This is a genomic window from Paraburkholderia xenovorans, assembly GCF_046030735.1.
GTDB lineage: Bacteria > Pseudomonadota > Gammaproteobacteria > Burkholderiales > Burkholderiaceae > Paraburkholderia > Paraburkholderia xenovorans_A.
In genome coordinates this window covers 1-57,671 of record NZ_JAQQBV010000022.1, presented here as the reverse complement: position 1 = coordinate 57,671, position 57,671 = coordinate 1, and the positions used below count along the sequence as shown (strand labels likewise).

The window sequence follows — 57,671 nt, the reverse complement described above, 5'->3', positions numbered from 1 at the left end:
CAGCAGGAAAAAGAAGCGCACCAGCGCGTAGCCGTTATGCGCGGCGAGCGAGTCGGCGCTGCCGAAGAACTGCACGCCGTAGGCGATCGTGTAGCCGATGAAGAAGTACGCGATCGTCGACACCGAGAAGTCCACGAGGATCTTGACCAGCGCGTTGACCTGATTCTTTTTGCGGACCGTGCCGAGTTCCAGAAACGCGAATCCCGCGTGCATCGCAAGCACCATCGCGGCGCCCAGAAGAAGGAATAGGGTATCGGTGCCGGTTTTCAGACTGTCCATCGGTGTGTCCCGCTTATGCCAAAAAAGCGGGCAGTGAATGCAAGAAGTGGGCCAAAGTTGTGCCGATTGGCGTCGAACAGGTGCATATGCGCACCGGGTTGGGTGTGCAGACCCACTTCGCTGGTCGCGACAGGACAACGCTGCGCACCGGAATCAGCACGCATAAGCACAATAAAAGTGCATTCAGGATCCGCCACGGACGCAAGGCCCCAATTCAGGGCTAAATATTTGAATCAGCTTCGCATGGCCTTCGAAATGCTGACGATCTATGCGTAATCGCGGCGTCCGGGCCCTGATTCGTCGAATGGCGTGCGCCGTCTTTGTTTTATCCGACAATCGCCGACATAATGTGCCGTCCCCGCGCACCTTTCGCCGCGGCCCCCGACTTCACCGCGTACGCATGAGACTGACCACCAAAGGCCTGTTGCTGATCGCGATTCCGGCCCTCTTCGAACTGGCCTTGCTGACCGGACTGGTCAAAGCGGAGTCCGACGCGGCGCAAGCGGAACAGTGGGCGATCCACAGTGAGGACGTACTGCACCAGACCACCGCGATTATCGAGCCCGTGCTCGACGAGTCCGTGCGCCTGCGTGGCGCGGTACTGGCCGACGACAACCGCTTCGTCACGCCGGTTTCGCTGTGGATGGATGTCGACCGGCGCATCGACCGGCTGGCGGAACTCGTCGCCGACAACCCCGCGCAGGTCGAGCGCGCGGTGCAGGTGCGGCAGGCGGTGCAGGCGTACCGCCAATGGTCCGACCGCATCCAGGACATGCTGCATTCCGGGCGGCGGGCCGACGTGCTCGCGCGGTTTCGCGACATGACCGGCACGGACGTGCTCGATCGCTTCCGCCAGCAGGTGACCACATTTCAGACCGAGGAACGGCGCCTCGACACCGAGCGTACGATGGCCGCCGATCGCGCGCGCGACCGTCAGCAGATGCTCATCGTCGCGGCCGTGCTGAGCTCGCTGCTGTTTGTCGCATTAGCGGTGTGGCTGTTCACGCGCGGCGTGCGCGGCCGCCTCGCTTTACTCTCCGACAATGCCGGGCGGCTGGCCGGCAATGAGCCGCTCGCGTCGATCGGTCCCGGCCAGGACGAAATCGCGCGGCTAGATCTGACCTTGCACGAAACCAGCCGGCGCCTGATCGAAGCCGAGCGCATTCAGGCGCGCTTTCAGGCCGATCTCGCGCGCCGCGCGGGCGAACTGGCGCGCATCAACGAGACCTTGCGGCAACAGACCCAGGAAAACGAAATGTTCATCTACAGCGTGTCGCACGATCTGCGTGCGCCGCTGGTGAACCTGCAAGGCTTCTCGAAAGAGCTGATCCGCGCGTGCGACGAACTGCGCGCGGCCGTGCGGCAGTCTTCGCTGACGGTCGCCACGCGGGAGCACATCGAACGGGTGGTCGACGAAGATATCGGCGAGGCGCTGCACTATCTGCAGACGGCCGTGCTGCGCGCTTCGCACATCATCGACGCGTTGCTGCGGCTGTCGCGCATCGGCCGTGTCGAGTACCGGCAGCAGAAGGTCGAAGTCGACGAGATCGTGCCGCGCGTGGTGGACGCGATGCAGGGATCGATCCGCGCGCGTAACGCGCAGGTGATCGTCAACGCGTTGCCGGCGGTTTGGGGCGATCCGACCGCGCTCGAGCAGGTGTTCGCGAACCTGATCGGCAACGCGGTGAATTATCTGGACCCGTCGCGCGAAGGCCGGGTCGAAATCGGCACGACGCCGGCACCGCCGGGCGTGCAGTCGCTGCGTATCTTCTACGTGCGCGACAACGGGCTCGGGATTCCGGCCGTTGCGTTGCCGCGGCTTTTCAACGCGTTTCAACGTCTGCACGGCAACGTTGCAGCGGGCGAGGGGATCGGTCTCGCGCTGGTGCGGCGTGTGGTGGAGCGGCACGGCGGGCGAGTGTGGGCGGAATCGAAAGAGGGGATCGGCACGACGTTTTATCTGTCGCTGCCGGAGGCTGAGGCGCGAGCGGCGCAACTGGCCGTCGACGCGCGTGCGGCGCTCGAACCGGCCGCCGTTCAGGCGCCGCGTGACATGCACGCCGGCTTCGATGGTTTGACGGGGCGCGAGAAGCTTGGCCTCGCCAGCGGCGCGACAGCGCATGCCGGCCACGGCGCACCGCACATCAGTAGCCGGTGAAGATGCGCCGCGGTTTGAGCAGTCTGGCGCCGCGGATCGACCAGTAGCCGCCGCAGCCGAACAGAACCGCCACGATAATCAGCGCTTCGAACGGCGACGGCTGCAGGCCGGGCAGTCTGTCGAGCGTGAACAGGCAGCGCGCCAGAAGCAGCAGCGCGGCCCACAGTGAGCAGGCGGCCTGGGCCAGCATCCGCAGGCCGCCCAGACGTCGTGCGCGGTCCTCGCGCGACCAGCCGGCCGGCGTGCGCACGCAGAAGAACGCGATGACCATCAGCATGATGGCGAGCGTGACGATCCAGTCGGTCAGTTCCATCGAAGGGCTCCTAAAGTCGACCGGCGACTATAGAAAAGCCCTCAACCGCCCACTATCGGATTAGTCCCAAATGACATTGGAGAAAGGCGAGCGCAGCGCGGATGAAACCGCCGCGCTCTTAGTCCGATCGTTCGATCAGAGTTCGATGCGGGTGCCGAGCAGCACGAGGAATTGACGCAGCCATTCAGGATGAGCGGGCCAAGCAGGAGCGGTGACGAAGTTCGCGTCGGTGATCGCGGCGTCGACCGGAATGTCCGCGTAGTCGCCGCCGGCCAGTTTCACTTCGGGCGCGCAGGCCGGATAGGCGGAGATCCGTTTGCCGCGGATCACGTCGGCGGCGGCGAGCAGTTGCGCGGCGTGACAGATCGCCGCGATCGGCTTGCCCGCTTCGGCGAACTGGCGCACGAGTTCGATCACTTTCGGGTCGAGCCGCAGATACTCCGGCGCGCGGCCGCCAGCGATCGCGAGGGCGTCGTACTGGCGCGGATCGGCGTCGTCGAACGATGCGTTGAGCGCAAACAGGTGGCCCGGTTTTTCGGTGTAGGTCTGGTCGCCCTCGAAATCGTGAATCGCGGTCTTGATGCGCTCACCCGCTTTCTTGTTCGGACAGATCGCGTCCACCACGTGACCCACTGCCTGCAGTGCCTGGAACGGCACCATCGTTTCGTAATCCTCGGCGAAGTCGCCGGTCAGGAACAGAATCTTCTTTGCTGCCATCGCATGCCTCCAATTGATCAACGGAACACAACGAACGCTCGTCGAACGCTCAGGCAGTCTACCCTAATGCGTTTGACAGAACCGCGACGCAGGCTGCAAAGGAGACCGTGACACGCGAGGGCGTATCATTGGCCCGTTTTCGCACGAAGAAGCCGCTTGGCGCGGCTCACACTCAAACATGATTTCATCTATCCGTTCCCCGTTGCTGCGCCGTGCCGCGATTGTCGTGTTCGTATTCGGCGGCCTCGCGGCCTGCCAGAAAAACGATGCGTCCGCGGGACAGGTCGCCGGCAAACTCGACGACGCCGCGCAAGTTGCCGGGCAGAAGCTCGATCAGGCCGCGAGCTATGTCGGCCAGCAAGTCGATGCGACCAAAGCCGCCGCGCAGCAGAACCTCGAATCGGCCGCCTCCGCGCCGTCGATCAACATCGACCCCAGCGCGCTCGCGTCGAGCGCACAGGCCAATCTGCAGGACGCGGCCAGCGCGACGCACGCGCAGCTCGGCAAGGCGGCGTCGTTGACCGGGCAGAGCCTGGAGTCGGCGGGGCGCAAGTTGCAGGAGTGGTCGGCGCAAAGTTCGGCTTCGTCGACGAGCGCTTCGTCTTCGTCGTCATCCGGCGAATCCAGCGACGCGCAAAAGCAGATGGACAAGTGATGGGCGTAGCGGGCCATCGAGGCCGTCGACCCGTTTGACAGCAGGATTAAATGTAATTAGCATGGTTACATATTGTCGTCGCCGGGCAGGTTTGCTGTGAATACGAGTAGCCGTTTTGCGTTTGCGGTGCACGTGCTTGCGTTGCTGTCGTTGCAGGAGGGCGTGCCGCTTTCGTCGGACATGATTGCGGGCAGCGTGAATACGAATCCCGCGCTGATCCGTCGTTTGTTGACCATGCTGGCCGAGGCGGGGCTCACCACGTCGCAACTCGGCGCGGGCGGCGGCGCGCTGCTGGCTCGCGCGCCGGACGATATTTCGTTGCTCGAGGTGTATCACGCAGTGGATGACGCGCAGTTGTTCGCGCTGCATCGCGAGGAGCCGAATCCGGACTGCATGGTCGGACGCAATATTCAAAGCGTGCTGCGCGGTATCGTCGACGAAGCGCAGCAGGCGATGGAAGCATCGCTCGGCGCACGCACGCTGGCGGACGCCACCGCGGATGTGGTGCGCGCGGAGCGGGTGCGGGAACGTGAACGCAAGCGGCGCCTGGCTGGGTGATGCGGGATGCTTCCCGCAGCAGATTGCACCAGATCGCTGCAAGGTAGTGAATAAGCTGTGGCGGTAGAGAAGGGCGCATGTCAGGTTATCCTGGGCGTGCTCACCTGAGAGTGAACGGGGGCTGAAGCCCCTCTTTTTTCCCCGTAATATGTAATCAACGTAGTTACAGATAAGCTAACCACAGGAGCAGTAAAAATGAGCAAGTCACTGAAAATCGCATTGTTCGGCGCTACTGGCACGATCGGTTCGCGGATCGCCGCGGAAGCCGCACGTCGTGGGCACCAGGTCACGGCGCTCGTGCGCGATCCGGCGCGCGTGCCGACGGACATCGCCAATGTGAAAGCCGTGCAAGCCGATCTGCTTGACGCGGCGAGCGTCGGCGCCGCGCTGCGCGGTCATGACGTGGTGGCGAGCGCCTACTCGCCGCCGCATACCGACACGGCCGCCGTGCTGGCCTCGGCCACCCGGTCGCTGCTCGACGGCGTGCGCGCGGCGGGCCTGAAGCGCGTTGTCGTGGTGGGCGGCGCGGGCTCGCTCGAAGTGGCGCCGGGCAAGCAACTGGTCGATTCGGAAGGCTTTCCGGACGCGTACAAGAAGGTCGCGCTCGCGCATCGCGATACGTTGGACAAGTTCTATCGCGAAGTCACCGACCTCGCCTGGACGTTCTTCTCACCGGCTGCGGTGATCGCGCCGGGCGAGCGCACGGGCAAGTTCCGCACCGGCGCGAAAACGCTGATCGTCGACGCCGAGGGCAATAGCCGTATCTCCGCCGAAGACTACGCGATCGCTTTCGTCGACGAACTGGAGCAAGGCCGGTTCGTCCATCAGGTTGCGACTGTCGCTTACTGAACGAGCTGGACGAACTGGACGAGCAGCGTGCGCTTCAGGCACCAGACACGTCACGCTCGCTCGAAGCACGACAGGCTCGCGCGCAAGCTTCCTAACATTCGGTTACGCATGTTCGGTTGCTCGCGCGGCAAGTGCGGCTACACTGGCGTCTCCCGTTCGCTTACGGATCGCCATGCAGTCATGCCCGTTGCGGCGTGGGTCCACAGCCGCGCCGTCCAACGGCGGCCGGCCGGCGACTCGCGCTGTTTTTCCTCCTTGTTCCGATTATCACGGGCCTGACGTCCGTCAAGTCCGTCCTGGCGCTCGCTCCGGGGTTGCGGCCGGCTTTGGCGCGTGGGCCTTCGCCATAGCGCTCGCGCTGGTCTTGTGCATCGGCTGGCTGCCCGTGAACGCGCTGGCCGCTGGCACCGCCACGCCGGTGATCCCGGCGTTGCAGAGCCTGATCAACAGCGCGACGGTGACACCCGCTGCACCCGCTTCCGGCGCGTCGGCGGCGGATGCCGCGTCGGCGCCGTCGCCGGCCAGTCAGGCGGAACTGCAGCGCTCGCTCGACAGCGTGATCGCCACGCTCGACAACGATCGCCAGCGCACCGCACTGGTCGCGCAGCTCAAGAAGCTGCGCGACGTCTCGCAGAACGTCGCGCCGCCCGCGCCGGTGCAGCCGAGTCCCGGCTTGCTGGGTGCGATCGCGTCCGGCATCGCGTCATTCGAAACCGACGTGCATCAAGGCCGTACGCCCGTGCGCTATTGGGGCGGACGCTTCAATGCGGCCGGCAACGAGCTCTACACGATCATCACCAGCCAGGGGCACGAGAGCTTCGGCCGCATTCTGTTTTCGATGCTGGCGATGCTCGTCGGCTGGGGCGCGTGCGCCGGCGCACTGATCTACCTGCAACATCGGCTGTACCGGCGGTTCGGCATCGTGATCGGACTCAATCCGAATCCCACCACGCGCGAACTGTTGATCTTCGCGCTGCGCCGCGTGGGTCCATGGATCGTCGCGTTTCTCGCGGCGCTGCTGTTCGTGCGCGCGATGCCCGATGCGCTCGGCCGCACGCTCGGGATGGTGGTCGCCTATGCGATCGTCGCGGGCGCGGTGTTTTCGGCGATCTGTCTGATCATGTTTTCGCTGTTCGGCTCCGGGCACCGGCGGATCGCGGTGCGCCTGCTGATCGATCACGCACGGCGTGTGCTGTTCGTGATCGGCGTGTGCGGCGCGCTCGGCGACGCGGCCGTCAATTACGACGTCGCGCATCAGCTCGGCTCGAATCTCGCCGCGCTGATTTCGACGGCCGCCAACATGACCGCCGCGGTGCTCACCGGCTATTTCGCGCTGGCGTTCCGCCGCCCCGTCGCGCATCTGATCCGCAACCGGCCGTACGAGCAACGCACCAACCACAAAGCCGCCACCGACGCGTTCGACGTGCTCGCCGCGCTCTGGCACGTGCCGGTGCTGGTGCTCGCGACCGCGTCGGTGGTCGCGACGTTGGGCGGCTCGGGCACCAACGAGAACGTGCTGCAGATTTCGGTGGTGACCGCGCTGCTGCTGGTGCTCGCGTTTTTCCTGTCGGCGATCGTGTTGCGCGTCACACGGCCGCGCAGCACGCGCGCGCGGCGCCGCTCGCCGTATCTGACGCGCCTGCTGCGTTTCTGCGGCACGCTGGTCACGCTGTTCATCTGGCTGTTCTTCTTCGAACTGGCCGCGCGTTTGTGGGGCTTGTCGCTGGCGGCGGTGGTCGAAGAAAACGTTGCGGCGCGCGGTATCGCGCATGCGGTGACGGCGATCGTCGCGACGGTGTTCATCGCGTGGCTGCTGTGGATTCTGGTGGATACCGCGATCACGGAAGCGCTCAGTCCCGGCGGTCCGCTCAACAAGTCGCGCAGTCCGAGCATGCGCGCGCGCACGATGCTGCCGCTGGTGCGCAACGTGTTGCTCGTCACGATCATGACGATCGCCGGCATCGTCACCGCGGCGAATCTCGGCATCAACGTGACGCCGCTGCTTGCCGGTGCCGGCGTGATCGGTCTCGCGATCGGGTTCGGCGCGCAGTCGCTCGTGACCGACCTGATCACGGGGCTCTTCATCATCATCGAAGACACGATCTCGGTCGGCGACTGGATCGACGTGGACGGCGGCCATGCGGGCACCGTCGAGCATCTGTCGATTCGCACGGTGCGGCTGCGCGACGGGCAGGGCGCGATCCACGCGATTCCGTTCTCGCAGATCAAGATCGTCAAGAACCTGTCGCGCGATTTCGCGTACGCGGTGTTCGAAGTGCGCATGTCGTTCTCGACCGACGTCGACCAGATCACGCAACTGATCCGCGAAGTGGGCGCGGATCTGATGGCCGATTTCCGTTACCGTCGCGAAATGCTCGGACCGATCGAGGTGTGGGGGCTCGACCGTTTCGATCCGAACTGGATGGTCGTGAAAGGGCAGATCAAGACGCGGCCGCTGCAGCAATGGAGCGTGGCGCGCGCGTTCAATCTGCGACTCAAGCGCAAGATGGACGAAGCCGGGATCGAGATTCCGGTGCCGCAGATGCGGATTTATACGTCGTCGAAGGACAGCGAGGGAGAGCCTTTGCACGACGATGGCTTGCTCGATCCCGGCGCGCATGCGCATGACGAACATGGGCATGGGCAGGGCGCCGGCCGCGCGTCGCCGTTGCGGACCACTCACGCCGGCGTGGTGATTGCGCGCGACGTGTCGCATGAACCGCGTCCGGCGCCGCCGCCGACCGGACAGACCGCGCCGATTCCACCGCAGATTCCGACCGCGGGCGAGGCCGGCGGCAAGAGTTGAATTTTACGTTGCGGTGACGTGGACGGCTGGGGGCTCGCGGCGCTTATGCCGATGGCTGAGCCAGCACGGGTGAATCCGCCGTCCGCACGATATCGTTCACATGCGTGGCGATCCGCGCGCCCGCCACGCCGTAAATGTGCAACGAGACCGCGGGTTGCTCGCTGCGATTGCCGAGTTGATGAATGCCGCCGCGGCCGCGGCGCACATATGAAACCGCGCCGCGCTTGCGCGCCTGAGTACGCGTTGCGCAGGCGCAATGCTGCTCGCCGTTCCATTCGAAGATCGTTTCGCTCAACGTGCCTTGCACGACCGCGTAACCGCACCACGTGTGATGCGCATGCACAGGGCTCGCCTGTTGCGGCAGCCACACCAGCGCGGCGATCGCATAGCGGTCGTGCGGATCGGCTGCCAGCAGATGACGCCGGTAATTTTCCGTCGAACCTTCGCGTTGCGCGTCGCTGAGCAGCGCCGGGTGCGCCGCGGCCTGGGCGAGTGCGATCCGCATGTTGCGGGCAAAAAAGCTCGAGTCCGACGGCTCCGGAAATGTCGAACAGGCGTCGAACATGGCGTCGAGCGTGTCGCACAGTTGCGCGACGGGCGCGGTGCGGGTTGGGACGGCGGTGAGGCGTTCGGGGGATGCCCGGTCGAGATTTTGAGTCATGATGGCGGCGCAGCGCGGCTGCTTGTCGGCTGTTTTTGATAGCCACATTTATACCGGTTTGCCTGGAGAAAGAGTTTCCATATAATTCCCCTCGGAGCCTTAAAAGTAGAATAATTTCCTATAGGGGTGAACTAATGGGAATGGATATCATCGACCGGAAGCTGCTGGAACTGCTGCAAGTCGACGCGACCATGCCGATCGCCGAACTCGCGCAGCGTGTGAATCTGTCGCAGACGCCTTGCTGGAAGCGGCTGCAACGGCTGAAGGAAACCGGCGTGATCCGCTCGCAGGTGGCGCTGTGCGATGCGCGCAAACTCGGCGTCGGCACGACCGTGTTCGTCGCGGTACGCACCAATCAGCATACCGAGGCATGGGCACAAACCTTTACGCGCGCGGTGCAGGAGATTCCGGAAGTGGTCGAGGTGTACCGGATGAGCGGCGAGACCGATTACCTGCTGCGCGTGGTGGTGTCCGATATCGACGACTACGACCGCGTGTACAAACTGCTGATCGCCGCCGTGCCGCTGTACGACGTGAGTTCGAGTTTTGCGATGGAGCAGATCAAGTATTCGACGGCGTTGCCGGTGCGGCCTTCCGCGGTGACCTGATCGCAAGCCGTATGCAAGCGCCGTGGGCGTAGAATGCGGCCTTCCGCCTCCCCTGATACCAACCGCGATTGCTTCGCGAACGAGTCCGTCTCATGAACAAACCGCCGCGCAAGAAGAACCCGACCTTCGGCATCGCCGTTTTCATCGTGGTTGCGGTCCTGCTGGTGATCGCCACGCTGTTCTACAACGCGATCAAGGAAAAGCGCGACTTCGACAACCAGAACACGCCGGCACCGTCGATTTCATCCGATGCGGCGGCTGCCGCTACAGTAGCTAAGCCTGCCAGCGGCACGGCGCAATAAGAAGATCCAACGCCGCGCCGGCGCCGGTGCAGGGCGCAGGCGCGCGCATCGTCATTCATCGGGCAAACGGATCATGCTCGCGTCCTTGCGAATCAGCGATGACGCCGTCAGCATCTGCTTGCATTGATGCGCGAGCAACTTCATGTCGTTCACGGCGTCCGTCGCATAGTCGGGCGATTTCTCCGTCTCGACCACCATCGCATCCAGTTCGCGGTTCAACAGTTTGGCCTGCTCGGCTTGATCGGCGGCCGGCGGATTGCCGGCTTCGGCTTGCGTCAGATTGTCGCGAATCGTGCTCAGCGCGCGTTGCAGCGGCTGTAGCGACACCGTCTCGCCCGGTTGTTGCGCGGAGGTGCGCAGCAGCGGCGCGGCCATCGTGATCTGCGAAGCAAGCACGTGGCTGCGCACCAGCAGCCCGTTCAGTTCGGGCACGAACTTCTGCGCCGACTTCGGTTCGAGCATCATCCGCTGGAAGGCCTGGCCGAGATTGGCAAACGCCACGTGCACGTTCTTGCGCGCAAGCCGGTAGCGGTAGTCGCGATCGAGTGCGGTGGTCGCGGCTGCGGCGGCCTGGGAGACGCCTGCGCCAACCACTGGGGAGACGCCCGCGGCAACCGCCGGCTTGCCGACCTCGATCGCCGGATCCGCCATCGCCGCGGCGGGTGCGAACGCGCCGGCTTCGGTCACGGTGGCCGCCGCTGCCGCCGCCGGTTTGCCGCTCCACCACCAGCTCGCTTCCAGATACTGCCGCGTCGCGCCGATCATGTTGTTGACGAGCTTGCCCATCAACCGGTATTCCCAATACGGGAACAGGTGGCTTGCCGCGATCGCGATCGCGCAGCCCACCACGGTGTCGATCGCGCGTTCGCCGATGATGCGCATGCTGCCCGGCGCGAGCAGATGGAACATCAGCAGCACGTAAGAGGACGTGAACACCACGCTCGCCGTGTAATTGAACAGCAGCAGGCTGTAGCTCATCACCATCGACGCGAACATCACCACCAGCAGAATGTGCGGTTCCTTCACGAAAATCATCAACGCGATGCTGGCCGCGCAGCCGATCAGTGTGCCGACGATCCGCTGCCCGTTGCGCTGTTTGGTCAGCGAGTAGCCGGGCTTCAGAATGATGACGGTGGTCATCACGATCCAGTACGCGTTGGTGAGCGGCAGCAGCCGGCCGAGCCAGAAGCCGACCGCGACGGCAATCGTCACGCGCAATGCGTGACGGAAGCTCGGCGACGCCATCGTCAGGTTCGAGAAAATCTGGCCGAACGGTACGCGCCGGCTCGACACGAAGCGGCTCAGCGCCTGATCCAGACGCAACTCGGTTTCGGTGATGCGCGCGTCGCTGGAGAGGCTCTTCCTCATCTTGTCGATCAGCCGCGTAGCACTCCAGATCCGGCGAAACGTCGACGACACCGCCGAATAAGCCTCGGGGTCCTTGCGCGGCAGATCGCGCTTGCGCATCACATCGATCTCGAATTCGATTGCACGCAATTCGGCCTTCACGTTCACGCGCACACGCGGCGCCTGATTCTGCAATACGGCGAGACCGATTTCCTCGAGATCGGCCGCGGATTTGCGAATCAGATCGCGATAGAACACCAGCAGATCGGAACCGCCGAACGTGTTGCGCACCATCGGGTAATCGGTATGCGCGCCGACGAAAAGCTCGTGCAGGTCGACCGTGTTGATGAACAGATTGAACAGCATCGCGCGGCGCGGTTCCAGGCGGCCGCTTTTCAGTTTGGGCAGGTTGCGCAGCACGATGTCGCGCGCGGCGTCCTGGCGTTCGACCGCGGCAATCTGCTTGTTGACCAGATTGCGGTAGCACTCGTCGAGATCGTTGTCGAGATCGTAGAAGGCGGCGCGCGCGAGCAGATAGTCCGCGCACGCGAACACGCTCTCGGCGAGCGCCTGCTGTTCGATCCGGTGCATTATCCAGCGGCTCACGAAGGTGGACCAGTACGTGTACCAGAGGCCGCCCAGCAGAATCCACGATGCGTTCACGAGCGCCTGCATCGGCGTGAAACTCTCCTCCAGTGTCACGATCATCATGAACAGCGTGGCGAAGCTGATCTGCGGCCACCGGTTGCCGTACACCACAATCAGGGATAACACGAAGGTGAGCGGCACGACCGTACACCACAGCGCCACCGCGTTGACGGTGGCGAGCCCGGTGGCGAGCGCGGACAGGAAGCCGATCACCGTGCACGCGAGCATTTCGTTGTGCTTGTACTTCAGCGGCCCAGGCATATCGACCACGCACGCGCCGAGCGCGCCGGTCGCAATAGTGAAGCCAAGGTCGCGATCGTGAAACACGATCAGGCACAACACCGCCGGCAACGACACGCCCACTGCGATGCGCAGGCCGCCATAAAAGTACTGGCTATAGAGGAATTTTTTTATTTCAACCGAATAGCGCATCGACTGCCTGGAGTTCATTCGCTGATAAAAACCGCGGTTGATGGGACAGACAGGGACAGACCCAAACTGCCGTCGAGTCTAACTGATTTTGTGTGCGATCTGACCTCGGCCATTCGGCCAGGTTCTGCGGCGAGAGCGTGTTTGTTATGCTGTCGCCTCCATGTCCGCCACGGTTCGAGTGTCCCGCTCGCGCCGCCCGCTCGCTCCAGGATCCATGCTCCAGCTCTTCTACTCGAACCGCTACGAAACGCTTGTCGGCGCGCTGCTCGACGACCTCGCGCAAGCACCGCCCGACCCGTGGACCGCGCTGCCGGTGATCGTTCCGAGCGCGGCAGTCAGGCGCCGGCTCGAGCTCGATATCGCCGCGCGCCAGGGTATCTGCGCGAACGTCGACTTCGGTTATCTCGCGCAATGGTTGTGGGCGCAGATCGGCGGGGTGATCGAGGTGCCGAAGCATTCGCCGTTCGCGCCGGACCGGCTCGTGTGGCGGTGCTACCGGCTTCTCGGCGACGCCGACGAAGCACTGCCGTGGAACGCGTCGCCGCGTTTGCGCACGTATCTCGACGCGGCGGATGCGTCGATGCGCTACGAACTCGCGCGCCGCGTGGCTACCGTGCTCGATCACTATCTGACCTATCGTCCTGAGTGGTTGTTGCAATGGCAGAAGGGTGGTTCGATCTTCGCGAGCGGCGCGCTGGAGGACGACGGTCCGCGTCTCGTCGGCGCGAGCGAAGCGGCGCGTGAAGACGAGCGCTGGCAGGCCGCGCTGTGGCGCGCGGTGCTGACCGAACTGGCCGGATCGACCGGCAGCGCGCAAACGCCCGCGGCCGCGTTGCCGCCCGCCTATCGTTTCCTCGACGAAATTCGCCTGCTCGATCTCGACGCGATTGCCAAAGCCGATTGGCCCGCATCGGTCAGCGTATTTGCGTTGCCGACCATGCCGCCGTTGCATGTGGCGTTGCTGCGTGAACTGTCGCGCTGGGTCGACGTGCGTCTTTACGTGATGAACCCGTGCCGCGAGTTCTGGTTCGACGTGGTGAGCGCAGGGCGCGTCGAAGCGCTCGATGCCGCCGGTCAGCTCGACTATCAGGAAGTCGGCCATCCGTTGCTCGCCGAGTGGGGGCGTCAGACCCAGGCGCAGTTGCACATGCTGCACGAGTTGACGGAGAGCGCGGCTTCCGGCGAGACCGGCGACTTCAGCGAGAATCCTGCGCCGAGCTGGCTCGCCGCGGTGCAGAACGGCATTCTCGATCTGCGTCTGGAAACCGAGGCCGACGAACCGCCGATCGAGCGCGGTATCGAAGTTCACGTGTGTCACAGCCTGTCGCGGCAACTGGAAGTGCTGCACGATCGCCTGCTCGGCTGGTTCGACGAGTTCGACGATTTGCAACCGTCCGACGTGCTGGTCGCGGTGTCCGATCTCGCCGCGGCCGGTCCGTTGATCGACGCGGTGTTCGGCACGGCGCCGCTCGGCGACACGCGCCGCATTCCGTATCGGATCACCGGCTTGCCGCCGTCGCAGGCCAATCCGGTCGCGCGTCTGCTGCTCGACTGGCTCGCGTTGCCGGAGCGTAGTGTGGGCGCGCCGGACCTGATCGAATGGCTGCGCGTGGACGCGATCGCCGCGCGTTATGGGATCGACGCGAGCGCGCTCGAAGCCGCGCAGGAATGGCTCGCGGCAGCCGGCGCGCGCCGCGGTCTCGCGCCGGTCGAACCGCTCGGCGAGCACGTGCCGGTTGCGCGCCACACGTTTGCCGATGCGTTGACGCGTCTCTACCTCGGCTATGCGATGCCGGACGGCGGCGAACCGGTCGGCGAGTGGCTGCCGGTCGAAGGCGCGGATGGCTCCGACGCGGAATTGCTCGGCCGCCTCGGGCGTTTCGTCGACGACATCGACACGTTCGCGCAACGCTGTGCGAGCGAACGTACGCCTGTCGAATGGACACAACTGCTGCTCGAAACGCTCGCGCAGTGCTTCGACGGCGGCGTGGAGTTCGCCGATTCGCTCGCGGCCGTGCGCGACGCGATCGACAAGATGGGCGACGCGATGCGCGCCGGCGCGGAAGATGTCGCATTGCCCGCCGCCGTGGTGCGCGGCGCGCTTACCGAAGCGCTCGACGACCCCGCGCGCGGCGGCGTGCCGTGGGGCAGCGTGACGTTTTCGTCGCTGACCAGCTTGCGTGGCTTGCCGTATCGGATCGTCTGCCTGCTCGGCATGGACGACGGCGTGCTGCCGAGTCTCGCGCGCGCCGACGAATTCGATCTGATGGCCGCGTTCGGCAAAGCCGGCGACCGGCAGCGCCGCGACGACGAGCGCAACCTGTTCCTCGACCTGCTGCTGGCCGCGAGAGATCGTCTGTTCATCGCGTATACGGGGCGCAGCATTCGCGATAACGCGCCGTTGCCGCCCGCCGCGCTGGTCGACGAATTGCTCGACTATCTCGCGCAGGTGTCGGCGCCAGAGGGCGCGAGTCCCAAGGAGATCGACGAAGCGCGGCGCGCGTTCATCGTCGACCATCCGTTGCAGGCGTTCGCGTCGGACTATTTCTCGTCGCAGCGCGGGCTCTTCACGTACGACATGGATCGCGCGGAACTGGCCAGTCTGTTGGCCGCGCCGCAGCATCCGCCGGCCGCGCCGTTCTTCGATCGCCCGTTGCCGGCCGAAGAGCCGGCGCCCGTCGCGTTCGACGAATTCGTGCGCTTCTGGCGTCACCCGGCGCGCGCGCTGTTGCGCGACCGGCTGGGTATCGTGCTGTCCGACGCGCAAGGCGAATTGCTCGACACCGAACCGTTCGATCTCGACTACGCGGGGCGTGATGCATTGGCGGACCGGTTGTTGCCGGTGCTGCTCGACAGCGAGTCCGAAGACGAGGACGTGATGTTCGAACGCGTACGCCGCGTCGCCGCGGCGAGCCCTGAGTTGCCGGGCGGCGCGACCGGCGCCGTGTGGCGTTCGCGCGAACTGGGCGCATTGCGACAGCTTGCCGACAGCGTGCGCCGCGAGGTGGCCTCGGGTGTCGAGCGTCTGCCGTTCGTGCTCGATATCGCGCCGCGCTGGCCCGAGGGCGCCGACCTTGCCGGCGCGCTTTTCGGCCCTCACGACGCCGCGTTGCGCGAGGCCGCCGAACACCCGCTGCAATTGCACGGCACCTTGAATCTGCTGACCGGAACGGGACAAGTGATTTTCCGCTACGCCAAACCCACCGCGCGCGACTATCTGTCCGCCTGGCTCGCGCATCTGGTCTACTGCGCGGCATTGCCCGACGGCCCACGCCGCACCGTCTGGCACGGCAGCGGCGAGAGCTTCGAACTGACGCCGGTCGCCGCGCCGCTCGCCGAACTCGCACCGCTGGCCGCGTTGTTCCGCGCGGGCCGCCGGTTGCCGCTGCGCTTTTTCCCGAAGAGCGCGTGGGTCAAGGTGAGCGAAAGCGATTCGGCCGCACAAGGCGTATGGATCAACGACCGCGTGCGCGGCGAATCCGACGACGCCGCGTTGCGCATCGCACTGCGCGGCACGCCGCTTACGCTCGACGAACCGTTCGGCAGCCTCGCGGCGGTCGTCTTCAAACCGCTGGTCCAGCATCTGCGGAGTGCATCATGAGCGGCGCCGTGCTAAATCATGCGCTGGTCGCCGAGGAGCTCGACGTGTTCGCGTGTTCGCTTGACGGCGTGAACCAGATCGAGGCGTCGGCGGGCACCGGCAAGACGTGGAACATTTGCGCGCTGTACGTGCGCCTGTTGCTCGAAAAAAACCTGAACGCCGATCAGATTCTCGTCGTCACTTTCACGAAGGCGGCGACCGCGGAATTGCATGAACGGATTCGCGGACGTCTCGCGGAACTGCATCGCGCAATCGAAACGGACGACGACGGCGGTGATCCGTTCATCCAGCGTCTGTTCGAAACGACGCTCGCGCCGGAGCGGGGTATCGAGCGTGAAGATGCGTTGAAGGTCGTGCGGCGCGCGCTGCGCACGTTCGATCAGGCCGCGATCCATACCATTCACGCGTTCTGCCAGCGCGCGTTGCAGGAAGCGCCGTTCGCCGCGGCCATGCCGTTCGCGTTCGAAATGGAAGCCGACGACGCGGCATTGCGTTTCGAAATGGCCGCCGATTTCTGGCGTGAGCAGGTGGAACCGGTCGCCCACGCGCATCCCGCGTTTGCCGCGTGGCTGGTGGCCAAACGCGCGGGGCCGGCGTCGTTCGACGAACAACTGGCGCGGCGTCTGAAAAAGCCGCTGGCGCTGTTGCGCTGGGGCAATGTCGACGCAAGCGGCGGCGCGGCCGATCCGCAAGCCGGCTTCGACACCGCCTGCGAACTCTGGCAAGCGGAGCGCGACGCGATCGTCGCGCTGCTCGGCGAAGCGCAAGACCGTTTGAGCAAGACCTCGCACAAGCCGGAACTCGTGAGCGCCGCGATTGCCGCGTGGAGCGACTACTTCGCGCAAGGCGACTGCCATGCGCCGCCGCCGCGCGCCGCGTTGAAGTTGACGGCGTCGGCACTGAAGAAGGCCACCAAGGTCAAGTTCGAACCGCCCGAGCATCCGTTCTTCGCGCATGCCGAGGAACTGGCGGCGGCGGTGGTCGCGGCGGAAGCCGCGCAGCGCGCGCGCTGGCTCACGCTCGTCGAGACGTGGCTCGATTACGCGCCGGCCGAACTGGTGGCGCGCAAGCGCACCCGGCGCGTGGTGTCGTTCGACGACCTGCTGTCCAATCTGTATCGTGCGCTCGAGGCGCACCCCTGGCTCGCCGATGCGTTGCGCACGCGTTATCCCGCCGCCTTGATCGACGAGTTTCAGGACACCGACCCGCTGCAGTTCGCGATCTTCAGCCGGATCTTTGCGCCGGCCGGACCGCTGTTTCTGGTGGGCGATCCGAAGCAGGCGATCTACAGCTTCCGCGCCGCGGATCTGCATACCTATCTGGCGGCGCGCGCGGCCGCTTCGGCGTGCTATACGCTGGCGGTCAATCAACGCTCGACTGCGCCGATCGTCGAAGCCTGCAACCGGCTGTTCGAAGCGAACCCCAACGCTTTCGTGCTCGATGGCCTCGACTATCAGCCGGTGCGCGCGGGCGAGCGGCGCCGGCCGCCGCTCGGCGATCCCGCGGCGGACGCAGCCGACTTCCGCATCTGGACCTTGCCGCAAGGCGACGCCGCATTGACCAAGCGCGACGCGCAGCGCGCGGCGAGCGAAGCGTGTGCCGCGGAAATCGTGCGGCTGCTGCGCGGCGCGCGCGAAGGCTCGGTGACGATCGGCGACGCGCCGCTCGCGCCGGGCAATATTGCGGTACTGGTGCAAACCCATAAGCAGGGCAGTCTGATCAAACGGGTGCTGGCGGCATGGGGTGTCGGCAGTGTCGAACTCGCGCAGGCTTCGGTGTTCGCCACGCTCGACGCCGAGCAGATCGAGCGCGTGCTCGCCGCTGTCGATACGCCCGGCGATTTGCGGCGCCTGCGCGCCGCGCTGGCCACCGACTGGCTCGGCATGGACGCGGCCGCGCTCTGGCGTCTCGAGCAGGTCGCCGACGCGCCCGCACCCGCCGACGACCCCGCGCATGCGGCGGACGCAATGGGCTGGGTCGAGCGATTTTCACGCTATCGCACGCTGTGGCACGAACGCGGCTTTGCGGTGATGTGGCGCACGCTGATGCGCGAGCTGCGCGTCGCGCAACGGCTGGTCGCGGGTCCGGACGGCGAGCGGCGTCTCACCAACGTGAACCATCTGGCCGAGCTCGTGCAGGCGCGCGCCGCCACGCAGCCGGGCATTGCGCCGACTTTGCGCTGGCTCGCCGCACAACGCGCGCAAGGCGGTGGCGAAGATGCGCAATTGCGGCTCGAATCAGACCGCAATCTCGTGCAGATCGTGACCGTCCATAAATCGAAGGGTCTCGAATACGCGGTGGTGTTCTGTCCGTTCCTGAACGACGGCGCCTTGCGCGAGCCGCCGTCCTCGGGTTTGCCGGACGCTCGCGAGTATCACGACGAAAGCGGCGACGCGGTGCTGCACTACGGTTGCAATGACGACGAAGCCGAGCGCGCGTCGCGTTATGCGGCGCGCGAACAGGCAGCGGAACGGGCGCGGCTCGTCTATGTGGCGCTCACGCGGGCGGTGTACCGCTGCTACCTGGTGGCCGGCACGTATCTGTCGTCGCGCTCCACCAAGGAGTCGCGGCGCAGCGTGCTGAACTGGCTCGTCGGCGGCGCCGGTCACAGTTTCGACGACTGGCTGAACGATCCTCCCGACGAGGCGGCATTGGCGGCCCGCTGGCAGGCGCTGGCGGGCGGCCCGATCGCGTTGCAACCTTTGCCGCGAGTCGAGCGCCGCGTGCCGCTGGAGAGCCTGCAGGACAGCGCCGCGCGGATGAAGGCGCGCGTGGGTCGCCGGTCGTTGCGCGATCAGTGGCGCATGGCAAGTTTCAGCGGGCTGATTGCTGCCGGCGGGAAAGCCGACGAGGCACATGCGCTGCTCGAAGAGGTGCGCCCCGACCACGATGAGATCGCCGATGCGATCGCTGCGACGCCGTTGCCCGCACCTCAAGCCCCGACCTATCCGGCAGACGACATCCTCGGCTTTCCGCGCGGCGCGGCGGCGGGCGATTGTCTGCACCGCATGTTCGAACTCGCAAATTTCACGCAGCCCGAGAGCTGGCCCGACGCGATCAAAGGCGCATTGCGCGAGCGTCCCGCGCCGGCCGCGCCCGAACTCGCGGCGCGTCTGCCCGCGATGATGCACAACCTGATCGCGGACGTCGTGACCACTGAGCTGCTGCCCGGCATGGCGCTCGCGAAGCTGGATCCGCAGCGGCGTCTGAACGAACTCGAATTTCTGTTTGCGGCGCCGTCGCTCGATTTCCCCGCTTTGCGCGAGTTGTTGATCGAGCATGGTTACCCCGACGTCGCGCTGGAGCCGGGCGTGTTGCGCGGCTTTGTCAAAGGATTTATCGACATGATCGTCGAACACGACGGCCGTTTCTGGATCGTCGACTGGAAGTCGAACCACCTGGGCGACAGCGCGGCGGATTACGCCGCCGCGCCGCTCGAAGCGGCGATGGCGAGCCACGCGTATCACTTGCAGGCGCTGCTTTACACGGTTGCGTTGCATCGCTATCTGAAAACGCGCGTGCGCGATTACCAGTACGACACGCATATCGGCGGCTACCTGTATCTGTTCGTGCGTGGCGTGCGTCCGCCATGGCGCGACGCGGAAGGTCCGGCCGGCGTGCATAGACGGCGGCCCGCGTTCGAACTGGTGGCGCTGCTCGACGCGGCGATGATCGGAGGCGCCGCATGAGCACGTTCGATCACCTTTCAACCGTGCCGCCCGAACTCGAGAATTTTGAGGTGAATGCGCCCGCGCCGGCCGATTTCAGCACGGCGCTGGCCGAGGGCTTCGCGCGTCGCATCGGTGTCCTGGCGCGGCGCGGCGGAGCTTCGTCCGAAGCGGTGAAATGGGCTTCGCGTGCCGCATTCGCCGTGAGCCGCGCGACCGCGGAAGGGCACGTGTGCATACCGCTTCACCTGCTCGCGCGACGCTTCGAAACATCGAGCGGCGAGGTGCGCGCCGCGTTGTTCGCAAGCGGCATGGCGAGCGACGGTTCGCAAAGTGCGGCGGCGCTGCGGCCGCTCGTCGTCGACGGGCAGGGCAGGCTCTATCTCGCGCGTTACTACGATTACGAACGGCGCCTCGCGCGCTCGCTGGTCGCGCATGCGGGCAGGGCGGCGAACGGGGGGCAGACGCGCGAGCGCGCGAGCGGTTCGGTGGTCGTCACGCCTGCGACGCTCCAAACGGACACGGCACCGCAGACGCTCCACGAACGCCTGCTGCGCTACTTCGGCCCACCCCGTGACGACGAGATCGACTGGCAACGCGTCGCGGCGGTGATGGCTTTGTCGGGTCGGCTCACCATCGTCAGCGGTGGACCGGGCACCGGCAAAACCACGACCGTGGTCGGCGTGCTCGCGTGTCTGCTGGATGCGCGCGCCGATCTGCGCATCGCGCTCGCGGCGCCTACCGGCAAGGCGGCGCAACGGATGCAGGAGGCGTTGCTCGCGCGCGCCGGCGATTTGCCCCCGGAACTCGCGGCGCGGCTGCCGCAAACGTCGTACACGTTGCACCGGCTGCTCGGCTCCGGGCCGGGCGGGCGCTTCCGGCATCATCGCGACAATCCGCTGCCGTACGACGTGGTCGTGATCGACGAGGCGTCGATGATCGACGTCGCGATGGCCGCGCATCTGCTCGACGCGGTCTCGCCGCAGACGCGTCTCGTGATGCTGGGCGACAAGGATCAACTCGCTGCGGTCGAAGCCGGCGCGGTGTTCGCCGAACTCAGCGCGCAGCCGGCTTTTACGCAGGACGGATTGCAGCGGATCGCAGAAGCGCTTCGCATCGACGCGACGCGGCTCGCGGCGGCACTCCCCACGCCGCGGGCGAGCGCGGACGAGCCGCCCGAAGCTTTCTTCCGTGACGCGGATGGCTCGAACGCTTTCGAGCCGCCGTCCGACGATCTGTTCGCCAGCACGCCCGAGCCCGCGTGGACCTCGCCATCGCCATCCCAATCGCCGAAGCCCGCTCAAACGCCGCTCGCCGATTGCGTGGTCTGGCTCGAGCGTAACTATCGATTCGGCCTCGACTCGCCGATCGGGCGACTGTCGCTGGCGATACGCAACGGTTCGACCGAGTCGGCGCTCGCAGTACTGCAAATCGACCCCGCCGAGCGCTGCGCAGCGGCCTTGCACGAGGACACCCACGCCACGCTCGCAGAGCGCACCGTCACGCGTCTCGCGGCAGGCTTCGCGCCGTACGCGGACGCGCTCGCCGAGGTACTCGCGGCCGAAACGCCGGACCCGTTGCGTCTCTTCGATGCATTGAACCGTTTCCGCATCCTGTGCGCGACGCGCTCGGGTCCGCGCGGTGTCGATCAGGTCAATGCGGCGATGGCGGCGCAGGTGCGTCGCGCGGCGGGCGTGACGCTCGCCGTCGGCGCACAGTGGTTTGCCGGCCGGCCCGTGATGGTCACGCGCAACGACTACGCGCTCGGCCTGTTCAACGGCGATATCGGCATTGCGCTGCCGGGCGCGGGCGGCGCGCTGCGCGTCTATTTCCGGACCGGCGACGGCGGTCTGCGGGCGGTGTCGCCCGCCGCACTGCCGCCGCACGACACGGCGTTCGCGCTGACGGTCCACAAGTCGCAAGGCTCGGAGTTCGAACATGCGGTGCTGATGTTGCCGTCGGCGTTTAGCCGGGTGTTGTCGCGTGAGCTCGTGTACACCGCGATTACGCGCGCTCGCGAACGGGTCGAAGTGATCGGCGCGCGCTCGGTGTTGGCGCAGGCAATCGCGACCCCTACCCAGCGCGATTCAGGGCTGGCTGCGCGAATCGTGGAGGCGTGGCGACGAAACTGATAACGCCGAGATTCAGCTCACCGCGCCATCCACATGCGCAGGCGCTTCGGCCCGGCCGCGCATGGTCTTGCGATACCACAGCGTCCATAGCGTCAACGCGCCGTAGATGCCGTAGCCGATGAACGGCGAAACCACGAGAAAGCGCTCGATCGGCCACGTGAGCGCCATCCATGCGCGCAACACGGTTTCGCCGGTCAGGCCGACGCCCCACACGAGCGTCATCAGCCGCATCGAGCTGACGAGCGCCGGCCGTTCCTGCCACAGCTTTTCGAAGCGTGCGCCGCCGCCTTCCATTTCGCGGGCGACGGTGGCGCGCGCCAGATAGAAAATCAGCGGACGGCGCATCGGCAGCGACAGCAGAAACACCACGCCGACCGCGCCGGACACCAGCGACTCGCGCAGCAACAGCATGCGCGGGCTGCCGCCCAGCGCCATCGCCGCGACCGACAGCACGATGCCGGCGAGCACCATCATGCTGAGCGCGTCGACGCGGCGAAAGCGCGCCAGTTCGATCAGGCTCCAGACAATCGGCGGCACCGCGGAGGCAATCAGCGCGCCCGTCTCGCCCAGATGAGGCAGCGTGAACCGGTACGCGAGCCAGGGCAGCAGGAAGTTGACGGCCAGTTCCAGCACAAAACCCGGACGCAGTTTCATATGAATTTACGCTGTAAGCGGAAAATCGAAGTATCGATGAACTGCGCGCAGGCTGGCAAATAGTTTTTCGCATCGGCAGGCGCGGTCGATAGCCGATCGTCGATAATCGGCCGTGTCCCCAATACACTTGTGTTTTCGAGTTCAATCCCGCTGTCATGACATCCCGTTATCCGATCCCGCCGAACGAAATCGAATTGACCGCAGTCCGCGCGCAGGGGGCGGGCGGTCAGAACGTCAACAAGGTGTCGAGCGCGATTCATTTGCGCTTCGACGTGCAGGCGTCGTCGCTGCCCGAGGTGCTGAAGATGCGCCTGCTCGCGCTGTCCGATCATCGGCTCACACGCGACGGCGTGGTCATCATCAAGGCGCAGGAACATCGCACGCAGGAGATGAACCGCGCGGCTGCGTTGGCGCGGCTCGACGAAATGATCGAGAGCGTCAGCGTGACGCGCAAGCCGCGCGTCGCGACCCGGCCGACGCGCGCGTCCAATCGTCGTCGGCTCGACGGCAAGGCGAAACGCGCCGAGATCAAATCCGGGCGTGGACGAGTGGAAGATTGACAGGCAAGGCTCGAAGCGCGATTCAAATGAGCGCCGGCCGCGCACAGCAACGCAACCAGCGCCGGCCGCCACCGCTACCGTCTCTCAACTCCGCTTTCCGCCACGGGCCGCCGGCCGCTTGTCCGACGGCGGCGAATTCGCCGGGATGAAGTCGACGCACAGCACATGCGTGCCGTTGTGTTCGAATGCGATGGCCGCGGTGTAGCAATCCTGGCCGTCCGCGAGCGAGTAGTGCGGCCCCATCATCGCGACCCGTCCCGGCGCGGCGAGCGCGTGCTTGAAATAGGCGCGCCGCGACCAGTTGCTGTTCGAATTCATGTAGAGCGGCGCGAGCCGCAACGGCGGCGGCGGCACCGAAGCGGCGGTGATCGACGGCTGCGTCTGTTCGCCCTGGCCGTCGGTGATGAACACCCGGCGCGCTTCACGCAGATGCCAGACTTGCTGCGCGGCCTGGCGCAGATCGCCGCCGGCCTTGAACGCGTCGACGGCGGCCAGCACGGCTTCGGCGAAACCTTCGAAACCGAGCCGCTGGTGGCGAGCGTGCGCGCGTTCGTAGTCCGCGAACTTGCTCCACATCGATTCGATCATCGCGGGCACCTTCGCGCACGCTTCCTTCACCGAGCCCTTCGGCTGGCCGAGCCAGAAGCCTTGCACGAAGTCGACGTCGGCCTGCATCAGGATCATTAACTCTTCATCCGTTTCGACGCCCTCGGCCAGTACCAGCGTGCCGGATTGATGCAGCATCGCGATCAGGTGGCTGATCATCGAATCGTCGCCTTCGCGCTTGCCGGCGCGCGCCACCAGCGAACGGTCGAGCTTGACGATGTCCGGGCGAAAGCGCCACACGCGATCGAAGTTGGAAAAGCCGGTGCCGAAATCGTCGATTGCGATCAGGAAGTCGCGCGGTTGCGAGGCCGCGAGCATGCTGGCGACCGCGGATTCGTCGTCGGCGGGCTGCTCGAGCACTTCGATCACGATGCGCTCCTGCGGCAAGCCGAAATGAGCGGACAGTTCGTCGATGAACGTGCGTTGCGGCCAGCCGGTTTCGAACACCTGCGGACGCGTATTCAGAAACAGCCAGCCGGTGCTGATGCGTTGCTCCATGAAATTCGCCACGTGCAGGCAACGCGCGATGCGGTCGAGTTCGCGCGCGTCGGCGGCCGAACGGGTGCCCGAAAACAGCACCTCGGGCGACACCGGCAGACCGACCGGATCGAACGCGCGCAGCAGTCCCTCATAGCCGACCACACTCTGATGCGTGACCGACAGCACCGGCTGGAACACGCTGTGCAAAGTCAGCGCGCGCCACGTCGCGGTCCAGCCGGTTTCGTCCCGAACCAGATGCGGGAGCAGGCCGCTCAGAGTCAATTCGCTGACGGTTGGCATATAGACGGGCATGAGGGCGGACATAAGGGCGTCACTGCAAGCGGGGGATAGGGCGCGCGGACAGTTTTGGCGCGCAATGGATGCCTGGCCCAGGCGTTGTTGGCGTCTATGGCGTCAATTGGATCAGGCGGCGGTCCGTGCCCGGAAACGCGGAGAGCGATGTCAGCCATGCTGAACTCCGGCGGAGTAGTCAAACCCAGTCTAGCAGTTCGCGCTACGCATGAATGTGCGGGTTATCACAGACGCGGGCGGTGTCGGAATGCACGGGCGGATGGGCGCGAAGCGCCCGTCACGCAAGGCGTCGCGGACGTGTCGCGGCGGTTGCGCGCAGCGCTGCGCTGTGCGCGGCGTCGCTTTCGAGCGGAGCCGACCGAGGCACCCACGCGAGTGCAAGCGAGCGTATGAAGCCGAGGGTAGCAGTCCCGTAAGCGGTTACCCGCCAAACTCCAGGCATGCTCGGTACGCAGACGTTTCGCGTGTCCGGCAGCGCTTTGGGTCAACCGGCGACGTTCGCCGCCAAGCGCGCCAGAGCGGAACGCGGCGTCGTCTGCACGTTTGACGGCCGGCGGGTATGCTGCTGCTTTTCGTGAAACGGAGGTCGGGTATGGCGGAAGTCGCGGTAGTCGCAATCTCGGTGGCAAAGCCGGGCTTTGAAGAACAGTTGCGCGGGGCGCTCGAAGGCATCGTCGGGCCGACGCGCAAAGAGCAGGGCGCGCTTCAATACGATCTGCATCGTGACGTGCAGGAGCCGCGCCGGTTCGTGTTCGTCGAGCGGTGGGAGAGTCAGGAGGCGCTGGCCGCGCATGCGAAGTCGGCGCACATTCAGGCCTACAGGCAGGCAGTGGCCGACTGGGTCGAGCACTCGGAAATTCGCGTCGTGTCGAAGATTGTCTGAACGCCTGGCATCAGGCTGTTCGGGTGTTTGCAGTAACACGCGCCGCCCGCCGGTTCCGGCCAGGCGGCGCGTGCGCGAATCAATGGGTGGCTTGCGGGACGTCGAGAATCAGGATGATGGTCCAGTCGGCATCGCCGTCATGGTGATACTGGCGCTCGGCAACGATGAACGGTTGCTGCTTGCCGTCCGGGCCGAGAAACAGCACGTCGCCTTCCATCGGCAGGCATTCGACCGGCGGCAGCGCGAGAAACGCTTCCTGGCCGCCGCGCGGCATCAGTTTTTCGATTTTGCGGGATGCTGCTTCGGTCCATTCGATATCTAGCTGGATGTTGCTCATGCTGTCCTCCGCACCAAGGTGCGCACGGTTTAGGGGATTCCGGTAGGGCTCCGGTCGGTGCGCGACTTTAGCATACCGCCCGGCGCGTGCAGCGCCCTTCGCCAGCCCACCAGAGGACAACAAAAAAGCCGGAACCGGCATGGCCGGTTTCGGCTTTTCGCCTTCACGGCGAGGCCGCAGGCGAGTGGGTCGCGACTGCTGGTCGACTACGCGATTCAGGAGCCTGCGTCAGCCTTGGGCGCCTTCTTGTGATGCGCAGGCCCTTTGTGATGTTTCATCGGTGCGGCCGGCGCGCTTTCCATCGCTTGTTGCCGATTTTGCAAATCTTGCGCGCGCTGTTCGACGTCGGCGGCCTTGGCCGGATCGGTGCTCATCATCACGCCGTTGTCCTGCGCATAAGCCGCGCCCGTTACGGCACTGAGGGAAACCAGGATCGCCAGGGACACTTTCTTCATCTTTACCTCCGCAGAGTGGTTATGGACCCGAAGATTTGCCTGTCCATTCGGAAAGACAATGCATTCTAGTCAGCAATATCCGCTCCAGCGGACGTTCTGTAACAGCGGTGACAATTCGTTACATCTGGTTACGTCTCGTCGGCACACGCACCTGACGCATTGGATAACGGAAGCAAACCTGTTCGCATTTCTAAACAACTTGCTTTCGCTATGCGTTGAGGATCAAAACCAGCCGATCGCACGGTAGACATGAAACTGTGCGATGCCGATCAGTTCATGCAACGCGATCTCAGCGCTCACCAGATTTTTATACCTGGGCAGCAACCCGAGATCGGCGTGACGCGTATTCGCTACCAGCGGTTGTGGCGCAAGGCCGAAGCGCTTGAAGTCGAGCAACGCGCGCGGCATCTGATAGGCGGACGTGACGAGAATCAACGCGTCGTAATTCGATTTTTCGACGATCGCCGTGACGTTGCGCGCATTCTCGTAAGTCGTGCGGCTACGGTTTTCCAGCACGATGTCCGCACGCGGCACCTGTCTGCGAAGCAGGTACGGGAGATAGGTGTCGGCTTCGGTTGCGCGATGCTTTTGCGGATTGCCGCCGCTCACGATCACCTCGCAGGTTGCCGCGGCGCGTTTGCATTCGGCATAGCTGTCGGCGCTTGCCGCGATGCGCGCGAGCATGTCGACGGGCGGCACGAGTTCGTCGTCGTCGTTATAGATCGTGCCCGCGCCCAGCACGATGATCGCGGTGCGCGGCGCGAAGCTGGCGGGGGCGTCGCCCGGCCGCGGAGGTTGAGCGAGTTTCAGCAATGGTGCGGTGAGCCAGCCGGCCGCAAGCAGCCAGAACGCGGTCAGCACAAAGATCGTCAACAGTGGGCGGGCGCGTTTCCATAGCACGATTACTGCAAAAAAAAGCGCTAATAAAGTGAATAGAATCAATTTAAATGGGGTAACGTATGTCTTTCGGGACAAATCCATGGGCTTGCTATCGCGCCGCAGCGGTTGCATCGTCGGCTCGTGGACAGAACGCTAACATGCCGTTCAGACGGGGGTCCTGAAAACGAGACCAGGCAGCACCGGGCTCGAACTTACCGCATGAAACACGGTGGGTTTCCAGCCACGGGCGGGTGCCATGCGCGTCACTGGTGGCGCGGTGACGTGTTGGGCATAGATGTGTCATAGCTGCACTTTAAGAAAGAAGTGAGATGACCACGTATTCCAACGAAGCGGTACTTGAAGCGCTGCGGCGGGCGCAATATCGCCAGGTTCCATGGGCAAGACGACCGGGCGTATTTCAGTATCTTCGCTCGCTCGGCCTGATGGACACAGTTCGGCAGCGCACTGTCGCGCCGGCTCCGGGTTTTCACGCTCCTGTCGATATCGCCGTGCTCACCGAGCGCGGCCGGGCCGAGTTCGAACGGCTCGCGCACGACGAACGCCTGCTCAGCTGGACTGCTCAGCGCATGAACGACTATGTCGTCGGGTCGGCCGAAATACGGTCCACCGCCGCGCTCGAAGCACGGCCGTAGCGCTCGTCGCGGGCCACGCCGACGCAACAGTCTTCCAGCCGCTTCGGGCGGCGGGAAGCGAACTCTTTGGTTGTGCTGACCGGCCTTCGCTGCAGGCCTGTGCGCAATGCGCTGGCGCCGACCTTCCTGACATCCCGGCGAAAAAAAAGCCCGTATCGTGAAGATACGGGCGTACCGGAATTACTACTGCCACGCTGTGCTAATGGCGTTAAATCAGACTGATGCGGTGCGGGGTGGTTCCCCACTTTTGTGACCGTAATCCGCGGGCGGGCTCGCGCTGGGATGAAACGCAGTCATGCCGGCATTCTGCGACGCCGCTATCCCGGCATTCTCTCCATACCTCCCGCCAGTCACGACCGCTTATCGACGCCGCCCCGGATCTTCCCGCTGCGGCTCCGGCCGAGCGTGAACATTACTCGCGATGTCGCCGCGCAGATCGCCTCTAGGCGTAGGCGGCGTGAAATCGCGCCCGCGTGTTTCGCTTTGCTGCCAGGCCTGCACGCTGGCGGTTCGATCTGGTCGCCAGTTCCAGGCCTGTTGGCGCTCCTGAGCGAGCGACGGTGCGGTCATCGATGAAACGACAATGCCGCACAGAAGCAGTGACATTGGTTTCATGCTGAGCTCCCGTCAAGCCCATCGGTTCAGGGCCTGTTTGCATGACCATAAGGTATGCCGAGTAGCGAAAGCACGCTGTAAGTAATAGTAAATGGATGTTTCATGCGTCACCGGTACGCTGCACTGGTTGTCCGATACGGCATGAGGTGAAGGGCAAAAGCCGGGCAGGTGGCGAAAACGGAACGGGACGCCGGTGGTGGGCGCGCCGGGAGCGGTGCCCATGATGGGTTCGGCGAGCGTCTGACGACGGCGCGCGAAAGTCCTGATAAACGCCGGGCGCCTGGGAGGCGCCCGGAGGCAAAATAATCCGCGTCAGGCCATCTTGACCGGCGCGCGCCACGATTCCGGATTGGTCCAGAATGCGCCGCGCAGACGATCGCGGCTCGGCGGTGCCGGCGGTTTCGCGGCGGTCGCGCCAATGCGGCCGCGCAGCGAGATTTCACGGCCGCTCGTGCCGAGTCGCTTAACTATTTCGGCGAGCGTACCATCGGCTTGCCACTCGTCGAAACGGCGGCGGCAAGTCGGCGGCGACGGATAGCGGCCCGGCAGCTTGGACCAGCCTTCACCCGTCGACAGTACCCAAAGCACGGCGTTGACGACCGCGCGCGCTTCCACACGTGGTCGACCACGACGTTCGCTCCGTGCTGGCTCCGCACAGAACAACGCCTCGACCAGCGCCCACTCGTTGTCTCTCAAATCGTCGAACAGCATCATGTTTCACCTCAGCGAAGCTAACTCCGGTGCGCTGCCCCGCGCCGCGCACTCTCCATGCACTCGATAGGCGAGTGCCAAGGTGGGTCGGGCTTGTCACGGTCCTGTATGCAGTCAGAAATCATGGCGCCGACCCTGCGTGCTTCTTAATGCAGGATGTATGCCAGGTTGAGTCCAACAGCCTGAAAGCCCTGTGACAGCGGGCCAGCGCGGGCGCTAGCTAGGGGCGTATGAGAATCCAAAAAACCCATCTCGCAAATCGGGACAATCACCAATCTTGTGCAATCAGGCCCGGCCAGCGTGCGTTTGCGCCTTCTCGCTGCATCGCGGCGAGGGGAACGCAAACCCACCGGATGCGCTGTTTGGACCTACAATGCGCATCAAACAATGCCATTAATGAGGTTGGTAAATGAATGTGACGCTGCGTCAGCTAAGGGTTTTCATCGAGGTGGCCCGGCTTCAGAGCTTTAGTCGCGCCGGCGATGAAATCGGCCTCACGCAGTCGGCGGTGAGCCGTTGCGTGCGGGAGCTGGAGGGTGAGATCGGTCTCAAGCTGATCGACCGGACGACGCGCGACGTGCAGCTCACCGACGTCGGCGGCAACCTGGTCTCGAGCGTGTCGCGTCTCCTGAGCGATCTCGACGACGCGCTGCGCGAAATCCGCGAAATCGGCGAGCAGCGCCGTGGACGGGTGGTGGTGGCGGCGAGCCCGACCGTCGCCTGCCGGCTGATGCCGGGCGTGGTGTCGGCCTGTGGGCGTCAGTTTCCGTACATCACGCTCGGTTTGCGCGACGACGTGCAAAGCGATGTGGTGCGCAAGGTCAAGTCGGGCGAGGTGGACTTCGGGGTGATCATCGGCCCGTTTTCCGCCGACGATCTGGTGAGCGAGTCGCTGATGACAGATTCTTTCTGCGTCGTGTCGCGCGACGACCACCCGCTCGCGTTACAACGACAGGTCGCCTGGACCGACCTCGAAGGCCAGCAGCTCGTGATGCTCGACTACGCGTCCGGCAGCCGGCCGATCATCGATTCCGTGATGCAAGAATATGGCGTAAGCGCCACGGTAGTGCAGGAGTTGGGGCATTCCGCGACCGTTTTTGGGTTGGTCAAGGCGGGCGTCGGCGTGAGCGTGCTGCCGTGGCTCGCGCTGCCGTTGCCGGCCGGCGCTTCGCTGGTCGCGCGCCCGCTGGTGCCGCGCGCCGAGCGCACGGTCGAACTGGTGCGGCGGCGCGACCGTTCGCTGTCGCCGGCCGCGGAAGCGGTATGGGGCCTGATTCGTCAGTTGCCGGCCCGGGCGGAGGATCTGGGCTAAGCCGGGTCAAAACCGCGGGCGCCCCAGTTCGAGCCGTCGCCGCGCCGCACTGCCGCCCTGGAAGCTCCGAAATCAGCCGCCGCGCTAAACTGTCGCCGTTTCTGAACGTCAACCCCCGACCTGTTTCTGAGTGGAAGCCTCGATGAGCGAACCGGATCTGCCTGTACCCTCCGTACCCAATGCGCGAGATGCCGTCCGCGCACTGCGTCCCTCGCAGATCCGTGAAGTCGCCAACGCCGGATTCGGCGTCGAAAACGTGCTGCCGTTCTGGTTCGGCGAGTCCGACCGCGTCACGCCGGCTTTCATTCGCGACGCCGCCAGCGCCGCACTCACGGCCGGCGCCACCTTCTACACGCACAACCTCGGCATCGCGCCGTTGCGCGCGGCGCTCGCCGGTTATGTCAGCGAGCTGCACGGGCCGACCTCGCCGGATCACGTCGCGGTGACGAGCGCCGGCGTCAACGCGCTGATGCTGGCCGCGCAGCTGGTGGTGGGCGCGGGCGACCGCGTCGTCGCGGTGACGCCTTTATGGCCGAATCTGGTTGAGATTCCAAAGATTCTCGGCGCGCATGTCGAGACCGTTGCGCTCGGCTATGGCGAGCGCGGCTGGCAACTCGATCTCGAGCAACTGCTGGCGGCGCTGACGCCGGACACGAAGATGCTGCTGATCAACTCGCCGAACAATCCCACCGGCTGGGTGATGAGCCGCGACCAGCAGCGCGCCGTGCTCGCGCATTGCCGCCGTTACGGCATCTGGATCGTCGCGGACGAAGTCTACGAACGGCTCTATTACGATTACGAAGAGTACGAAGCCCAACCCACGGCCGGCGCCACCCCTTCGCGCACCGCGCCGTCGTTTCTCGATCTGGCCGCGCGCGACGAACGCGTGATCTGCGTGAATTCGTTCTCGAAGGCCTGGCTGATGACCGGCTGGCGGCTCGGCTGGATTGTCGCGCCGGCCTCGCTGATGGACGACCTCGGCAAACTGGTCGAGTACAACACGTCGTGCGCGCCGGCTTTCGTGCAACAGGCGGGTATCGTGGCCGTCGAGCAGGGCGAGCGCTTCACGCAGCAACTGGTGCGCGATCTGAAGACATCGCGCGATCATCTGGTCGACGCGTTATCCGCGTTGCCAGGCATCGACGTAAAAGCGCCGCCCGGCGCGATGTACCTGTTTTTCTCGATGCCGGGCGCATCGCGCAGCCTCGAACTCTGCAAGGCGATGGTGCGGGAAGTCGGTTTGGGTGTTGCGCCGGGCAGCGCGTTCGGTCCGCAGGGCGAGGGCTTCGTGCGCTGGTGTTATGCGTGCGACACGGCGCGGCTGGACGCCGGTGTGGAGCGCCTGAAACGCTTTCTGATACGGCACGACTCGTCATTGCGAGCATGGACGGCGAAGCAGACTCATTTAACGCCTGAATAAGCGTGGATTTTCGCCAAACCCGGCGCGTGAAGGCAAAGCGCGAAAAATGCGCGGGGGATTTCGCCTTTACGCACCGATTGTTTTTGCGTAATATGGCGCTCAGTCACGCGGTTCCTTTCAGGAATATCGCTGCTCCGTCCGGCTGGGTTTGGCTCGATTGCCTGTTTCGCCTCCCCCCGGTGCGTGCTCCCATCAATATGACCGATCAGAATCGGGCGAGCGCGTCTTCAGTTCCACATCGTCTGTTGATCCGGTTCTTTGACCCTAACTCATAAGGTCGACCTGGCTGCATGAATACCCAAGAGGCGAAGATCGTCCTCGAGACTGCCTTGATCTGTGCGCAGGAGCCGTTAAAGCTCGGCGAGTTGCGCAAGCTCTTTGCCGACGGCGTGTCGGCAGACACTGTTCGGACTTTGCTCGAAGACCTCAAGCAGGATTGGTCGGGGCGCGGTGTGGAGTTGGTCGGGCTGGCATCGGGCTGGCGATTTCAAAGCAAGCCCGCGATGCGATCGTATCTGGATCGTTTGCATCCCGAGAAACCGCCGAAATATTCGCGCGCGGTACTCGAGACGCTCGCGATCATTGCGTACCGGCAGCCGGTCACGCGCGGCGATATCGAAGAGATTCGCGGCGTCACCGTGAATACGCAGGTTGTCAAGCAGCTGGAAGATCGTGGCTGGATCGAAGTGATCGGTCATCGCGACGTGCCGGGGCGCCCGGCGCTGTATGCGACCACCCGGCAGTTTCTCGACGACCTAGGTCTGACAGCGCTCGACGAATTGCCGCCGCTTTCGGATCCGTCGGCGCAGTTGAATGCGGATCTGCTCGGTCAACACGCTATCGAGTTCGCGGACATCGAGACCGCGGCGGCGCCGGCTGAAGGCGGCGCGGCGACGTTCGAGGCAGAGGTGTCGCAAGCATCCGGCGAGACCGCCGAGGTCGAAGCTGAAACCGAGGCTGAGGTCGCGGAACCGGCGAATTACACTGAACACAACCGCGTCGAAAACGATGCGGCAGCAGGAACGGAAATAGCTGAAGAACACGAAGCTTCGGCAGATCCCGTTCAGCAAGAGGGCGCGGCTGAACCGGCCGGGGACGTTGCGGATACCACGCCTGTCGCCGGGCCGGCCGCACATGAATCGGTTGAAGAGAGTGAAGAACCGGCGCACGTCGAATCGCACTCGGGTGCCGTCGAGCCCGCACCGAATCACGATCTGTTGAATGACGATCCGGTCTCCCAGGCCGATCCGGCAATACCCGCGCACGACTCGGGCGTACTCCGCGATACGGAGCACGCCGCTGAGCCGAACCCGACCACGGCGGCGCACGGCGATCATGAAGATCGCCGCGATGCCGCACAGGACGCAGGCATTCTGACCGACGACGAACCCGAGTCGCGCAGCGCCTGACGTAACCGAACATTTTTTGCCGCGCCCGCAATGGGCGCGCGCGACCTGACATTTTGAGGTTGTTTTGACACATACCCACGACACCGATTCGTCCGAATCCGAGCGCGCCGTGCCGTCGGCGCGCGCTGACGAAGCGCGCACCACGCAAGCGTCGGCAGGCGACAGCGAGCGCCCGGCGCAGACCACGGATGCAGACGGCGAAGACCGTCCGCGTCGCGGCCTGCGTCGTGGGCCACGCAGCCTGATCGCGCGGCGCCGCGCCGGAGCGAAGACGAAGGGCGCCGAAGGCGCACCCGCGCAAGGCGCGCCGGTGGTTACCGAGGCGCCGCCGGATGGCGAAGTGGTCGCGCAGGTTCGCATGCCGCGCAAGGATGCCGGCGCCAAGGGCCAGGGCCCGCGTCGCAATGCGAGCGGGGCGAAGCGCGAAGGCGGTCAGCGTGACGGCGCGCCGCGCGAAGGCGGCCGCGGTGAACGTCAGCCGCGCGAGGGCGCGCAGCGCCAGAATCGCCGTGGTGCCGGCAGTGAAGCACCGGTGGCAGTCGCAACCGAGGCAAGCCCTGACGATCTGTTCTCCTACGTCACATCACCCGCGTTCGACGCGGACAACAGCGCGAGCGGCGGCGTGCGCGCCCCGATGCTGCGCCGTGGCAAGCCGGTCGCGCCCAAGCGCGTGCTGGCCGCGGACGACGACGCGCCGAAGCTCCACAAAGTGCTGGCCGAAGCTGGCATGGGTTCGCGCCGCGACATGGAAGAGCTGATCGTCGCCGGCCGTGTGTCGGTGAACGGCGAGCCGGCTCACATCGGCCAGCGCATCATGCCGACCGACCAGGTTCGCATCAACGGCAAGCCGGTCAAGCGCAAGCTCGCCAACAAGCCGCCGCGCGTGCTGCTGTATCACAAACCGACCGGCGAAATCGTCAGCCACGCGGATCCGGAAGGCCGCCCGTCGGTGTTCGACAAACTGCCGCCGATGAAAACGGCCAAATGGCTCGCAGTCGGCCGTCTCGATTTCAATACCGAAGGTTTGCTGATGCTGACCACGTCGGGCGATCTGGCGAACCGTTTCATGCATCCGCGTTATAGCGTCGAGCGTGAGTACGCGGTGCGCGTGGTCGGCGAGCTGGGCGAAGGCATGCGTCAGAAGCTGTTGCACGGCGTCGAGCTTGAAGACGGCCCAGCCAACTTCCTGCGTATCCGCGACGGCGGCGGCGAAGGCACGAATCACTGGTATCACGTCGCGCTGGCTGAAGGGCGTAATCGCGAAGTGCGGCGCATGTTCGAGGCGGCCGGTCTGATGGTCAGCCGCCTGATCCGTACGCGTCACGGCCCGATCTCGCTGCCGAAAGGCCTGAAGCGCGGCCGCTGGGAAGAACTCGAGGACAACCAGGTGCGTTCGCTGATGGCATCGGTCGGCCTGAAAGCGCCGTCGGAAGAAAAGGGTGGCCGCAGTGCGGCGCCTGAGCGTCGTCAACCGGATCCGATGCAAACGTCGATGGGCTTCATCAACCGCGAACCGGTGCTGATGTCGCATGGCCGTTTCGACCAGCAGACGCCGCGTGGCCAGGGGCAGGGTCGGCGCGGTCCGGCGGGCGGCGGCTTCGGCGGCGGTGCGGGCGGTGCAGGCGGCTCCGGTTTCGGTGGCGGCTATGGCAATCGCGGTGCCGGCCGCAGTGCAGCCGGCGGCTTCAGCGGCCCGATGGGCGGCGGTACGGGCGGCCCGCGCGGCGGCCGTGACGTCGACGGCAATCGCGCGCCTTCGGGCAACGGCAATCGTGCGGCTGGCGGCGGCAAGCGTGCCGGCGCGCCCGGCGGTAACCCGGGTAACGGCGGCGGTCGCGGGCCGGGCGGCGGCAATCGCGGCGGTAACGCGAACCGCGCCGGTGGCAGCAACCCCAACGCGGGCGGCGCCAATCGTGGCGGCGGTGCGCCGCGCGGCCGTTCGCGCGGCCGTTAATCGGTTTCAACGCAGGTCTGCATGACGGTTCGCGCGCTGATCATCGTCTGATAATCAAGCCGCGCCGTCGTCTGAATCGATCGACGAATGCCGCGCGTTTAATCCAACGCATAAAAGCGCGGTATGGGCGGAAAAGAGGGCGGGGTTGTCATACTCCACGTGTCCCGCACAGCTTCGGCATTGCGCGAGCCCCGTCGTAAAAGGCGTAGCGCATCGCCATATCGTTGAAAGATTCCCATTAAATCAAGCGGAAATGCGCTTCGCACGGGGTTCAGCGGTTTGCGTTTGTCCTGAAAAATGGCTACAATCGCGGAGTCGCTGGGCGTGCGGCTTTTTATGTGCGGCTCAGGTGCGACCACCGGCAATAAGATGATGGGCGTTTAGCCCATTTTTTTTTGCCGCTCAGTTTAAGTGGTTCGGCATCTCGGGTAGCACGAACGTGCGCCGGCCAGGCGCGCGGCCCGCATTGGTTGTTTGCAAAACAAGCGGCAGGCTCGCTGCGCGAACATCTAAGAGGGCAAAGTGCAACTGACGGAACTGATTGAAACCACGGTCGTGGGACTCGGCTACGAGCTCGTCGATCTCGAGCGCACCGGGCGCGGCATGTTGTGTATCTATATCGACCAGCCTGCCGGCATTGCGATCGAAGATTGCGAGAAAGTCACGCGTCAGCTCCAGCACGTTCTAACGGTCGAAAATATCGATTACGAGCGGCTTGAAGTATCGTCGCCGGGGCTCGACCGCCCGCTGAAGAAACTGGCGGATTTTGAACGCTTCGCAGGCAGCGAAGTGGTAATCACATTGAAAAAGCCATTGGACGGACGGAAATCGTACCGGGGCATTCTGCATGCTCCGCAAGGCGAAACGATCGGTCTGGAATTTGAAGGGAAGGAAGGCGCCGCGATGCTCGATTTCACGCTCGCGGACATGGACAAAGCACGCCTCGTTCCGAAAGTTGACTTTAGGAGCCGCAAACAATGAGTCGCGAAGTGTTGATGCTGGTGGATGCGCTGGCACGCGAGAAGAATGTCGACAAAGACGTGGTATTTGCCGCGCTCGAAGCGGCTCTCGCTTCGGCCTCCAAGAAACTCTTCGAAGAAGATGCGGACATCCGCGTTCATATCGACCGTGAAAGCGGCGAGCACGAAACGTTTCGCCGCTGGAAAGTCGTGCCGGACGAAGCCGGCCTGCAGGAACCCGATCAGGAAATCCTGCTGTTCGAAGCACGCGAACAGCAACCGGAAATCCAGCTCGACGAATTCATCGAAGAACCGGTGCCGTCGATCGAATTCGGCCGTATCGGCGCACAAGCCGCCAAGCAGGTCATTCTGCAAAAGGTGCGTGACGCTGAGCGCGAACAGATCCTGAACGACTTCCTCGAGCGTGGCGAGCACATCATGACCGGCTCGGTGAAGCGCCTGGATAAGGGCAACTTCATCGTCGAAACCGGCCGTGTCGAAGCACTGCTGCGCCGCGACCAGCTGATTCCGAAGGAAAACCTGCGCGTGGGCGACCGCGTGCGCGCCTATATCGCGAAGGTCGATCGCACCGCTCGCGGTCCGCAGATCGAACTGTCGCGTACGGCGCCCGAATTCCTGATGAAGCTGTTCGAAATGGAAGTGCCGGAAATCGAGCAGGGCCTGCTCGAAATCAAGGCGGCGGCTCGCGATCCGGGCGTGCGCGCGAAGATCGGCGTGGTCGCTTACGACAAGCGCATCGACCCGATCGGCACCTGCGTCGGCATTCGCGGCTCGCGCGTGCAGGCCGTGCGTAACGAGCTCGGTGGCGAAAACGTCGACATCGTGCTATGGTCGGAAGATCCCGCCCAGTTCGTGATCGGCGCGCTCGCGCCGGCAGCCGTCCAGTCGATCGTCGTCGATGAAGAAAAGCATTCGATGGACGTCGTCGTAGACGAGAACGAGCTGGCGGTCGCGATCGGCCGCAGCGGCCAGAACGTGCGTCTTGCCAGCGAACTCACCGGCTGGCAGATCAACATCATGACGCCGGACGAATCTGCGCAGAAGCAGAATCAGGAGCGCGGCGTACTGCGTGACCTGTTCATGGCGCGTCTCGATGTCGACGAAGAAGTGGCCGACATCCTGATCGACGAAGGCTTCACGAGCCTCGAAGAGATCGCTTATGTGCCGCTCAACGAAATGCTCGAAATCGAAGCTTTCGACGAAGACACCGTTCACGAACTGCGTAATCGCTCGCGCGACGCTTTGCTGACGCAGGCGATCGCGAATGAAGAAAAGGTTGAAAATGTAGCGCTCGACCTGAAGAGCCTGGACGGCATGGACGCCGACCTGCTCGCGAAGCTGGCCGAACATCAGATCCAGACGCGCGACGAACTCGCCGAACTGGCTGTGGATGAACTGGTCGAGATGACCGGAATGGAAGAGGATGCCGCTAAGGCGTTGATCATGAAAGCACGTGAACACTGGTTCCAGTGAGAAATGACCATGGCGCACTAAATTGAACGCGGCCGTCAGGCCGCATGACCCGATGCTAACCGCAAGGAATCGGTCCTTGCATTAAGAGGAATGAATGGCGAGTAACAACGTAGCCCAATTTGCCGCGGAACTGAAAATGCCTGCAGGCGTGCTGCTTGAGCAGCTGCAGGCGGCAGGCGTCACCAAAGCGAGCGAAGACGATACCCTGTCCGAAACGGACAAGGCGCGTCTGCTCGACCACTTGCGCAAGTCTCACGGCTCGACTGATGCGGACAAGCGCAAGATCACGCTGACGAAACGGCATACGTCGGAAATCAAGCAATCCGACGCGACGGGCAAAGCTCGCACCATTCAGGTCGAGGTGCGTAAGAAGCGCACTTTCGTCCGCCGCGACGAAACCGTCGGTGAAGGCGCGGAAGCATCGAATCATGTGGCCGAGGCGGACGTCGACGATCTCGAACTTCAACGTCGTGAAGAGGAAGCTCGTCACGAAGCCGAACTGCTCGAAAAGCAGGCGGCCGAACTGAAGGCGCGTCAGGAACAACTCGAACGCGAAGAAGCGGAGCGTCAGGCGCGTGAGCAGGCTGCCGAAGCCGAGCGTCGTCGCGCTGAAGAGGAAGCGGCGAAGAAGCGTGCGGCGGCTGCAGCCGAAGCGGCGGCTCGCGAGCAGGCTCAAGCCGCGAAGCCGGCGCAGGCCGCGCAACCCGCTGCTGCGAAGGCAGAGCCGGCAGCGCCCGCCAAGGCCGCTGAACCGGCAGCCGAGCAGGACGACGATCGCGCAGCGGCAGAACGCGCGGCGCAACGTGAAGCGGCGAAGAAAGCGGAAGACGCAGCGCGTCAGGCCGCCGAGAAAACGCGCGCCGAGCAGGAAGAAGTTTCGAAGCGCCGTGCGGCGGCGGAAGCCGAAGCCCGCGCGATTCGCGAAATGATGAACACGCCGCGCAAGGCGCAGGTCAAGGCGCCGGAACCGGCACCGAAGCCCGCCGAACCGGCGAAGGCCGCGGAAGCCAAGGGCACGCTGCACAAACCGGCACGTCCGGAAGGCGCAGCACCGGCCCGTCCGGCCGCGAAGAAGCCGGCCGCCGCAGCGCCGGCTGCTACTCCCGCACCGTCGGCTGGCGACAAGAAGAAGCCGGGCGCAGGCAAGGGCGGCTGGCAGGACGACGCAGCGAAGCGCCGCGGCATCAAGACGCGTGGCGACACGAGCGGCGGCGTGGATCGCGGCTGGCGCGGCGGCCCGAAGGGTCGCGGCAAGCATCAGGAACAGACCACGTTCCAGGCGCCGACCGAACCGATCGTGCGTGAAGTGCACGTGCCGGAAACCATCACCGTGGCCGATCTGGCGCACAAGATGGCCGTGAAGGCGTCGGAAGTCATCAAGTCGATGATGAAGCTCGGCCAGATGGTCACGATCAACCAGATGCTGGACCAGGAAACGGCGATGATCATCGTCGAGGAACTGGGTCACCATGCGGTGGCGGCCAAGCTGGACGATCCGGAAGCGATGCTGGTCGAAGGCGAAATTTCCGATGCGGAAGCACTGCCGCGTCCGCCGGTCGTCACGGTCATGGGTCACGTCGACCACGGCAAGACGTCGCTGCTCGACTACATCCGCCGCGCGAAGGTCGCAGCGGGCGAAGCGGGCGGGATCACGCAGCACATCGGCGCGTATCACGTCGAAACGCCGCGCGGTGTCATCACGTTCCTCGATACGCCGGGCCACGAAGCCTTTACGGCCATGCGTGCTCGCGGTGCGAAGGCAACCGACATCGTGATTCTGGTGGTCGCAGCCGACGACGGCGTGATGCCGCAAACGAAGGAAGCGATTGCTCACGCGAAGGCAGGCGGCGTGCCGCTCGTCGTCGCGATCAACAAGATCGACAAGCCGGATGCGAATCCGGACCGCGTGAAGCAGGAACTCGTCGCGGAAGGCGTCGTGCCGGAAGAATACGGTGGCGATTCGCCGTTCGTGTCGGTGTCGGCGAAAACCGGCGCGGGCATCGACGAACTGCTGGAAAACGTGTTGCTGCAAGCCGAAGTGCTCGAACTGAAGGCACCGGTCGAAGCGCCGGCCAAGGGTCTGGTCATTGAAGCGAAGCTCGATAAGGGTAAGGGTCCGGTTGCAACGATCCTGGTCCAGTCGGGTACGCTGAACCGCGGTGACGTGGTGCTGGCAGGTAGCGCTTATGGCCGTGTGCGAGCGATGCTCGACGAAACCGGCAAGCCGACCAAGTCGGCAGGTCCGTCGATCCCGGTCGAGATTCAAGGTCTGTCGGAAGTGCCGCAAGCAGGCGAAGAAGTCATCGTCATGCCGGACGACCGCAAGGCGCGTGAAGTCGCGCTGTTCCGTCAAGGCAAGTTCCGCGACGTCAAGCTGGCCAAGCAACAGGCCGCGAAGCTCGAGAACATGCTGGAACAGATGGGCGAAGGCGAAGTGGCGTACATGCCGCTGATCGTCAAGGCCGACGTGCAGGGTTCGCAGGAAGCGCTGGTGCAGTCGCTGCTCAAGCTCTCTACCGACGAAGTGCGCGTGCAGATCGTGCACGGTGCAGTGGGCGGCATCAGCGAATCCGACGTCAACCTGGCTACGGCTTCGAAGGCGGTCATTATCGGCTTCAACACCCGTGCGGATGCGCAGGCTCGCAAGCTGGCGGAAAGCAATGGCGTCGATATTCGCTACTACAACATCATCTATGACGCAGTGGATGAAGTGAAAGCCGCGATGTCGGGCATGCTGGCTCCGGAAAAGCGCGAAGTCGTCACGGGTACCGTCGAAGTGCGTCAGGTCTTCAAGGTACCGAAGATCGGCGCGGTGGCCGGCTGTATGGTCACGGACGGTTTCGTCAAGCGCTCGTCGTCGGTGCGCGTGCTGCGCAACAACGTCGTCATCTTCACGGGCGAGCTCGATTCGCTCAAGCGCTTTAAGGACGACGTGAAGGAAGTCCGTCAAGGCTTCGAGTGCGGTATGTCGATCAAGAACTTCAACGATATCGTCGAAGGCGATCAGTTCGAAGTCTTCGAGGTCACCGAAGTCGCGCGTACGCTGTAATCACGCGGCACGGCTAAAACGGGCGGAGCGGGCTTTAACGCCCGCTCCGCCCGTTGTTTTTGGGGCCTCCGCAAGATCCGCGCTTAACTCGCGGTCAAATCTTTTGCCATCCGTCCAAACGGATCAGAATTCACCATGCCTAAAAAACGTACTTCTCCCAATCGCAACGTGCAGATCGCCGATCAGATCCAGCGCGATCTGTCCGAACTGCTGCGCGAGGTCAAGGATCCGCGCATCGGCATCGTCACGATTCAGAGCGTCGAGCTGACGCCCGACTACGCGCACGCGAAGGTCTACTTCACGACGCTGACGGGCGATCCGCAGCAAACGCTCGAAGCGCTGCAGCACGCAGCCGGCCATCTGCACAACCAGTTGTTCAAGCGCCTGCACATCCACACCGTGCCGACGCTGCATTTCCACTACGACCAGACGATCGAGCGGGCTGTCGAAATGTCGCGTCTGATCGACGAGGCGAATGCCAATCGCGCGAAAGAAGACTGAGCGGCGTTGTTCGCTCGCGTCCGCCTCCTTATCCGCTTTGTTTCTGCATCCATCGAAGACTCCGTCTTTCTGACATGACCGCACCTCAACGCCCCCGCGTGCCGCGTCGCGCGCTCGACGGCGTACTGCTGCTCGACAAGCCGCTCGGCCTGTCGAGCAACGACGCGCTGATTCGCGCGAAGCGTCTCTATCTGGCGAAGAAAGCGGGCCACACCGGCACGCTCGATCCTTTGGCCACCGGGCTGCTGCCGCTGTGTTTCGGCGAAGCCACCAAGTTTTCGCAAGATTTGCTCGAAGCCGACAAGACCTACGAGGCCACCATGCGCCTCGGGATTCGCACGACCACCGGCGACGCCGAAGGCGAAGCAATCGACACGCGCGACGTGACATGCGACGAGGCGGCGGTTCTGGCGGTTCTGCCGACGTTTCTCGGCGACATCGTTCAGGTCCCGCCGATGTACTCGGCGCTCAAGCGCGACGGCAAGCCGTTGTACGAATACGCGCGGGCCGGTCAGACGGTCGAGCGGGAAGGGCGTCAGGTGACGATTCACGCGCTCGAGCTGCTGGGCTGCGCGCTGCCGGACGTGTCGTTTCGCGTGACCTGCAGCAAGGGCACCTATGTGCGCACGCTCGCCGAGGATATCGGCGAGGCGCTCGGTTGCGGCGCGCATCTGGTGGCGTTGCGGCGCACCGGTGTGGGCGCGTTGACGCTGGACAATTCGGTGACGCTCGACGCGCTCTCCGATGCGACCGAAAGCGAGCGCGACACGTGGTTGCAGCCGGTCGACGCGTTGCTGTCCACGTTTCCGTCGGTTCATCTGGACGAAGACGCGAGCCGCCGTTTCCTGCACGGTCAGCGGCTGAAGCTTGCTGAATTGACGATTCCGTCCGATGCGCTGAACGCGCCGCGCGTGCGGGTGTATGCGGCAGAAGGGCGGTTGCTCGGCGTTGCGAAGCAAGGCGAGGGCGTGCTGGCGCCGGAGCGGTTGGTGGTCACTGCCACAACCACAAGCTAGATCGCTACGCGACGCTACGCACAGGTAGCTTCAACGAAAAAAAGCGGGACCGCTCGATAGCGGTCCCGCCTTTTTTTCAACTGAGGCCGAAAACTCAGTGCGCTGCTGCGGCCGCCGCGCCTGCATCGCCGCCTGCACGCTCGGGTTTGGTGATCCAGATCAGCGCGATCAGCGCGATAAAGATTCCCGCGGAAACGAAGAACAGATCGTTCACGCCCAACTGCGCGGCCTGCTGGGTGGCCATCGTGTTGAACAGTCCGTACGCCTGTTGCTGGGTAAGACCCGCGGCACCCATCTGTTGGATCGACTGATCGAAAACCGGGTTGTACACATTCGCCTGCGCGGCCAGTCGCGCGTGATGGACGATCGAACGATGGTCCCACGCGGTCTGGAAGATCGACGTGCCGATGCCGCCGCACATGATTCGCACGAAGTTCGACAGACCCGACGCGGCCGGAATCCGGTTACCCGGCAAGCCCGACAGCGTGATCGACACCAGCGGAATGAAGAACCCCGCCATGCCGATGCCCTGAATCAGCGTGGGCAACAACAGCGAATACGTATCGACGCCCGTCGTATAGCGCGAGCGCATCCAGAAGCACAACGCGAACACGAGGAACGACAGCGTCGCGATATAGCGCGGATCGGTGCGCGGCAGTATCTTGCCGGTGATCGGCGAGAGCAGCACGGCGAACAACCCCACCGGCGCCATCACGAGTCCGGCTTCGGTCGCGGTGTAGCCGATGTCGGTTTGCAGCCAGAGCGGCAGCAGCACGAGATTGCCGAAGTACAACCCATAGCCGATCGACAGCGCGATCGTGCCGCCGGAGAAATTGCGCCGGCTGAACAGCGACAGATCCACCACCGGATGCTCGGCCGTCAATTCCCACACGATAAAGAACGCAAGCGCGATCACCGCGACCAGCGTCAGCACGATGATGGTCGTCGACGAAAACCAGTCGAGGTCTTTGCCCTTGTCGAGCATGACCTGCAGCGAACCCACCCAGAGAATCAGCAGACCGAGGCCGACACCGTCGATCGGCGCCTTTTTGACGACCGAGTCGCGGTTGCGGAAGATCGCCCACGTGGCCGCGGCGGCGATTGCGCCGACCGGAATGTTGACGTAGAAAATCCACGGCCACGAGATATTGTCCGAGATCCAGCCGCCGAGAATCGGGCCCGCCACCGGTGCGATCAGGGTGGTCATCGCCCACATTGATAACGCCATCGGCGCTTTCGCGCGCGGATAGCTTGCGAGCAGCAGCGTTTGCGACAACGGAATCATCGGGCCGGCCACCGCGCCTTGCAGCACGCGCGATGCGAGCAGGAAGGGCAGCGTGGGTGCGAGGCCGCACAGCCACGACGAGATCACGAACAGCACGATCGACGCCATGAAAAGCCGCACCTGGCCGATACGGTCGGTGAGCCAGCCGGTGAGCGGCACGGAGATCGCGTTGGCGACCGCGAACGACGTGATCACCCACGTGCCCTGGTCGGATGACACGCCGAGGTCGCCCGAAATCGACGGGATCGACACGTTCGCAATCGACGTGTCGAGCACGTTCATGAAAACGGCGAGCGACACCGCGATGGTGCCGATCACCAGTTGCGCGCCCTCGAGCGGCGGGTGAGGGACTTGCGCCTGAGCCTGAGCCTGAGCCATCAAAGAAGCCTTGTTTGAATCGTCATGCCGCGTCCATCACTTCGCGGCGGTCTTCGTGGCGCCAGCTTGAGCCGACTTCTGCGAGCCGCCGTTCGGACCCGCGTTTTCGGAGATGATGCGTGCGATTTCGGCGTCGGCTTCGTCGCCGTACTTTGCGAACACGTTGGTCTGGTAGATGGTGTTCGGCGCTTCGCCGAGCTGGCCGCCGTTGTCGTCCTTGATGCTCACGTCCGCCTGCATCGACAGGCCGATGCGCAGCGGATGCTTTTCAAGTTCCTGCGGGTCGAGCGCGATCCGCACCGGCAGACGCTGCACCACCTTGATCCAGTTGCCGGTCGCGTTCTGCGCGGGCAGCAGCGAGAACGCTGAACCCGTGCCCGCCGAGAAGCCGACCACCTTGCCGTGGAACACCACCGACGAGCCGTACACGTCGGCCGTCAGTTCGACCGGCTGGCCGATACGCATATGCTTCAGTTGCACTTCCTTGAAGTTCGCGTCGACCCACACGCCGCCGAGCGGCACGATCGCCATCAGCGGCGTGCCCGGCGACACGCGCTGGCCGACCTGCACCGAGCGCTTTGCGACGTAGCCGGTGACCGGCGCCGGCAGGTTGTTGCGCGCATTGTTCAGGTACGCGTCGCGGACCTTCGCGGCGGCGGCCTGCACGTTCGGGTGATTCGCGATCGTGGTGTTGGCGGTCAGCGCGCGGTTCGACGCCAGTTGTTGCTGCGCGGCGTCGACGGAGGCTTGCGCGCTCTTCACGGCGTCGCGTGCGTGCGAGATTTCTTCCGCCGACACCGCACCGGTTTGCGCGACCGTCAGACGGCGCTTCAGATCGTCCTGAGCGCGCGACAGATCCGACTGACGCTGCGCGACTTGCGCCTGGTATTGGTTGTCGTCGGCGAACAGGCCGCGCACCTGGCGCACCGTCTGCGCGAGATTCGCTTCGGCCTGTTCCAGTGCGACGCGCGCGTCGGCCGGATCGAGCACGACGAGCGGATCGCCGGCCTTGACCGTTTGCGTGTCGTCCGCGTTCACGGCGACCACCGTGCCGGTGACTTGCGGCGTGATCTGCACGACGTTGCCGTTCACGTACGCGTCGTCGGTATCTTCATGGAAGCGCGCGACCAGGAAGTAATACAGGCCATAGGCAATCGCGGCGATGAGGATCACGATGACGAGCAGCGCCATCAAGCGCGTGCGTTTGCTGTTGTTCGCCGGTGGCTGGGCCGGCGGTGTGTTGGCGGCGGGCTGCTGGGGGGTGCTCATTGATGTGCTCCGTATCTCTCAAGCGTCGTTATTCGAGTATCAGCGAGTGTTCGCGACTATTCGCGACTATTCGCGAGTGTTCGTGCGCGGTTCGGTGGGCGGTGCGTTCGCCTTCACCCACTCAATTTGCGGCGGCGGTCGCGGCGGTGGCCGATGCGGGGGCATCGGTCGGCACCACGAGGCCGGTTTGCGTTGCGTCGAAACCGCCGCCGAGCGCCTTGATGAGGCCGATCTGCATATCGCGGCGGCGCATCTTCAGGCTCGTCACCGTCTGTTCGGCGGAGAGGCGGTTCTGGTCGGCGGTCAGCACCTGCAGTTGCGGCGACAAACCGGCCTTGTAGCGGATCACCGCCAGCTGATAGGCCTTCGTCGACGCGTCCAACGCGCGTTGAGCGTCGCCTTGCTGCTGGTCGATCGAGCGGATCGACGACACTTGCGTCGCGACGTCCGACAGCGCGTTGATCAGCGTCTGGTTGTAGTTCGCCACATCGAGGTCGAAATCCGCGTAACGGCCCTTCAATTGCGAGCGCAGCGCGCCGGCGTCGAAGATCGGCAGGTGGATCGCCGGTCCGAACTGGATCTGACGGCTCGCCGAGGTCAGGAAGCGGCCCCAGCCGAACGCGTCGAAACCGAAGCCGGCGGCGAGATTGATATCAGGGAAGAACTCGGCCTTCGCTTCTTTCACGTCGTGCATCGCGGCTTCGACTTGCCAGCGCGCGGCGACGATGTCTGCGCGGCGCGCGACCAGATCGGCCGGCAGGTTGTCCGGCAACGCGACGGCGCTGCCGCCGGTCAGCGTCGGCTGCGCGATCTGCAGGCCGCGATCCGGACCCTTGCCGAGCAGCGCGCCCAACTGGTAGCGCACCACGGTGATCTGACCGTCGAGGTCGGTCAGATTCGACTGGCTGGTCGCGATGTTGCCGTTCGCGGTTTGCCGCTCGACGTTCGTGTCGAGACCGGCCGTGACACGGCCGTTGGTGATCCGGCCGATATCCTGGCGGTTGGCGATTTCACGCGCGGCGATATCGCGGAATGCGTACAACTGCGCGAGCTGGTTGTACGTGCTCGCCACCGACGCCGCCAGCGTGATGCGCGCCTGCTGCATATCGGCCTCGGCGGCCTTTTCCTGCGACACGGCCTGACCCAGGCGCTGGCGATTCTTGCCCCACAGGTCGAGGTCCCACGACGCGCTCGCGAGCACGTTGTTTTCGCTATACCAGGTGCCGCCGTACGGAGGCGGGTAGAGCGCGTTGCCCGAGAACAGCTCGCGATTCCACGAATAGCTGCCGTTGACCTTCGGATACAGCGCCGAGCGCGAGCTTTCGATATACGACGAAGCCTTGGCGACGCGCGCTTGCGCCTGCGCGATCGACGGGCTGCCTTCCAGCGCTTCCGCGATCAGTTTGGACAGTTGCGGGTCGCCGAACTGGTTGGCCCAGTCGAGCGACGGCCATTGGCCGCCCTGGCCCGACAGGCTCTGCGACGACTCGTACTGAGCCGGCGACGAGATCTGCTTGTCGCTCTTCATACCGAAGTAGTTCGCGCACCCCGTGAGGGCCAGCGCCGTCACCGCGGCGGCGACGGCGGCCCGGCTTGGCAGCGCGGGCGCGGACAGGGAAAGAGATTTCATCACTCAGGCTCTCTATTGAATTTTAATGATGGACACTGCAAGCAATTTCTTATGGCTTGCTATCGGAATTACTTGCTGCGTCACGAATGAGTGCCGTGTGCTCGCCGGAATTGATCAGCACCCGGCGCAGCATGCTTTTCAGAAAGCCCACTTCTTCGGGCGTGAAACCGCCGAGCAGGTTGTCCAGTACGCCATTGAAAAGGGCGGGCATCCGGCAGGCGATCGAGTGGCCTTCCGGCGTCACCGCGAGGCGCACGACCCGCCGGTCTTCGCTGCTGCGTATGCGTGTGAGCAGCCCGCGCTTTTCCAGTCGGTCGACCAGACGCGTGACCGCGCTTGCGTCAATCCCGTATTCACGGGCCAGTTCGGCCGCCAGCAGGCACTTGCCGCTCGCCACCATGAACAGGATGCTGCCCTGCTGGCTCGTAATGCCCAGTTCGGTCATGCTGCGCTGGGTGATCAGGTTCGACATGGTCGACTTCACGCGGGACAGCAGGTATCCGACGCTTTCCCCTAGTTGATACTCACTGAGGTCTGGCTCGGGTGTTGAGGACGGCTCCGTCATGATTCTCGTGCGAAAGCAATGGTTGACTAGGCAGGATTATAGCGATCGGTTTATTGACACGGCAAGCGTTATTACAGCTTAGGCAAGGAACTATTCGCGCTCAAGCCGCAATCGACGCGGTTTTGCGTAGGGTTTGCCGCACAAGCGGTTGCGCCTTGTCTGGTGGGCTGCTGCGGCGAACACTGTCGGTCTATCAGGGAATACCAGAAAGCTTCATTCCCCCGTGCTATAATGTTGGGTTCCCAAAAGTGCGCTTTGGGCTTTGTTGGCTTCGTACACAAATGCTGCTGCTGGCGCACTCAACTGTCTCCAGGTTCCTATGACTCGCGCCCTACGCAATATCGCCATCATTGCCCACGTCGACCACGGCAAGACCACGCTCGTCGACCAGCTCCTCCGCCAGACCGCCACCTTCCGCGACAACCAGGCGGTTGTCGAGCGCGTGATGGACTCGAACGACATCGAAAAGGAACGCGGCATCACGATCCTGTCGAAGAACTGCGCGGTCGAGTACGAAGGCACGCACATCAACATCGTCGACACGCCGGGCCACGCCGACTTCGGCGGCGAAGTGGAGCGCGTGCTGTCGATGGTCGACTCGGTTCTGCTGCTTGTGGACGCGGTCGAAGGCCCGATGCCGCAAACGCGTTTCGTGACCAAGAAGGCGCTGGCGCTCGGCCTGAAGCCGATCGTCGTGATCAACAAGGTGGACCGTCCGGGCGCGCGTATCGACTGGGTGATCAACCAGACGTTCGACCTGTTCGACAAGCTGGGCGCAACCGACGAACAACTCGACTTCCCGATCGTCTACGCGTCGGGCCTGAACGGCTACGCCGGCCTCGCGCCGGACGTGCGCGAAGGCGACATGCGCCCGCTGTTCGAAGCCGTGCTGGAACACGTGCCGGTCCGCCCGGCCGATCCGGCCGCGCCGCTGCAATTGCAGATCACGTCGCTGGACTATTCGTCGTATGTCGGCCGTATCGGCGTCGGCCGTATCACGCGCGGCACGATCAAGCCGGGTATGTCGGTTGCCGTGCGTTCGGGCCCTGACGGCGCGATCCTCAACCGCAAGATCAACCAGGTGCTGTCGTTCAAGGGTCTGGAGCGCGTGCAGGTCGACTCGGCTGAAGCCGGCGACATCGTGCTGATCAACGGCATCGAAGAAATTGGCATTGGCGTGACCATCTGCGCGCCGGAACAGCCGGAAGCGCTGCCGATGATCACGGTGGACGAGCCCACGCTGACCATGAACTTCCTCGTCAACTCGTCGCCGCTGGCCGGCCGCGAAGGCAAGTTCGTCACGAGCCGTCAGATTCGTGATCGTCTGATGAAGGAACTGAACCACAACGTCGCGTTGCGCGTGAAAGAAACCGGCGACGAAACCACGTTCGAAGTGGCAGGCCGCGGCGAATTGCACCTGACCATTCTGGTCGAAAACATGCGTCGTGAAGGCTACGAGCTGGCCGTGTCGCGTCCGCGCGTGGTGATGACGGAAGTCGACGGCGTGAAGCACGAGCCGTACGAAAACCTGACGGTCGACATGGAAGACGGCCACCAGGGCGGCGTGATGGAAGAGCTGGGCCGCCGTAAGGGCGAAATGCTCGACATGGCGTCGGACGGCCGTGGCCGTACGCGTCTCGAGTACCGTATTTCGGCGCGTGGCCTGATCGGCTTCCAGTCGGAATTCCTGACGCTCACGCGCGGCACGGGCCTGATGAGCCACACGTTCGATTCGTACCAGCCGGTCAAGGAAGGCGCGGTGGGCGAGCGTCGCAACGGCGTGCTGATTTCGCAGGACGACGGCGCGGCAGTCGCGTATGCACTGTGGAAGCTGCAGGATCGCGGCCGTATGTTCGTGTCGCCGGGCGAGCCGCTGTACGAAGGCATGATCATCGGCATTCACAGCCGTGACAACGACCTGGTCGTGAACCCGATCAAGGGTAAGCAACTGACCAACGTGCGTTCGTCGGGCACCGACGAAGCAGTGCGCCTCGTGCCGCCGATCCAGATGTCGCTCGAATACGCGGTCGAATTCATCGACGACGACGAACTCGTCGAAGTCACGCCGCAATCGATCCGTCTGCGCAAGCGTTACCTGAAGGAACACGAGCGCCGTAGCGCAAGCCGTAAAGGCGCAGTGGACTAAATCGGCGTTCGCCTTCGCCGGCACGCTGTGATGCAAAAGCCGCCTCCGGGCGGCTTTTGCCGTTTCTGGCTTACAGTGCCGGCTTGCTCCGATAGAGCTGTCGACGCGGGTTGCGAGCAATTGCCAGCGGTTGACGCTTCGTTTGTCCCCGTTTTCCGCAGAAGACTGTTGCGCATCCCGCAAACGGGCTGAAAGCCAGGCGTGGCGGGCTTGTGCGGCTGTTCGTCTGCTATCTGCACTATCCGTTCTGTGATATGCTCCCCGGGTGCAAAGTTTAGGTCCTTCCAAGCAAGACTTGATTCGCGCAATCCGCTAAACGGTCAGGCCGTGTCGCGGAAGGTTCTGTAACCCGCTATTTCTCGAGAAACTCGAAGAAAGGTGAGCGTAAAAATGATGAAGCAATTCCAGTCGAACTCTTATCTGTTCGGCGGCAATGCTCCGTACGTAGAAGAAATGTACGAAGCGTATCTCGATAATCCGGCGTCAGTGCCCGAGAACTGGCGCAGCTATTTCGACGCGTTGCAGAACGTTCCTGCATCGGATGGCAGCAATGCCAACGACGTGGCCCATGGCCCGATCGTCGAATCGTTTGCTCAACGGGCCAAGGCCAACGCCTTCATCCCGCGCACGGCAGCAGGCGGCGAAGATCTCGCTACCTCGCGCAAGCAGGTTTTTGTACAGTCCCTCATCGGCGCATATCGTTTCCTCGGCTCGCAATGGGCCAATCTCGATCCCCTGAAGCGCCGCGAACGTCCCGCTATTCCCGAACTCGAACCCGCGTTCTACGACTTCACCGAAGCCGACATGGACCAGGAGTTCAGCGCCACGAATCTGTATTTCGGATTCGAGCGCGCGTCGCTGCGCGAGATCGTCAAGGCGCTGCGTGACACGTACTGCGGCACGATCGGCGCCGAGTACATGTACATCAGCGATCCGGAACAGAAGCGCTGGTGGAAAGAAAAGCTCGAGTCGATCCGTTCGACGCCGAACTTCTCGAACGAAAAGAAAAAGCACATCCTGAATCGCCTGACGGCCGCTGAAGGCCTCGAGCGCTTCCTGCACACCAAGTACGTCGGCCAGAAACGCTTCTCGCTCGAAGGCGGCGAAAGCTTCATCGCGTCGATGGACGAAGTCGTGCGTCATGGCGGCGCGAACGGCGTCCAGGAAATCGTCATCGGCATGGCCCACCGCGGCCGTCTGAACGTGCTGGTCAATACGCTCGGCAAGATGCCGGCCGACCTGTTCGCCGAATTCGAAGGCAAGCACCACGACGACCTGCCGGCCGGCGACGTGAAGTACCACAAGGGTTTCTCGTCGGACGTGTCGACTGAAGGCGGCCCGGTTCACCTGTCGCTCGCGTTCAACCCGTCGCACCTCGAAATCGTCAATCCGGTGGTCGAAGGGTCGGCGAAGGCCCGTATGGATCGCCGCGGCGACGACAGCGGGCTGCAAGTGCTGCCGGTGCAGATCCACGGCGACGCGGCCTTCGCGGGCCAGGGCGTCGTGATGGAAACGCTGAACCTCGCGCAAACGCGCGGTTACGGCACGCACGGCACGCTGCACATCGTCATCAACAACCAGATCGGTTTCACGACGTCGGACCCGCGCGACTCGCGCTCCACGTTGTACTGCTCGGACGTCGTCAAGATGATCGAAGCGCCGGTGCTGCACGTGAACGGCGACGATCCCGAAGCGGTCGTGCTGGCTACGCAACTGGCTATCGACTTCCGGATGCAGTTCCACAAGGACGTCGTCGTCGACATCGTCTGCTTCCGCAAGCTGGGTCACAACGAGCAGGACACGCCGGCGGTCACGCAACCGCTGATGTACAAGACGATCGCCAAGCACCCGGGCACGCGCGCGCTGTACGCTGAAAAGCTGGTGCAGCAAGGCGTGATTACGGCTGAAGAGGGCGACGAATTCGTCAAGGCGTACCGTAAGGCGATGGACGAAGGTCACCACACGGTCGACCCGGTTCTGTCGAACTACAAGAGCAAGTACGCGGTGGACTGGGTTCCGTTCCTGAACCGCAAGTGGACCGACGCAGCCGATACGGCTGTGCCGCTGGCTGAGTTGAAGCGTCTCGCCGAGCGCGTCACCACGATCCCGGAAAACTTCAAGGTTCACCCGCTGGTCGAGCGCGTCATCAACGACCGTCGCGCGATGGGTCGCGGTGAAGCGAAGCTCGACTGGGGCATGGGCGAACACCTCGCATTCGCGTCGCTGGTCGCATCGGGCTATGCAGTGCGCCTGACCGGCCAGGACTCGGGCCGCGGCACGTTCACGCACCGTCACGCAGTGCTGCACGATCAGAACCGCGAACGCTGGAACGACGGCACGTATGTGCCGCTGCAGAACATCGCCGAAGGTCAGGCGAAGTTCACGGTGATCGACTCGGTGCTGTCGGAAGAAGCGGTGCTCGGCTTCGAATACGGCTACTCGACCGCTGAACCGAACACGTTCGTCGCGTGGGAAGCGCAGTTCGGCGACTTCGTGAACGGCGCGCAAGTCGTGATCGACCAGTTCATCTCGTCGGGCGAAGTGAAGTGGGGCCGTGTGTCGGGTCTCACGATGCTGCTGCCGCACGGCTATGAAGGCCAGGGTCCGGAGCACTCGTCGGCGCGTATCGAACGTTTCCTGCAACTGTGCGCAGACCACAACATGCAGGTCGTTCAACCCACTACACCGGCGCAGATTTTCCACCTGTTGCGTCGCCAGATGATCCGCCTGTTCAGGAAGCCGCTGATCGTCGCTACGCCGAAGTCGCTGCTGCGCCACAAGGAAGCCGTGTCGGATCTGTCGGAACTCGCGAAGGGTGCGTTCCAACCGATCATCGGCGAAGTGGACGAAGCGATCGAAGCGAAGAAGGTCAAGCGCGTGGTGGCCTGCTCGGGCCGCGTGTACTACGACCTCGTCGCGCATCGCCGCGAATCGAAGTCGAACGACGTCGCGATCATCCGTATCGAACAGCTCTATCCGTTCGCGCACAAGCAGTTCGAAGCCGAAATCAAGAAGTACGACAACGCGACCGAAGTGGTGTGGGTGCAGGACGAGCCTCAGAATCAGGGCCCGTGGTTCTACATCGAGCACCACCTGAAGGAAGGCATGAAGGAAGGACAGAAGCTGGCATACAGCGGCCGTCCGGCTTCGGCCTCGCCGGCAGTCGGCTACTACGCGAAGCACTACGAGCAGCAGAAGGCGCTGGTCGAAGGCGCTTTCGGCCGCCTCAAGAGCGCGTCGATCGCTAAATAACTAGAACCGAACCGGGAAAGCGCAATGCGCTTTCCCGTGCCGCATCGAGTGGTCCGTAATACGGCTCATTCGCGGCACGCCAGGTTCGCAGGCGTCGTCGAGTAGCTAGATCGCGCCGTCACCCGATACGTATTCAGGATATTCATAATGTCTATTGTTGAAGTCAAGGTTCCCCAGCTCTCCGAGTCGGTTTCGGAAGCCACGATGCTGCAGTGGAAGAAGAAGCCCGGCGAGGCTGTTGCGATCGACGAAATTCTCATCGAAATCGAGACCGACAAGGTCGTGCTCGAAGTGCCGGCACCGGCCGCGGGCGTGCTCGCCCAAGTCATCGCAAACGACGGCGATACCGTCACCGCCGATCAGGTGATCGCGAAGATCGACACCGAAGGCAAGGCAGGCGCTGCTGCTGTCGAAGCCGAAGTCAAGCCGGCACCGGTTGCCGCACCGGCCGCTGCACCGGCTCCGGCTGCTCAAGCCGCATCCGCAACGGGTGCGAACACCGCAGCTTCGCCGGCTGCCGGCAAGCTGATGGCCGAGAAGGGTCTGGGCGCCGGCGACGTGTCGGGCACGGGCCGCGACGGTCGCATCACCAAGGGCGACGTGCTGACCGCAGGCGCGCCTGCTGCCAAGGCTGCACCGGCACCGGCCGCTGCACCGAAGGCTGCGAAGCCGTCGCTGCCGGACGTCAAGGCGCCGGCTTCGGCCGACCAGTGGCTGAAGGACCGCCCGGAACAACGCGTGCCGATGTCGCGTCTGCGTGCGCGAATCGCCGAGCGTCTGCTCGAGTCGCAGCAAACCAACGCCATCCTCACGACGTTCAACGAAGTGAACATGGCGCCGGTGATGGATCTGCGCAACAAGTACAAAGACAAGTTCGAAAAGGAACATGGCGTGAAGCTCGGCTTCATGTCGTTCTTCGTGAAGGCGGCCGTTCACGCGCTGAAGAAGTTCCCGCTGGTGAACGCGTCGATCGACGGTAACGACATCGTCTATCACGGCTACTTCGACATCGGTATCGCTGTCGGTTCGCCGCGTGGTCTGGTGGTGCCGATCCTGCGCAATGCGGATCAACTGAGCCTCGCCGAAATCGAAAAGAAGATTGCCGAATTCGGCCAGAAGGCCAAGGACGGCAAGCTGTCGATCGAAGAAATGACCGGCGGTACGTTCTCGATCTCGAACGGTGGTGTGTTCGGTTCGATGCTGTCCACGCCGATCATCAACCCGCCGCAATCCGCGATTCTGGGCGTGCACGCCACCAAGGAACGCGCTGTGGTCGAGAACGGCCAGATCGTGATCCGCCCGATGAACTATCTGGCGCTGTCGTACGACCACCGGATCATCGACGGCCGCGAAGCGGTGCTGTCGCTGGTCGCGATGAAGGATGCGCTGGAAGATCCGGCGCGCCTGCTGCTCGACCTGTAATCGTCGCTTCGGCGTGGCGACGGCTTGCCCTGGCGCGAGCCGTCGCCATATAAGCAGAGCGAGCAAACATCAGGTAAGCAGTACGCCTCCAGCATTCCGCAGTACAGGAACGACACGCGCCGCGAAGCGTGGCCGCGCGCCGTTCCGCCATCCAAAGGATTGTCATGTCCAAAGAATTTGACGTCGTCGTGATCGGCGCAGGCCCCGGCGGCTACATTGCTGCAATCCGCGCCGCACAGCTCGGCAAGACGGTTGCATGTATCGAAAAATGGAAGAACCCGGCCGGCGCGCTGAAGCTCGGCGGCACGTGCCTGAACGTGGGTTGCATTCCGTCGAAGGCGCTGCTCGCGTCGTCGGAAGAGTTTGAAAACGCGTCGCATCACCTCGCCGACCACGGCATTTCCGTGGAAAACGTGCAGGTCGATATCGCGAAGATGCTGGCCCGCAAGGAAGGCATCGTCGAGAAAATGACGAAGGGTATCGAGTTCCTGTTCCGCAAGAACAAGATCACGTGGCTCAAGGGTCATGGCAAGTTCACCGGCAAGACCGACGCCGGCGTGCAGATCGAAGTGAGCGGCGAAGGCGAAACTGAAACGGTCACCGCGAAGAACGTGATCATCGCGACGGGTTCGAAGGCGCGCCATCTGCCGAACATTCCGGTCGACAACAAGATCGTCGCCGACAACGAAGGCGCACTGAGCTTCGACTCCGTGCCGAAGAAGCTGGCCGTGATCGGCGCCGGCGTGATCGGTCTGGAGCTGGGTTCGGTGTGGCGCCGTCTGGGCGCTGACGTCACGGTGCTCGAAGCGCTGCCGGAATTCCTCGGCGCGGCTGACCAGGCACTCGCGAAGGAAGCGGCCAAGCAGTTCAAGAAGCAGGGTCTGGATATTCACGTGGGCGTGAAGGTCGGCGAAGTCACCACGACCGACAACAGCGTCACGCTGAACTACACGGACAAGGACGGCAACGCGCAGAAGCTCGAAGCGGACCGCCTGATCGTGTCGATCGGCCGCGTGCCGAACACGGACAACCTGGGCCTCGAAGCGATCGGCCTGAAGGCCAACGAGCGTGGCTTCATCGACGTCGACGACCACTGCGCGACCGCCGTGCCGAACGTGTACGCGATCGGCGACGTGGTGCGTGGCCCGATGCTCGCGCACAAGGCTGAAGACGAAGGCGTGCTGGTCGCCGAAATCATCGACGGTCAGAAGCCGCATATCGACTACAACTGCATTCCGTGGGTGATCTACACCGAACCGGAAATCGCGTGGGTCGGCAAGACGGAACAGGCGCTGAAGGCGGAAGGTCGCGAGATCAAGACGGGCCAGTTCCCGTTCATGGCGAACGGCCGCGCGCTGGGCATCAACAAGGCGGATGGTTTCGTCAAGATGATCGCCGACGCGAAGACCGACGAACTGCTGGGCGTGCACATCATCTCGGCAAACGCATCGGACCTGATCGCGGAAGCCGTGGTGGCGATGGAATTCAAGGCGGCGTCGGAAGACATCGGCCGGATTTGCCATCCGCACCCGTCGCTGTCGGAAGTCATGCGCGAAGCGGCGCTGGCCGTCGACAAGCGCGCGCTGAACATGTAATCACGCGCACGCCTGACTGACAGACAGTTCTCTGGCATCACCACGAAGGCGGGCGGGTTCACTCCCTCCCGCCTTTCTTTTTGCAGCAACACAATGAACGTCACCGAATACTACGAAAAAGAACTGCAGACGCGGGGCTACCAGTCAGACCCGGCGCAACGCGCGGCGGTCGACCGTCTGCAGCGGTGCTATGAAGAGTGGGTCGAGTACAAGGCGCGCCGCTCGAATGCGTTCAAGAAACTGATCAACCGCCCCGATCCGCCGCGCGGCGTGTACATGTGGGGCGGCGTAGGACGCGGCAAGAGCTTCCTGATGGACAGCTTCTACATGATCGTGCCGGTGCAGCGCAAAACGCGCCTGCATTTCCACGAGTTCATGCGCGAAGTGCACCGCGAACTGGAAGAGCTGAAGGGCACCGCCGACCCGCTCGACGAACTCGCGCGGCGCATCGCCAAACGTTACCGGCTGATCTGCTTCGACGAATTCCACGTATCGGATATCGCCGACGCGATGATCCTTTACCGTCTGCTCGACAAGCTGTTCGAGAACGGCGTGCAGTTCGTGATGACGTCCAACTACGATCCCGACACGTTGTATCCGGACGGTCTGCATCGCGATCGCATGCTGCCGGCCATCGAGCTGATCAAGAACAAGCTCGACGTGATCAACGTCGACGCGGGCGTCGACTACCGGCAGCGCACGCTCGCGCAGGTCGAGGTGTATCACTCGCCGTTGGGCGCCGCCGCCGACAAGGCGCTGCGCGACGCGTTCTCGCGGCTCGCCGCGGTGCCGGACGAGAGTCCGATCCTGCATATCGAGAAGCGTGAGTTGAAGGCGTTGCGCAAGGCCGACGGCGTAGTGTGGTTCGACTTCGCGACGCTGTGCGGCGGCCCGCGCTCGCAGAACGACTATCTGGAACTGGCGAGCCGTTTTCATGCGGTGATTCTGTCCGCGGTGCCGCAGATGTCGGCGCGGATGGCTTCGGAAGCGCGCCGTTTCACGTGGCTGATCGACGTGTTCTACGACCACAAGGTCAAGCTGCTGATGTCCGCGGCGGTGCCGCCCGAGCAGCTCTATGTCGACGGTCCGATGGCCAACGAATTCACGCGCACGGTCTCGCGTATCGTCGAGATGCAATCGAAAGAGTATCTCGACGCGCCGCGCCGGATCGTCGATACCTCGCTGACCTGAGCGTCTACCCGAGACGGGCCGTGACAGTTTTGCGATAGATCACGGCCCGCTCAGCGGACACGCAGTGTCGGGCGTCGTATTTTCAAGATTCGGACTGGTCTTATTTTCGGTCTGCGAACGACTGGCTATCTTCTTCGTCACGGTTTTGACAAAGGAGAAGCCATGAACCCGTACCGCGATATCAATGACGAAGAATGGCAACGCATCGCGCCCCTGCTTCCGGAACTGCGTCCGCGCTCCGAACTGCGCGGCCGGCCGCTTGCCAACACACGTTCGGTGCTCAACGGCGTGCTCTGGGTGATGTATAGCGGCGCCACCTGGTCGGCCATGCCGCGCAAATATCCGTCGTATCAGACTTGTCATCGTCGTTTCAAGGCGTGGTACGGATCCGGTGTACTCAAACGCGTGATGGATCAGTTGTTCGGCGCGGCTAGTGAAGACCTGTGTGAACTGATGGAAGCGCGCATGCGTACGCACGTGAGCGCCGAGTTGAAGCGGTCGAAGGTAGACAAAGCAGGGAAGGCACAGAAGGTGGAAAAAGTCTTGCCTGCTGTCTATCAGCCGGCAGCGCCGAACCTGCTGCCGTCGTCGCCATTCGCATTCGCGTCGTCGCCGTTCACGCACGCTAGATGACGTACCTGCAAGCCCACATCATGCAAAAAGCGGCCGGACGATCCCCATCGTCCGGCCGCTTTTTTCTTGCAGGCCGTTACTGCTGACGCACCCAGGTCTGCGAGCGGCCCAGCAGCGATACGCCGATATAGCCGCGCACCACCAGTTTGTTGCCGCCGTCTTCCAGACGCATCTTGCACTTGTACAGCTTGCCGTTTTCCGGGTCGAGAATCTGCCCGTGATCCCAGCCGTCACCGTCCTTTTTCATGTCCGTGATGATCGTCATGCCGAGAATCGGCTGATCCTTGCGTGCGTCGGTACACGCGGTGCAGC

At 64.0% G+C, this 57,671-nt stretch carries 44 protein-coding genes and 1 pseudogene (1 of these 45 running past the window's edge); 28 read left to right on the top strand and 17 right to left on the bottom strand.

Annotation, left to right across the window (positions count from 1 at the left end; all coding sequences use genetic code 11):
- A protein-coding gene (locus PQQ51_RS21600) for an ammonium transporter (protein WP_408498850.1) crosses the window boundary here: on the bottom strand, positions 1 to 279 show its 5' end (the start). The gene continues 924 nt to the left of window position 1, outside the view; the window shows 279 of its 1,203 coding nt (coding positions 1–279); its start codon is at positions 277 to 279; its stop codon lies beyond the left edge, outside the window.
- A gap of 400 nt (positions 280 to 679) precedes the next feature.
- Here PQQ51_RS21600 and PQQ51_RS21595 point away from each other — a divergent pair, with 400 nt between their 5' ends.
- Entirely contained in the window at positions 680 to 2,437 is a 1,758-nt protein-coding gene (locus tag PQQ51_RS21595; protein WP_408498849.1) for a sensor histidine kinase, read from the top strand.
- Here PQQ51_RS21595 and PQQ51_RS21590 read toward each other — a convergent pair.
- Together PQQ51_RS21590 and PQQ51_RS21585 are read right to left on the bottom strand one after the other, a co-directional pair.
- The gene (locus PQQ51_RS21590) at positions 2,424 to 2,750 is read right to left on the bottom strand and encodes a hypothetical protein (protein WP_408498848.1); all 327 of its coding nucleotides are present in this window, start codon (positions 2,748 to 2,750) and stop codon (positions 2,424 to 2,426) included. The genes PQQ51_RS21595 and PQQ51_RS21590 overlap by 14 nt on opposite strands.
- A 135-nt stretch (positions 2,751 to 2,885) precedes the next feature.
- On the bottom strand, positions 2,886 to 3,467 hold the full coding sequence (locus tag PQQ51_RS21585; RefSeq protein ID WP_408498847.1) for a DJ-1/PfpI family protein: 582 nt from the start codon (positions 3,465 to 3,467) through the stop codon (positions 2,886 to 2,888).
- A 178-nt stretch (positions 3,468 to 3,645) separates the two neighbouring features.
- Here PQQ51_RS21585 and PQQ51_RS21580 point away from each other — a divergent pair, with 178 nt between their 5' ends.
- The 4 genes from PQQ51_RS21580 (at position 3,646) to PQQ51_RS21565 (ending at position 8,335) form a co-directional block, all read left to right on the top strand.
- On the top strand, positions 3,646 to 4,122 hold the full coding sequence (locus PQQ51_RS21580) for a BCAL1086 family glycoprotein (protein ID WP_408498846.1): 477 nt from the start codon (positions 3,646 to 3,648) through the stop codon (positions 4,120 to 4,122).
- Positions 4,123 to 4,218: 96 nt separating this feature from the next.
- Positions 4,219 to 4,680: an Rrf2 family transcriptional regulator gene (locus PQQ51_RS21575; protein ID WP_408498845.1), complete on the top strand. Its 462-nt coding sequence runs from the start codon at positions 4,219 to 4,221 to the stop codon at positions 4,678 to 4,680.
- A 195-nt stretch (positions 4,681 to 4,875) separates the two neighbouring features.
- Entirely contained in the window at positions 4,876 to 5,529 is a 654-nt protein-coding gene (locus tag PQQ51_RS21570) for an NAD(P)-dependent oxidoreductase (protein ID WP_408498844.1), read from the top strand.
- Between the two features lie 172 nt (positions 5,530 to 5,701).
- Positions 5,702 to 8,335 carry a mechanosensitive ion channel family protein gene (locus tag PQQ51_RS21565; protein WP_408498843.1) on the top strand — a complete coding sequence of 878 codons (2,634 nt, stop codon included), beginning with the start codon at positions 5,702 to 5,704 and terminating at the stop codon, positions 8,333 to 8,335.
- A 43-nt stretch (positions 8,336 to 8,378) separates the two neighbouring features.
- Here the strand turns inward: PQQ51_RS21565 and PQQ51_RS21560 are convergent, their stop codons facing one another.
- Positions 8,379 to 8,996 (bottom strand): cysteine dioxygenase family protein, encoded by a 618-nt coding sequence (locus PQQ51_RS21560; RefSeq protein WP_408498842.1) that lies wholly within the window; start codon positions 8,994 to 8,996, stop codon positions 8,379 to 8,381.
- Between the two features lie 134 nt (positions 8,997 to 9,130).
- Between PQQ51_RS21560 and PQQ51_RS21555 the strand changes: the two genes are divergently transcribed.
- Together PQQ51_RS21555 and PQQ51_RS21550 are read left to right on the top strand one after the other, a co-directional pair.
- Entirely contained in the window at positions 9,131 to 9,604 is a 474-nt protein-coding gene (locus PQQ51_RS21555) for an Lrp/AsnC family transcriptional regulator (protein WP_408498841.1), read from the top strand.
- A 92-nt stretch (positions 9,605 to 9,696) separates the two neighbouring features.
- Positions 9,697 to 9,906, top strand: a complete 210-nt coding sequence (locus PQQ51_RS21550; protein WP_408498840.1) for a hypothetical protein — start codon at positions 9,697 to 9,699, stop codon at positions 9,904 to 9,906.
- A 51-nt stretch (positions 9,907 to 9,957) separates the two neighbouring features.
- Here the strand turns inward: PQQ51_RS21550 and PQQ51_RS21545 are convergent, their stop codons facing one another.
- Positions 9,958 to 12,333 (bottom strand): FUSC family protein, encoded by a 2,376-nt coding sequence (locus PQQ51_RS21545; RefSeq protein WP_408498914.1) that lies wholly within the window; start codon positions 12,331 to 12,333, stop codon positions 9,958 to 9,960.
- A gap of 214 nt (positions 12,334 to 12,547) precedes the next feature.
- Between PQQ51_RS21545 and recC the strand changes: the two genes are divergently transcribed.
- The 3 genes from recC to PQQ51_RS21530 are packed head-to-tail and all read left to right on the top strand — an operon-like array spanning position 12,548 to position 21,734.
- Positions 12,548 to 15,934, top strand: coding sequence for an exodeoxyribonuclease V subunit gamma (gene recC / locus PQQ51_RS21540; RefSeq protein WP_408498839.1), 3,387 nt, complete (start codon positions 12,548 to 12,550; stop codon positions 15,932 to 15,934).
- Positions 15,931 to 19,623: an exodeoxyribonuclease V subunit beta gene (gene recB / locus PQQ51_RS21535; RefSeq protein ID WP_408498838.1), complete on the top strand. Its 3,693-nt coding sequence runs from the start codon at positions 15,931 to 15,933 to the stop codon at positions 19,621 to 19,623. The genes recC and recB overlap by 4 nt, the downstream gene beginning before the upstream one ends.
- On the top strand, positions 19,620 to 21,734 hold the full coding sequence (locus tag PQQ51_RS21530; RefSeq protein ID WP_408498837.1) for an AAA family ATPase: 2,115 nt from the start codon (positions 19,620 to 19,622) through the stop codon (positions 21,732 to 21,734). Before recB ends, PQQ51_RS21530 begins: the two co-directional genes overlap by 4 nt.
- Before the next feature lie 12 nt (positions 21,735 to 21,746).
- Here the strand turns inward: PQQ51_RS21530 and PQQ51_RS21525 are convergent, their stop codons facing one another.
- Positions 21,747 to 22,388: a VC0807 family protein gene (locus tag PQQ51_RS21525; protein WP_408498836.1), complete on the bottom strand. Its 642-nt coding sequence runs from the start codon at positions 22,386 to 22,388 to the stop codon at positions 21,747 to 21,749.
- Positions 22,389 to 22,543: 155 nt separating this feature from the next.
- Between PQQ51_RS21525 and arfB the strand changes: the two genes are divergently transcribed.
- Positions 22,544 to 22,948: an alternative ribosome rescue aminoacyl-tRNA hydrolase ArfB gene (gene arfB, locus PQQ51_RS21520; protein WP_408498835.1), complete on the top strand. Its 405-nt coding sequence runs from the start codon at positions 22,544 to 22,546 to the stop codon at positions 22,946 to 22,948.
- An 84-nt stretch (positions 22,949 to 23,032) separates the two neighbouring features.
- On the opposite strand, the gene PQQ51_RS21515 is transcribed toward arfB, so the two are convergent.
- Positions 23,033 to 24,334 (bottom strand): EAL domain-containing protein, encoded by a 1,302-nt coding sequence (locus PQQ51_RS21515; RefSeq protein ID WP_408498913.1) that lies wholly within the window; start codon positions 24,332 to 24,334, stop codon positions 23,033 to 23,035.
- A 604-nt stretch (positions 24,335 to 24,938) separates the two neighbouring features.
- Between PQQ51_RS21515 and PQQ51_RS21510 the strand changes: the two genes are divergently transcribed.
- A complete protein-coding gene (locus PQQ51_RS21510) occupies positions 24,939 to 25,229 on the top strand; it encodes a putative quinol monooxygenase (RefSeq protein WP_408498834.1) in 291 nt (96 codons plus the stop codon).
- Positions 25,230 to 25,308: 79 nt separating this feature from the next.
- Here PQQ51_RS21510 and PQQ51_RS21505 read toward each other — a convergent pair whose 3' ends face one another.
- From PQQ51_RS21505 to PQQ51_RS21495, 3 genes are all read right to left on the bottom strand, one after another.
- On the bottom strand, positions 25,309 to 25,566 hold the full coding sequence (locus PQQ51_RS21505) for a hypothetical protein (protein WP_007182306.1): 258 nt from the start codon (positions 25,564 to 25,566) through the stop codon (positions 25,309 to 25,311).
- A gap of 215 nt (positions 25,567 to 25,781) precedes the next feature.
- On the bottom strand, positions 25,782 to 26,021 hold the full coding sequence (locus tag PQQ51_RS21500; RefSeq protein WP_408498833.1) for a hypothetical protein: 240 nt from the start codon (positions 26,019 to 26,021) through the stop codon (positions 25,782 to 25,784).
- A 222-nt stretch (positions 26,022 to 26,243) separates the two neighbouring features.
- Positions 26,244 to 26,963 (bottom strand): YdcF family protein, encoded by a 720-nt coding sequence (locus PQQ51_RS21495; protein ID WP_408498832.1) that lies wholly within the window; start codon positions 26,961 to 26,963, stop codon positions 26,244 to 26,246.
- A gap of 266 nt (positions 26,964 to 27,229) precedes the next feature.
- On the opposite strand from PQQ51_RS21495, the gene PQQ51_RS21490 reads away from it, so the two are divergent.
- Complete coding sequence (locus tag PQQ51_RS21490) at positions 27,230 to 27,553, top strand: hypothetical protein (RefSeq protein ID WP_408498831.1); 324 nt, start codon at positions 27,230 to 27,232, stop codon at positions 27,551 to 27,553.
- 360 nt (positions 27,554 to 27,913) lie between these two features.
- Here PQQ51_RS21490 and PQQ51_RS21485 read toward each other — a convergent pair whose 3' ends face one another.
- Together PQQ51_RS21485 and PQQ51_RS21480 are read right to left on the bottom strand one after the other, a co-directional pair.
- Positions 27,914 to 28,168 (bottom strand): hypothetical protein, encoded by a 255-nt coding sequence (locus tag PQQ51_RS21485; protein ID WP_408498830.1) that lies wholly within the window; start codon positions 28,166 to 28,168, stop codon positions 27,914 to 27,916.
- Between the two features lie 315 nt (positions 28,169 to 28,483).
- Positions 28,484 to 28,879 (bottom strand): annotated as a pseudogene (locus tag PQQ51_RS21480) (transposase); the annotation flags it as partial.
- Between the two features lie 409 nt (positions 28,880 to 29,288).
- Here PQQ51_RS21480 and PQQ51_RS21475 point away from each other — a divergent pair.
- The 9 genes from PQQ51_RS21475 to truB all read left to right on the top strand — a co-directional run bounded on the left by PQQ51_RS21475 (position 29,289) and on the right by truB (position 41,993).
- Positions 29,289 to 30,191 carry a LysR family transcriptional regulator gene (locus tag PQQ51_RS21475; protein ID WP_408498829.1) on the top strand — a complete coding sequence of 301 codons (903 nt, stop codon included), beginning with the start codon at positions 29,289 to 29,291 and terminating at the stop codon, positions 30,189 to 30,191.
- A gap of 142 nt (positions 30,192 to 30,333) precedes the next feature.
- Positions 30,334 to 31,611: a pyridoxal phosphate-dependent aminotransferase gene (locus PQQ51_RS21470; protein ID WP_408498828.1), complete on the top strand. Its 1,278-nt coding sequence runs from the start codon at positions 30,334 to 30,336 to the stop codon at positions 31,609 to 31,611.
- Between the two features lie 290 nt (positions 31,612 to 31,901).
- The gene (scpB, locus tag PQQ51_RS21465) at positions 31,902 to 33,020 is read left to right on the top strand and encodes an SMC-Scp complex subunit ScpB (protein ID WP_408498827.1); all 1,119 of its coding nucleotides are present in this window, start codon (positions 31,902 to 31,904) and stop codon (positions 33,018 to 33,020) included.
- 64 nt (positions 33,021 to 33,084) lie between these two features.
- The gene (gene rluB / locus PQQ51_RS21460) at positions 33,085 to 34,974 is read left to right on the top strand and encodes a 23S rRNA pseudouridine(2605) synthase RluB (protein WP_408498826.1); all 1,890 of its coding nucleotides are present in this window, start codon (positions 33,085 to 33,087) and stop codon (positions 34,972 to 34,974) included.
- Between the two features lie 522 nt (positions 34,975 to 35,496).
- Positions 35,497 to 35,955: a ribosome maturation factor RimP gene (gene rimP / locus PQQ51_RS21455; protein ID WP_007182297.1), complete on the top strand. Its 459-nt coding sequence runs from the start codon at positions 35,497 to 35,499 to the stop codon at positions 35,953 to 35,955.
- Complete coding sequence (nusA, locus tag PQQ51_RS21450) at positions 35,952 to 37,427, top strand: transcription termination factor NusA (RefSeq protein ID WP_408498825.1); 1,476 nt, start codon at positions 35,952 to 35,954, stop codon at positions 37,425 to 37,427. Before rimP ends, nusA begins: the two co-directional genes overlap by 4 nt.
- A gap of 94 nt (positions 37,428 to 37,521) precedes the next feature.
- The gene (gene infB / locus PQQ51_RS21445; RefSeq protein WP_408498824.1) at positions 37,522 to 40,476 is read left to right on the top strand and encodes a translation initiation factor IF-2; all 2,955 of its coding nucleotides are present in this window, start codon (positions 37,522 to 37,524) and stop codon (positions 40,474 to 40,476) included.
- A 135-nt stretch (positions 40,477 to 40,611) separates the two neighbouring features.
- Complete coding sequence (gene rbfA / locus PQQ51_RS21440) at positions 40,612 to 40,977, top strand: 30S ribosome-binding factor RbfA (protein WP_408498823.1); 366 nt, start codon at positions 40,612 to 40,614, stop codon at positions 40,975 to 40,977.
- 74 nt (positions 40,978 to 41,051) lie between these two features.
- Entirely contained in the window at positions 41,052 to 41,993 is a 942-nt protein-coding gene (gene truB / locus PQQ51_RS21435) for a tRNA pseudouridine(55) synthase TruB (RefSeq protein WP_408498822.1), read from the top strand.
- A gap of 94 nt (positions 41,994 to 42,087) precedes the next feature.
- Here the strand turns inward: truB and PQQ51_RS21430 are convergent, their stop codons facing one another.
- From PQQ51_RS21430 to PQQ51_RS21415, 4 genes are all read right to left on the bottom strand, one after another.
- On the bottom strand, positions 42,088 to 43,656 hold the full coding sequence (locus PQQ51_RS21430) for a DHA2 family efflux MFS transporter permease subunit (RefSeq protein WP_408498821.1): 1,569 nt from the start codon (positions 43,654 to 43,656) through the stop codon (positions 42,088 to 42,090).
- 36 nt (positions 43,657 to 43,692) lie between these two features.
- Entirely contained in the window at positions 43,693 to 44,925 is a 1,233-nt protein-coding gene (locus tag PQQ51_RS21425; RefSeq protein ID WP_408498820.1) for an EmrA/EmrK family multidrug efflux transporter periplasmic adaptor subunit, read from the bottom strand.
- Positions 44,926 to 45,046: 121 nt separating this feature from the next.
- Positions 45,047 to 46,555, bottom strand: coding sequence for an efflux transporter outer membrane subunit (locus PQQ51_RS21420; protein ID WP_408498819.1), 1,509 nt, complete (start codon positions 46,553 to 46,555; stop codon positions 45,047 to 45,049).
- A 49-nt stretch (positions 46,556 to 46,604) separates the two neighbouring features.
- Positions 46,605 to 47,120 (bottom strand): MarR family winged helix-turn-helix transcriptional regulator, encoded by a 516-nt coding sequence (locus PQQ51_RS21415; RefSeq protein ID WP_408498818.1) that lies wholly within the window; start codon positions 47,118 to 47,120, stop codon positions 46,605 to 46,607.
- A 319-nt stretch (positions 47,121 to 47,439) separates the two neighbouring features.
- On the opposite strand from PQQ51_RS21415, the gene typA reads away from it, so the two are divergent.
- The 6 genes from typA (at position 47,440) to PQQ51_RS21385 (ending at position 57,359) form a co-directional block, all read left to right on the top strand.
- Positions 47,440 to 49,266, top strand: coding sequence for a translational GTPase TypA (typA, locus tag PQQ51_RS21410; protein ID WP_408498817.1), 1,827 nt, complete (start codon positions 47,440 to 47,442; stop codon positions 49,264 to 49,266).
- Positions 49,267 to 49,656: 390 nt separating this feature from the next.
- A complete protein-coding gene (locus PQQ51_RS21405) occupies positions 49,657 to 52,518 on the top strand; it encodes a 2-oxoglutarate dehydrogenase E1 component (RefSeq protein WP_408498816.1) in 2,862 nt (953 codons plus the stop codon).
- A gap of 147 nt (positions 52,519 to 52,665) precedes the next feature.
- Positions 52,666 to 53,940: a 2-oxoglutarate dehydrogenase complex dihydrolipoyllysine-residue succinyltransferase gene (gene odhB, locus PQQ51_RS21400; RefSeq protein ID WP_408498815.1), complete on the top strand. Its 1,275-nt coding sequence runs from the start codon at positions 52,666 to 52,668 to the stop codon at positions 53,938 to 53,940.
- Between the two features lie 164 nt (positions 53,941 to 54,104).
- A complete protein-coding gene (gene lpdA, locus PQQ51_RS21395) occupies positions 54,105 to 55,535 on the top strand; it encodes a dihydrolipoyl dehydrogenase (protein WP_408498814.1) in 1,431 nt (476 codons plus the stop codon).
- Between the two features lie 93 nt (positions 55,536 to 55,628).
- Entirely contained in the window at positions 55,629 to 56,726 is a 1,098-nt protein-coding gene (zapE, locus tag PQQ51_RS21390; RefSeq protein WP_408498813.1) for a cell division protein ZapE, read from the top strand.
- A 162-nt stretch (positions 56,727 to 56,888) separates the two neighbouring features.
- Entirely contained in the window at positions 56,889 to 57,359 is a 471-nt protein-coding gene (locus tag PQQ51_RS21385; protein WP_408498812.1) for a transposase, read from the top strand.
- A gap of 76 nt (positions 57,360 to 57,435) precedes the next feature.
- On the opposite strand, the gene PQQ51_RS21380 is transcribed toward PQQ51_RS21385, so the two are convergent.
- A partial coding sequence (locus tag PQQ51_RS21380) for a DUF2147 domain-containing protein (protein ID WP_408498811.1) occupies positions 57,436 to 57,671 on the bottom strand: 236 nt, incomplete at its 5' end.

Coding starts and splice junctions, on each gene's coding strand:
- PQQ51_RS21595 (WP_408498849.1), top strand. CDS start 680: ATGAGACTGACCACCAAAGGCCTGTTGCTGATCGCGATTCCGGCCCTC.
- PQQ51_RS21590 (WP_408498848.1), bottom strand. CDS start 2,750: ATGGAACTGACCGACTGGATCGTCACGCTCGCCATCATGCTGATGGTC.
- PQQ51_RS21585 (WP_408498847.1), bottom strand. CDS start 3,467: ATGGCAGCAAAGAAGATTCTGTTCCTGACCGGCGACTTCGCCGAGGAT.
- PQQ51_RS21580 (WP_408498846.1), top strand. CDS start 3,646: ATGATTTCATCTATCCGTTCCCCGTTGCTGCGCCGTGCCGCGATTGTC.
- PQQ51_RS21570 (WP_408498844.1), top strand. CDS start 4,876: ATGAGCAAGTCACTGAAAATCGCATTGTTCGGCGCTACTGGCACGATC.
- PQQ51_RS21565 (WP_408498843.1), top strand. CDS start 5,702: ATGCAGTCATGCCCGTTGCGGCGTGGGTCCACAGCCGCGCCGTCCAAC.
- PQQ51_RS21560 (WP_408498842.1), bottom strand. CDS start 8,996: ATGACTCAAAATCTCGACCGGGCATCCCCCGAACGCCTCACCGCCGTC.
- PQQ51_RS21555 (WP_408498841.1), top strand. CDS start 9,131: ATGGGAATGGATATCATCGACCGGAAGCTGCTGGAACTGCTGCAAGTC.
- PQQ51_RS21550 (WP_408498840.1), top strand. CDS start 9,697: ATGAACAAACCGCCGCGCAAGAAGAACCCGACCTTCGGCATCGCCGTT.
- PQQ51_RS21545 (WP_408498914.1), bottom strand. CDS start 12,333: ATGCGCTATTCGGTTGAAATAAAAAAATTCCTCTATAGCCAGTACTTT.
- recC (WP_408498839.1), top strand. CDS start 12,548: ATGCTCCAGCTCTTCTACTCGAACCGCTACGAAACGCTTGTCGGCGCG.
- recB (WP_408498838.1), top strand. CDS start 15,931: ATGAGCGGCGCCGTGCTAAATCATGCGCTGGTCGCCGAGGAGCTCGAC.
- PQQ51_RS21530 (WP_408498837.1), top strand. CDS start 19,620: ATGAGCACGTTCGATCACCTTTCAACCGTGCCGCCCGAACTCGAGAAT.
- PQQ51_RS21525 (WP_408498836.1), bottom strand. CDS start 22,388: ATGAAACTGCGTCCGGGTTTTGTGCTGGAACTGGCCGTCAACTTCCTG.
- arfB (WP_408498835.1), top strand. CDS start 22,544: ATGACATCCCGTTATCCGATCCCGCCGAACGAAATCGAATTGACCGCA.
- PQQ51_RS21515 (WP_408498913.1), bottom strand. CDS start 24,334: ATGCCAACCGTCAGCGAATTGACTCTGAGCGGCCTGCTCCCGCATCTG.
- PQQ51_RS21510 (WP_408498834.1), top strand. CDS start 24,939: ATGGCGGAAGTCGCGGTAGTCGCAATCTCGGTGGCAAAGCCGGGCTTT.
- PQQ51_RS21505 (WP_007182306.1), bottom strand. CDS start 25,566: ATGAGCAACATCCAGCTAGATATCGAATGGACCGAAGCAGCATCCCGC.
- PQQ51_RS21500 (WP_408498833.1), bottom strand. CDS start 26,021: ATGAAGAAAGTGTCCCTGGCGATCCTGGTTTCCCTCAGTGCCGTAACG.
- PQQ51_RS21490 (WP_408498831.1), top strand. CDS start 27,230: ATGACCACGTATTCCAACGAAGCGGTACTTGAAGCGCTGCGGCGGGCG.
- PQQ51_RS21485 (WP_408498830.1), bottom strand. CDS start 28,168: ATGAAACCAATGTCACTGCTTCTGTGCGGCATTGTCGTTTCATCGATG.
- PQQ51_RS21475 (WP_408498829.1), top strand. CDS start 29,289: ATGAATGTGACGCTGCGTCAGCTAAGGGTTTTCATCGAGGTGGCCCGG.
- PQQ51_RS21470 (WP_408498828.1), top strand. CDS start 30,334: ATGAGCGAACCGGATCTGCCTGTACCCTCCGTACCCAATGCGCGAGAT.
- scpB (WP_408498827.1), top strand. CDS start 31,902: ATGAATACCCAAGAGGCGAAGATCGTCCTCGAGACTGCCTTGATCTGT.
- nusA (WP_408498825.1), top strand. CDS start 35,952: ATGAGTCGCGAAGTGTTGATGCTGGTGGATGCGCTGGCACGCGAGAAG.
- infB (WP_408498824.1), top strand. CDS start 37,522: ATGGCGAGTAACAACGTAGCCCAATTTGCCGCGGAACTGAAAATGCCT.
- rbfA (WP_408498823.1), top strand. CDS start 40,612: ATGCCTAAAAAACGTACTTCTCCCAATCGCAACGTGCAGATCGCCGAT.
- truB (WP_408498822.1), top strand. CDS start 41,052: ATGACCGCACCTCAACGCCCCCGCGTGCCGCGTCGCGCGCTCGACGGC.
- PQQ51_RS21430 (WP_408498821.1), bottom strand. CDS start 43,656: ATGGCTCAGGCTCAGGCTCAGGCGCAAGTCCCTCACCCGCCGCTCGAG.
- PQQ51_RS21425 (WP_408498820.1), bottom strand. CDS start 44,925: ATGAGCACCCCCCAGCAGCCCGCCGCCAACACACCGCCGGCCCAGCCA.
- PQQ51_RS21420 (WP_408498819.1), bottom strand. CDS start 46,555: ATGAAATCTCTTTCCCTGTCCGCGCCCGCGCTGCCAAGCCGGGCCGCC.
- PQQ51_RS21415 (WP_408498818.1), bottom strand. CDS start 47,120: ATGACGGAGCCGTCCTCAACACCCGAGCCAGACCTCAGTGAGTATCAA.
- typA (WP_408498817.1), top strand. CDS start 47,440: ATGACTCGCGCCCTACGCAATATCGCCATCATTGCCCACGTCGACCAC.
- PQQ51_RS21405 (WP_408498816.1), top strand. CDS start 49,657: ATGATGAAGCAATTCCAGTCGAACTCTTATCTGTTCGGCGGCAATGCT.
- odhB (WP_408498815.1), top strand. CDS start 52,666: ATGTCTATTGTTGAAGTCAAGGTTCCCCAGCTCTCCGAGTCGGTTTCG.
- lpdA (WP_408498814.1), top strand. CDS start 54,105: ATGTCCAAAGAATTTGACGTCGTCGTGATCGGCGCAGGCCCCGGCGGC.
- zapE (WP_408498813.1), top strand. CDS start 55,629: ATGAACGTCACCGAATACTACGAAAAAGAACTGCAGACGCGGGGCTAC.
- PQQ51_RS21385 (WP_408498812.1), top strand. CDS start 56,889: ATGAACCCGTACCGCGATATCAATGACGAAGAATGGCAACGCATCGCG.